This is a genomic window from Ruegeria sp. THAF57 (assembly GCF_903914075.1).
In the GTDB taxonomy this organism is placed as follows: Bacteria; Pseudomonadota; Alphaproteobacteria; order Rhodobacterales; family Rhodobacteraceae; genus Ruegeria.
Map to the genome: position 1 here is coordinate 169,182 of NZ_CAIWNQ010000002.1, position 54,217 is coordinate 223,398.

General features: G+C 58.9%; 62 protein-coding genes (2 of these 62 only partly in view). 28 read left to right on the top strand and 34 right to left on the bottom strand.

Annotation, left to right across the window (positions count from 1 at the left end):
* The 7 genes from RUESEDTHA_RS04830 to RUESEDTHA_RS04860 all read left to right on the top strand — a co-directional run.
* A protein-coding gene (locus tag RUESEDTHA_RS04830) for a sterol desaturase family protein (RefSeq protein WP_180884901.1) crosses the window boundary here: on the top strand, nt 1–907 show its 3' portion. It extends 65 nt beyond the left edge of the window; only the last 907 of its 972 coding nucleotides appear in the window; its start codon lies off the left edge, out of view; its stop codon occupies nt 905–907.
* Between the two features lie 90 nt (nt 908–997).
* On the top strand, nt 998–1,186 hold the full coding sequence (locus tag RUESEDTHA_RS04835) for a hypothetical protein (protein ID WP_180884903.1): 189 nt from the start codon (nt 998–1,000) through the stop codon (nt 1,184–1,186).
* 99 nt (nt 1,187–1,285) lie between these two features.
* Nucleotides 1,286–2,119, top strand: a complete 834-nt coding sequence (locus RUESEDTHA_RS04840; protein WP_180884905.1) for an EAL domain-containing protein — start codon at nt 1,286–1,288, stop codon at nt 2,117–2,119.
* Between the two features lie 181 nt (nt 2,120–2,300).
* Nucleotides 2,301–3,476: an acetyl-CoA C-acetyltransferase gene (locus RUESEDTHA_RS04845; protein ID WP_171122622.1), complete on the top strand. Its 1,176-nt coding sequence runs from the start codon at nt 2,301–2,303 to the stop codon at nt 3,474–3,476.
* A gap of 186 nt (nt 3,477–3,662) precedes the next feature.
* On the top strand, nt 3,663–4,385 hold the full coding sequence (gene phbB / locus RUESEDTHA_RS04850; protein WP_171122624.1) for an acetoacetyl-CoA reductase: 723 nt from the start codon (nt 3,663–3,665) through the stop codon (nt 4,383–4,385).
* Nucleotides 4,386–4,687: 302 nt separating this feature from the next.
* Complete coding sequence (locus RUESEDTHA_RS04855) at nt 4,688–5,635, top strand: transcriptional regulator GcvA (RefSeq protein ID WP_180884907.1); 948 nt, start codon at nt 4,688–4,690, stop codon at nt 5,633–5,635.
* Nucleotides 5,632–6,498: a DMT family transporter gene (locus RUESEDTHA_RS04860; RefSeq protein ID WP_180884909.1), complete on the top strand. Its 867-nt coding sequence runs from the start codon at nt 5,632–5,634 to the stop codon at nt 6,496–6,498. Before RUESEDTHA_RS04855 ends, RUESEDTHA_RS04860 begins: the two co-directional genes overlap by 4 nt.
* Here the strand turns inward: RUESEDTHA_RS04860 and RUESEDTHA_RS04865 are convergent.
* The 3 genes from RUESEDTHA_RS04865 to RUESEDTHA_RS04875 all read right to left on the bottom strand — a co-directional run bounded on the left by RUESEDTHA_RS04865 (nt 6,495) and on the right by RUESEDTHA_RS04875 (nt 7,766).
* The gene (locus RUESEDTHA_RS04865; RefSeq protein ID WP_170563647.1) at nt 6,495–6,659 is read right to left on the bottom strand and encodes a YdcH family protein; all 165 of its coding nucleotides are present in this window, start codon (nt 6,657–6,659) and stop codon (nt 6,495–6,497) included. The two genes, RUESEDTHA_RS04860 and RUESEDTHA_RS04865, sit on opposite strands and share 4 nt — an antisense overlap.
* Nucleotides 6,660–6,780: 121 nt before the next feature.
* Complete coding sequence (locus RUESEDTHA_RS04870) at nt 6,781–7,554, bottom strand: tRNA1(Val) (adenine(37)-N6)-methyltransferase (protein WP_180884911.1); 774 nt, start codon at nt 7,552–7,554, stop codon at nt 6,781–6,783.
* Nucleotides 7,551–7,766 (bottom strand): DUF2007 domain-containing protein, encoded by a 216-nt coding sequence (locus RUESEDTHA_RS04875; RefSeq protein ID WP_180884913.1) that lies wholly within the window; start codon nt 7,764–7,766, stop codon nt 7,551–7,553. Before RUESEDTHA_RS04875 ends, RUESEDTHA_RS04870 begins: the two co-directional genes overlap by 4 nt.
* 56 nt (nt 7,767–7,822) lie before the next feature.
* On the opposite strand from RUESEDTHA_RS04875, the gene RUESEDTHA_RS04880 reads away from it, so the two are divergent.
* The gene (locus RUESEDTHA_RS04880) at nt 7,823–8,821 is read left to right on the top strand and encodes a polyprenyl synthetase family protein (RefSeq protein ID WP_180884915.1); all 999 of its coding nucleotides are present in this window, start codon (nt 7,823–7,825) and stop codon (nt 8,819–8,821) included.
* On the opposite strand, the gene RUESEDTHA_RS04885 is transcribed toward RUESEDTHA_RS04880, so the two are convergent.
* The 4 genes from RUESEDTHA_RS04885 to soxR all read right to left on the bottom strand — a co-directional run bounded on the left by RUESEDTHA_RS04885 (nt 8,814) and on the right by soxR (nt 13,679).
* Nucleotides 8,814–9,635 (bottom strand): 4-(cytidine 5'-diphospho)-2-C-methyl-D-erythritol kinase, encoded by an 822-nt coding sequence (locus tag RUESEDTHA_RS04885; protein ID WP_180884917.1) that lies wholly within the window; start codon nt 9,633–9,635, stop codon nt 8,814–8,816. The two genes, RUESEDTHA_RS04880 and RUESEDTHA_RS04885, sit on opposite strands and share 8 nt — an antisense overlap.
* Nucleotides 9,625–11,340 carry a tetratricopeptide repeat protein gene (locus tag RUESEDTHA_RS04890; RefSeq protein ID WP_370456763.1) on the bottom strand — a complete coding sequence of 572 codons (1,716 nt, stop codon included), beginning with the start codon at nt 11,338–11,340 and terminating at the stop codon, nt 9,625–9,627. The genes RUESEDTHA_RS04885 and RUESEDTHA_RS04890 overlap by 11 nt, the downstream gene beginning before the upstream one ends.
* A gap of 101 nt (nt 11,341–11,441) precedes the next feature.
* A complete protein-coding gene (locus RUESEDTHA_RS04895) occupies nt 11,442–13,088 on the bottom strand; it encodes an electron transfer flavoprotein-ubiquinone oxidoreductase (RefSeq protein ID WP_180884920.1) in 1,647 nt (548 codons plus the stop codon).
* 135 nt (nt 13,089–13,223) lie between these two features.
* On the bottom strand, nt 13,224–13,679 hold the full coding sequence (soxR, locus tag RUESEDTHA_RS04900; RefSeq protein ID WP_180884922.1) for a redox-sensitive transcriptional activator SoxR: 456 nt from the start codon (nt 13,677–13,679) through the stop codon (nt 13,224–13,226).
* 85 nt (nt 13,680–13,764) lie between these two features.
* Between soxR and RUESEDTHA_RS04905 the strand changes: the two genes are divergently transcribed.
* The 3 genes from RUESEDTHA_RS04905 (at nt 13,765) to RUESEDTHA_RS04915 (ending at nt 15,764) form a co-directional block, all read left to right on the top strand.
* Nucleotides 13,765–14,145 (top strand): VOC family protein, encoded by a 381-nt coding sequence (locus RUESEDTHA_RS04905; RefSeq protein WP_180884924.1) that lies wholly within the window; start codon nt 13,765–13,767, stop codon nt 14,143–14,145.
* 141 nt (nt 14,146–14,286) lie between these two features.
* Nucleotides 14,287–14,757, top strand: a complete 471-nt coding sequence (gene greA / locus RUESEDTHA_RS04910) for a transcription elongation factor GreA (protein WP_171122645.1) — start codon at nt 14,287–14,289, stop codon at nt 14,755–14,757.
* 14 nt (nt 14,758–14,771) lie between these two features.
* Nucleotides 14,772–15,764: a hypothetical protein gene (locus RUESEDTHA_RS04915; RefSeq protein WP_180884926.1), complete on the top strand. Its 993-nt coding sequence runs from the start codon at nt 14,772–14,774 to the stop codon at nt 15,762–15,764.
* Here RUESEDTHA_RS04915 and glp read toward each other — a convergent pair.
* From glp to RUESEDTHA_RS04940, 5 genes are all read right to left on the bottom strand, one after another.
* Nucleotides 15,761–17,026, bottom strand: coding sequence for a gephyrin-like molybdotransferase Glp (gene glp / locus RUESEDTHA_RS04920; protein ID WP_180884928.1), 1,266 nt, complete (start codon nt 17,024–17,026; stop codon nt 15,761–15,763). The genes RUESEDTHA_RS04915 and glp overlap by 4 nt on opposite strands.
* Nucleotides 17,023–17,514: a molybdopterin-guanine dinucleotide biosynthesis protein B gene (gene mobB, locus RUESEDTHA_RS04925; RefSeq protein ID WP_180884930.1), complete on the bottom strand. Its 492-nt coding sequence runs from the start codon at nt 17,512–17,514 to the stop codon at nt 17,023–17,025. Before mobB ends, glp begins: the two co-directional genes overlap by 4 nt.
* Entirely contained in the window at nt 17,511–18,155 is a 645-nt protein-coding gene (mobA, locus tag RUESEDTHA_RS04930; protein ID WP_180884932.1) for a molybdenum cofactor guanylyltransferase MobA, read from the bottom strand. Before mobA ends, mobB begins: the two co-directional genes overlap by 4 nt.
* Nucleotides 18,156–18,202: 47 nt before the next feature.
* Nucleotides 18,203–19,156: an AEC family transporter gene (locus tag RUESEDTHA_RS04935; RefSeq protein ID WP_180884934.1), complete on the bottom strand. Its 954-nt coding sequence runs from the start codon at nt 19,154–19,156 to the stop codon at nt 18,203–18,205.
* 106 nt (nt 19,157–19,262) lie between these two features.
* Nucleotides 19,263–20,198, bottom strand: a complete 936-nt coding sequence (locus tag RUESEDTHA_RS04940; protein WP_255431622.1) for a formate dehydrogenase accessory sulfurtransferase FdhD — start codon at nt 20,196–20,198, stop codon at nt 19,263–19,265.
* On the opposite strand from RUESEDTHA_RS04940, the gene RUESEDTHA_RS04945 reads away from it, so the two are divergent.
* Nucleotides 20,197–20,913 (top strand): AzlC family ABC transporter permease, encoded by a 717-nt coding sequence (locus tag RUESEDTHA_RS04945; protein WP_180884935.1) that lies wholly within the window; start codon nt 20,197–20,199, stop codon nt 20,911–20,913. The genes RUESEDTHA_RS04940 and RUESEDTHA_RS04945 overlap by 2 nt on opposite strands.
* On the top strand, nt 20,910–21,242 hold the full coding sequence (locus tag RUESEDTHA_RS04950; RefSeq protein WP_180884937.1) for an AzlD domain-containing protein: 333 nt from the start codon (nt 20,910–20,912) through the stop codon (nt 21,240–21,242). Before RUESEDTHA_RS04945 ends, RUESEDTHA_RS04950 begins: the two co-directional genes overlap by 4 nt.
* Here RUESEDTHA_RS04950 and RUESEDTHA_RS04955 read toward each other — a convergent pair.
* From RUESEDTHA_RS04955 to RUESEDTHA_RS04985, 7 genes are all read right to left on the bottom strand, one after another.
* Entirely contained in the window at nt 21,231–21,863 is a 633-nt protein-coding gene (locus tag RUESEDTHA_RS04955; RefSeq protein ID WP_180884939.1) for a hypothetical protein, read from the bottom strand. The genes RUESEDTHA_RS04950 and RUESEDTHA_RS04955 overlap by 12 nt on opposite strands.
* A gap of 21 nt (nt 21,864–21,884) precedes the next feature.
* Complete coding sequence (locus RUESEDTHA_RS04960; protein ID WP_171122663.1) at nt 21,885–22,019, bottom strand: aa3-type cytochrome c oxidase subunit IV; 135 nt, start codon at nt 22,017–22,019, stop codon at nt 21,885–21,887.
* Nucleotides 22,020–22,087: 68 nt separating this feature from the next.
* Nucleotides 22,088–22,648, bottom strand: coding sequence for a hypothetical protein (locus RUESEDTHA_RS04965; protein WP_180884941.1), 561 nt, complete (start codon nt 22,646–22,648; stop codon nt 22,088–22,090).
* Nucleotides 22,635–24,473 (bottom strand): glycerophosphodiester phosphodiesterase, encoded by a 1,839-nt coding sequence (locus RUESEDTHA_RS04970; protein WP_180884943.1) that lies wholly within the window; start codon nt 24,471–24,473, stop codon nt 22,635–22,637. Before RUESEDTHA_RS04970 ends, RUESEDTHA_RS04965 begins: the two co-directional genes overlap by 14 nt.
* A 64-nt stretch (nt 24,474–24,537) precedes the next feature.
* Nucleotides 24,538–24,987 carry a DUF6173 family protein gene (locus RUESEDTHA_RS04975; protein WP_171211737.1) on the bottom strand — a complete coding sequence of 150 codons (450 nt, stop codon included), beginning with the start codon at nt 24,985–24,987 and terminating at the stop codon, nt 24,538–24,540.
* A gap of 4 nt (nt 24,988–24,991) precedes the next feature.
* Nucleotides 24,992–26,038, bottom strand: a complete 1,047-nt coding sequence (locus RUESEDTHA_RS04980; protein WP_180884945.1) for an MBL fold metallo-hydrolase — start codon at nt 26,036–26,038, stop codon at nt 24,992–24,994.
* Nucleotides 26,038–27,741 (bottom strand): acyl-CoA dehydrogenase, encoded by a 1,704-nt coding sequence (locus tag RUESEDTHA_RS04985; RefSeq protein WP_180884947.1) that lies wholly within the window; start codon nt 27,739–27,741, stop codon nt 26,038–26,040. The genes RUESEDTHA_RS04980 and RUESEDTHA_RS04985 overlap by 1 nt, the downstream gene beginning before the upstream one ends.
* A 137-nt stretch (nt 27,742–27,878) precedes the next feature.
* Between RUESEDTHA_RS04985 and RUESEDTHA_RS04990 the strand changes: the two genes are divergently transcribed.
* On the top strand, nt 27,879–28,829 hold the full coding sequence (locus tag RUESEDTHA_RS04990) for an L-threonylcarbamoyladenylate synthase (RefSeq protein ID WP_180884949.1): 951 nt from the start codon (nt 27,879–27,881) through the stop codon (nt 28,827–28,829).
* Here the strand turns inward: RUESEDTHA_RS04990 and RUESEDTHA_RS04995 are convergent, their stop codons facing one another.
* Entirely contained in the window at nt 28,830–29,384 is a 555-nt protein-coding gene (locus tag RUESEDTHA_RS04995) for a YqgE/AlgH family protein (protein ID WP_180884952.1), read from the bottom strand.
* Between the two features lie 145 nt (nt 29,385–29,529).
* Here RUESEDTHA_RS04995 and RUESEDTHA_RS05000 point away from each other — a divergent pair, with 145 nt between their 5' ends.
* Entirely contained in the window at nt 29,530–30,342 is an 813-nt protein-coding gene (locus RUESEDTHA_RS05000) for a protein-disulfide reductase DsbD domain-containing protein (protein WP_180884953.1), read from the top strand.
* A 5-nt stretch (nt 30,343–30,347) separates the two neighbouring features.
* Nucleotides 30,348–30,767 carry an NUDIX hydrolase gene (locus RUESEDTHA_RS05005; RefSeq protein ID WP_180884955.1) on the top strand — a complete coding sequence of 140 codons (420 nt, stop codon included), beginning with the start codon at nt 30,348–30,350 and terminating at the stop codon, nt 30,765–30,767.
* On the opposite strand, the gene RUESEDTHA_RS05010 is transcribed toward RUESEDTHA_RS05005, so the two are convergent.
* From RUESEDTHA_RS05010 to RUESEDTHA_RS05040, 7 genes are all read right to left on the bottom strand, one after another.
* Nucleotides 30,764–34,162 (bottom strand): efflux RND transporter permease subunit, encoded by a 3,399-nt coding sequence (locus tag RUESEDTHA_RS05010; protein ID WP_180884957.1) that lies wholly within the window; start codon nt 34,160–34,162, stop codon nt 30,764–30,766. The two genes, RUESEDTHA_RS05005 and RUESEDTHA_RS05010, sit on opposite strands and share 4 nt — an antisense overlap.
* A 6-nt stretch (nt 34,163–34,168) precedes the next feature.
* Nucleotides 34,169–35,623: an efflux RND transporter periplasmic adaptor subunit gene (locus RUESEDTHA_RS05015; protein ID WP_180884958.1), complete on the bottom strand. Its 1,455-nt coding sequence runs from the start codon at nt 35,621–35,623 to the stop codon at nt 34,169–34,171.
* Nucleotides 35,624–35,727: 104 nt separating this feature from the next.
* On the bottom strand, nt 35,728–36,270 hold the full coding sequence (gene moaB / locus RUESEDTHA_RS05020; protein WP_180884960.1) for a molybdenum cofactor biosynthesis protein B: 543 nt from the start codon (nt 36,268–36,270) through the stop codon (nt 35,728–35,730).
* 6 nt (nt 36,271–36,276) lie between these two features.
* On the bottom strand, nt 36,277–36,897 hold the full coding sequence (locus tag RUESEDTHA_RS05025) for a LysE family translocator (protein ID WP_180884962.1): 621 nt from the start codon (nt 36,895–36,897) through the stop codon (nt 36,277–36,279).
* Nucleotides 36,894–37,493, bottom strand: a complete 600-nt coding sequence (locus RUESEDTHA_RS05030; RefSeq protein ID WP_180885913.1) for a metallophosphoesterase — start codon at nt 37,491–37,493, stop codon at nt 36,894–36,896. The genes RUESEDTHA_RS05025 and RUESEDTHA_RS05030 overlap by 4 nt, the downstream gene beginning before the upstream one ends.
* The gene (locus RUESEDTHA_RS05035; protein ID WP_180885915.1) at nt 37,493–38,257 is read right to left on the bottom strand and encodes a uracil-DNA glycosylase family protein; all 765 of its coding nucleotides are present in this window, start codon (nt 38,255–38,257) and stop codon (nt 37,493–37,495) included. Before RUESEDTHA_RS05035 ends, RUESEDTHA_RS05030 begins: the two co-directional genes overlap by 1 nt.
* A gap of 97 nt (nt 38,258–38,354) precedes the next feature.
* On the bottom strand, nt 38,355–38,561 hold the full coding sequence (locus tag RUESEDTHA_RS05040) for a hypothetical protein (RefSeq protein ID WP_180884964.1): 207 nt from the start codon (nt 38,559–38,561) through the stop codon (nt 38,355–38,357).
* 505 nt (nt 38,562–39,066) lie between these two features.
* On the opposite strand from RUESEDTHA_RS05040, the gene RUESEDTHA_RS05045 reads away from it, so the two are divergent.
* From RUESEDTHA_RS05045 to RUESEDTHA_RS05075, 7 genes are all read left to right on the top strand, one after another.
* Nucleotides 39,067–40,002: an aspartate carbamoyltransferase catalytic subunit gene (locus RUESEDTHA_RS05045; RefSeq protein WP_180884966.1), complete on the top strand. Its 936-nt coding sequence runs from the start codon at nt 39,067–39,069 to the stop codon at nt 40,000–40,002.
* Nucleotides 39,999–40,517, top strand: a complete 519-nt coding sequence (locus RUESEDTHA_RS05050) for a hypothetical protein (protein ID WP_180884968.1) — start codon at nt 39,999–40,001, stop codon at nt 40,515–40,517. The genes RUESEDTHA_RS05045 and RUESEDTHA_RS05050 overlap by 4 nt, the downstream gene beginning before the upstream one ends.
* On the top strand, nt 40,502–40,888 hold the full coding sequence (locus RUESEDTHA_RS05055) for a hypothetical protein (RefSeq protein ID WP_255431623.1): 387 nt from the start codon (nt 40,502–40,504) through the stop codon (nt 40,886–40,888). The genes RUESEDTHA_RS05050 and RUESEDTHA_RS05055 overlap by 16 nt, the downstream gene beginning before the upstream one ends.
* Nucleotides 40,885–41,346 (top strand): hypothetical protein, encoded by a 462-nt coding sequence (locus RUESEDTHA_RS05060; protein ID WP_180884969.1) that lies wholly within the window; start codon nt 40,885–40,887, stop codon nt 41,344–41,346. Before RUESEDTHA_RS05055 ends, RUESEDTHA_RS05060 begins: the two co-directional genes overlap by 4 nt.
* Nucleotides 41,343–42,623: a dihydroorotase gene (gene pyrC / locus RUESEDTHA_RS05065; RefSeq protein WP_180884971.1), complete on the top strand. Its 1,281-nt coding sequence runs from the start codon at nt 41,343–41,345 to the stop codon at nt 42,621–42,623. The genes RUESEDTHA_RS05060 and pyrC overlap by 4 nt, the downstream gene beginning before the upstream one ends.
* Complete coding sequence (gene plsY / locus RUESEDTHA_RS05070) at nt 42,623–43,228, top strand: glycerol-3-phosphate 1-O-acyltransferase PlsY (RefSeq protein WP_180884973.1); 606 nt, start codon at nt 42,623–42,625, stop codon at nt 43,226–43,228. Before pyrC ends, plsY begins: the two co-directional genes overlap by 1 nt.
* A gap of 460 nt (nt 43,229–43,688) precedes the next feature.
* Nucleotides 43,689–44,165, top strand: a complete 477-nt coding sequence (locus RUESEDTHA_RS05075) for a YHS domain-containing (seleno)protein (protein ID WP_171122705.1) — start codon at nt 43,689–43,691, stop codon at nt 44,163–44,165.
* 69 nt (nt 44,166–44,234) lie between these two features.
* Here RUESEDTHA_RS05075 and RUESEDTHA_RS05080 read toward each other — a convergent pair whose 3' ends face one another.
* Nucleotides 44,235–45,218 carry a quinone oxidoreductase gene (locus RUESEDTHA_RS05080; RefSeq protein WP_180884975.1) on the bottom strand — a complete coding sequence of 328 codons (984 nt, stop codon included), beginning with the start codon at nt 45,216–45,218 and terminating at the stop codon, nt 44,235–44,237.
* Nucleotides 45,219–45,412: 194 nt separating this feature from the next.
* Here RUESEDTHA_RS05080 and RUESEDTHA_RS05085 point away from each other — a divergent pair, with 194 nt between their 5' ends.
* Nucleotides 45,413–46,270, top strand: coding sequence for a DUF2189 domain-containing protein (locus RUESEDTHA_RS05085; protein WP_180884977.1), 858 nt, complete (start codon nt 45,413–45,415; stop codon nt 46,268–46,270).
* 16 nt (nt 46,271–46,286) lie between these two features.
* On the opposite strand, the gene RUESEDTHA_RS05090 is transcribed toward RUESEDTHA_RS05085, so the two are convergent.
* The gene (locus RUESEDTHA_RS05090; RefSeq protein ID WP_180884978.1) at nt 46,287–47,270 is read right to left on the bottom strand and encodes an NAD(P)H-quinone oxidoreductase; all 984 of its coding nucleotides are present in this window, start codon (nt 47,268–47,270) and stop codon (nt 46,287–46,289) included.
* Between the two features lie 55 nt (nt 47,271–47,325).
* Nucleotides 47,326–48,018 (bottom strand): COQ9 family protein, encoded by a 693-nt coding sequence (locus RUESEDTHA_RS05095; protein ID WP_180884980.1) that lies wholly within the window; start codon nt 48,016–48,018, stop codon nt 47,326–47,328.
* Between the two features lie 111 nt (nt 48,019–48,129).
* Between RUESEDTHA_RS05095 and rpsU the strand changes: the two genes are divergently transcribed.
* Complete coding sequence (gene rpsU, locus RUESEDTHA_RS05100) at nt 48,130–48,336, top strand: 30S ribosomal protein S21 (protein WP_005614280.1); 207 nt, start codon at nt 48,130–48,132, stop codon at nt 48,334–48,336.
* Nucleotides 48,337–48,455: 119 nt separating this feature from the next.
* Here rpsU and ppk2 read toward each other — a convergent pair whose 3' ends face one another.
* Nucleotides 48,456–49,373 (bottom strand): polyphosphate kinase 2, encoded by a 918-nt coding sequence (ppk2, locus tag RUESEDTHA_RS05105; protein ID WP_171122715.1) that lies wholly within the window; start codon nt 49,371–49,373, stop codon nt 48,456–48,458.
* A gap of 345 nt (nt 49,374–49,718) precedes the next feature.
* On the opposite strand from ppk2, the gene RUESEDTHA_RS05110 reads away from it, so the two are divergent.
* Complete coding sequence (locus RUESEDTHA_RS05110) at nt 49,719–50,507, top strand: CPBP family intramembrane glutamic endopeptidase (protein ID WP_180884982.1); 789 nt, start codon at nt 49,719–49,721, stop codon at nt 50,505–50,507.
* 1 nt (nt 50,508) lies between these two features.
* Here RUESEDTHA_RS05110 and RUESEDTHA_RS05115 read toward each other — a convergent pair whose 3' ends face one another.
* Nucleotides 50,509–50,967, bottom strand: coding sequence for an Lrp/AsnC family transcriptional regulator (locus tag RUESEDTHA_RS05115; RefSeq protein WP_180884984.1), 459 nt, complete (start codon nt 50,965–50,967; stop codon nt 50,509–50,511).
* 136 nt (nt 50,968–51,103) lie between these two features.
* Here RUESEDTHA_RS05115 and ald point away from each other — a divergent pair, with 136 nt between their 5' ends.
* Nucleotides 51,104–52,222 carry an alanine dehydrogenase gene (gene ald, locus RUESEDTHA_RS05120; protein WP_180884986.1) on the top strand — a complete coding sequence of 373 codons (1,119 nt, stop codon included), beginning with the start codon at nt 51,104–51,106 and terminating at the stop codon, nt 52,220–52,222.
* 130 nt (nt 52,223–52,352) lie between these two features.
* Here ald and RUESEDTHA_RS05125 read toward each other — a convergent pair whose 3' ends face one another.
* On the bottom strand, nt 52,353–53,159 hold the full coding sequence (locus tag RUESEDTHA_RS05125; protein WP_180884988.1) for a mechanosensitive ion channel family protein: 807 nt from the start codon (nt 53,157–53,159) through the stop codon (nt 52,353–52,355).
* 214 nt (nt 53,160–53,373) lie between these two features.
* Between RUESEDTHA_RS05125 and RUESEDTHA_RS05130 the strand changes: the two genes are divergently transcribed.
* On the top strand, nt 53,374–54,072 hold the full coding sequence (locus tag RUESEDTHA_RS05130; RefSeq protein WP_180884990.1) for a glutathione S-transferase family protein: 699 nt from the start codon (nt 53,374–53,376) through the stop codon (nt 54,070–54,072).
* Between the two features lie 37 nt (nt 54,073–54,109).
* Here RUESEDTHA_RS05130 and RUESEDTHA_RS05135 read toward each other — a convergent pair whose 3' ends face one another.
* Nucleotides 54,110–54,217, bottom strand: partial view of a YtoQ family protein gene (locus tag RUESEDTHA_RS05135; protein WP_180884992.1) — the 3' end only. The gene runs 342 nt beyond the window's last position; 108 of the gene's 450 nt are visible here — the last part of the coding sequence; its start codon lies off the right edge, out of view; the stop codon is at nt 54,110–54,112.

Below are 54,217 nucleotides of genomic sequence, written 5' to 3' on the forward strand. Positions count from 1 at the left end.
TCTGGCCGAATTCATATGGATCGCCGTGAAGGGAAAAGGGGGCCGGTACGAGACCCGGGATTCTGTCACTTCGCTGATCATGGGGGCCGGCAATATCGCCTCGGATCTCATGGTGGGGTTCCTGATATGGGCCGGGTTCATGTGGCTTTGGCAAATCACTCCGCTGAATCTGGGTACGTCGATCCCGGTGATTATCCTGTGCTTCGTGCTGGATGATCTCCGATATTATTGGGTGCACCGTTTCGGTCACCGCATCCGTTGGGTCTGGGCCAGCCATGTGAACCATCACAGTTCGCAGCACTACAACCTGACAACGGCGTTGCGACAGACATGGACCTATTCATTCACCTTCATGATGGTCGTCCGTTCACCATTGATCCTGCTGGGGTTCCACCCTGCAATGGTGCTGTTCTGCGGCGGTGTGAACCTTGTCTACCAGTTCTGGATTCACACAGAAGCCATCAAGAAAATGCCCCGCTGGTTCGAGGCCGTAATGAACACCCCTAGCCATCACCGCGCCCACCATGGCCGCAACGCACGCTATCTCGATTGCAACTATGCGGGCACTTTCATTATCTGGGACAAACTGTTTGGCACCTTCGTCCCCGAACAGGAAGACGACAAAGTCGATTATGGTCTGGTTCACAACATCGGCACGTTCAACCCATTGCGGGTCGCCTTCCACGAATGGGTCGGTATCTGGCGTGACGCCACGCAACCGGGGCTGACAGTGCGGCAGCGGCTTGCCTATTGCTTCGCGCCTCCGGGCTACAGCCACGACGGAAGCCGCGACAATTCGGAACAGATCAAGGCCAAGCACATCGCTCGCCATCCCGAAGATCGCGGGTCGCCCGGATTTGAACAATTCGAAACAGATATGCCCAATTCGCAGGCAAAGCGCGTCTGACGCCTCCACCCGACTTATGTCTGATCTTGAAATGTGATGCGCGCAATCCATATCAATGGGATACGCGACGCACACAGCAGGAGGCAGGGCATGAGCCGTTTTTTGACCGCATCGACCATTTTGGGTCTGACTGGTTTGCTTGTTGCAATGTTCGCTGCGTTAAGCGGAGCGTTGCCTTTGCTGATTGCTATAGGGTTTTCCATGTTGGCGCTTGGCTTTACGGGAGCCGTAATCGGGGCCGCTGCGTCCCTGGGACGAGCTTGGGAAGCGGCACGATAACGCTGACGCATTTATCATTCCTGCCCACCGTTAACTGCAAATTCACGAGTATGCCTTGAAATCGAAACCTGACCTATGGCGGCAGGGATTGGCAGACTCATGCAGGACAAAACACTGGCGGACATGCCCGAGGGGTCGGAAAACCCCCTGAATGCGGCTGTCACTTCGCGCGATGCGACGGCGGTGCAAATGGCCTCCGAAGCGATAAAACACAAACAATGCAAACTGGCTTTCCAACCCGTCATACAGGCCAACCCTCCACACGGCGTCGCATTTTATGAGGCGTTCATCAGGGTTCTGGACGAAACAGGCCGGGTGATCCCGGCGCGTGAATTCATGCCGCACATGGAAAACACTCCAATCGGTCGTGAAGTAGACTGCGTCGCGCTTGAGATGGGATTGCGCACGTTGGCCCGGAATCCAGACATTCGAATGTCGATTAACATGTCCGCACGCTCGATCGGGTATGCGCGATGGTCCCGCGTGATGGAACGGTTTCTAAGGAAAGACGCCAGCATAGGTGAGCGCTTGATTTTGGAAATATCGGAAAGCTCGGCCATGACCTTGCCCGACCTTGTGGTCGATTTCATGGACCGTATGCAACCTCGGGGGGTTGCGTTTGCATTGGATGACTTTGGCGCCAGCAATTTCAGCTTTCGTAATTTCCGCGAGTTCCTGTTCGATGCGGCCAAAATAGATGGCCAGTTTGTCCGAGGCATCAGCACCAACCCTGACAATCAGGCACTGGTGCGCGCCCTGATCGCCGTTGCGCGCGAGTTTGAAATTCTGGTCACCGCCGAATCGGTAGAAACCAGGGAAGACGCGGAATTCCTTATCGCCAACGGCGTTGACTGCCTTCAGGGTTTTTTGTTCGGCTCGCCTTCGATCAAGTCTCCGTGGAAGGCGGAAAAAACACCCAAAACAGCAAGTTAACTGGGAGAAATCCGCCCAAACCCCGCCTGAGACAAGCTGACCATTGCTGCAACTGCAGCATTGCGCTATTCCAAGTGCAGTTGGAGCGGGGGATCACGAGGCGCTCTTTCTGTCAGGGGGCACCCCTGCGACCTGCGCCGTCATGTTTCCCACAGAACCTTGATGGTAAAGGATTGTCTTAATGACCAACGTAGTAATCGCATCCGCAGCACGCACAGGCGTCGGCAGCTTTGGCGGATCATTCGCCAACACCCCTGCACATGACCTCGGCACGGCAGTTCTTGAAGCCGTGGTTGAGCGTGCCGGAATCGAAAAAGGCGAAGTCAGCGAAACCATCATGGGTCAGGTACTGACCGCCGCGCAGGGTCAGAACCCCGCGCGTCAGGCGCATATCAACGCCGGTCTGCCTAAGGAAAGCGCCGCCTGGGGTATCAATCAGGTTTGCGGTTCGGGCCTGCGCGCGGTTGCGCTGGGCGCGCAACACATTCAGTTGGGCGACGCGGATATCGTCGCCGCCGGTGGCCAGGAAAACATGACCCTGTCCCCCCACGCCGCTGCGCTGCGCGCCGGTCACAAGATGGGCGACATGAAATACATCGACACCATGATCCGCGATGGTCTGTGGGATGCGTTCAACGGCTACCACATGGGTCAGACCGCTGAAAACGTGGCCGAGAAATGGCAGATCAGCCGCGATGCGCAGGACGAATTCGCCGTCGCCAGCCAGAACAAAGCCGAGGCCGCGCAAAAGGCCGGCAAGTTCGCCGACGAGATCACGCCCTTTACCATCAAGACCCGTAAGGGCGACATTGTGATGGACAGCGACGAATACATCCGCCACGGCGCAACGATGGAGGCGATGGCCAAGCTGCGCCCCGCTTTCACCAAGGACGGCTCGGTCACGGCGGCGAACGCGTCCGGCCTGAATGACGGTGCGGCGGCAACCCTGCTGATGTCGGCCGAGAATGCCGAAAAGCGCGGGATTGAGCCTCTGGCCCGCATCGCATCTTATGCCACCGCCGGTCTGGACCCGTCGATCATGGGCGTCGGCCCGATCTATGCATCGCGTAAGGCGCTGGAAAAAGCGGGCTGGTCGGTTGACGATCTGGATCTGGTTGAGGCCAACGAAGCCTTCGCCGCACAGGCCTGCGCCGTCAACAAGGACATGGGCTGGGACCCGTCGATCGTGAATGTGAATGGTGGCGCGATTGCCATCGGCCACCCGATCGGCGCCTCGGGCTGCCGGGTTCTGAACACGCTTCTGTTCGAAATGAAGCGCCGCGACGCGAAAAAGGGTCTTGCGACCCTCTGCATCGGCGGCGGCATGGGCGTCGCCCTGTGCGTGGAGCGCGACTAAGTGACTTGAAACCCGAATACAAAGGGGCGTCCGGTGGACGCCCTTTTTTGTTACACTGGGGCCTGCCCCACAGATGCGACGATATTACCGTGCGGAACTTCAAAATTCAGAGCGAAATAATATTGCGCAAGATCACCTCTCAAAGTAACAGCATTACCAAGACAATATGAATTGGAGGAGTCCTAAATGGCACGTACAGCACTCGTCACCGGCGGTTCCCGCGGCATCGGCGCAGCAATTTCCAAGGCGCTCAAGGCCGAAGGATACAATGTTGCAGCCACTTATGCCGGCAATGACGAAGCCGCAGCAAAATTCACCGAGGAAACCGGCATCGCCACCTACAAATGGAATGTTGCCGACTATGACGAGTCCAAGGCTGGGATCGAAAAGGTCGAGGCCGAAGTCGGCCCGATCGACATCGTGGTCGCCAACGCAGGCATCACCCGCGATGCGCCGTTCCACAAGATGACCCCGGAACAATGGCATCAGGTAATCGACACCAACCTGACTGGCGTGTTCAACACCGTCCATCCTGTCTGGCCCGGCATGCGCGAACGTAAGTTCGGCCGCATCATCGTCATCAGCTCGATCAACGGTCAAAAGGGCCAGTTCGCGCAAGTGAACTATGCCGCGACCAAGGCAGGCGATCTGGGCATCGTGAAATCCCTCGCGCAGGAAGGCGCGCGCGCAGGCATCACCGCGAACGCGATCTGCCCCGGCTACATCGCAACAGAGATGGTCATGGCGGTCCCTGAAAAAGTGCGTGATTCCATCGTTGCGCAAATCCCGGCTGGTCGCCTGGGTGAGCCCGAGGAAATCGCACGCTGCGTTGCGTTCCTAGCGTCGGACGATTCTCAATTCATCAACGGCTCGACCATTTCGGCCAATGGTGCACAGTTTTTCGTGTAATCCGAACACGGAAAACAAAAAAACGGGCCGGTCTTTTCAGGCCGGCCCTTCTTTTATCCCGTAAGGACGCGCGCGCTGCGTTCAGCGGGAACCAAAAAGCCAGTTCATGGCCTGCTTGAGCATCTTACCGCGTTCAGCATGGGCCCGCTGAAAGGCGCGGGCGGCTGCGGGGTTTGTTGTCATCTCGATCATGGCAGACATCCTTTCAGTTCAGCTTTGTTTGACTTGAACTGAATATGCGCCTTATCAATGTTGGCGACAAACGAGCTTTCTGCGAACTTCAGTTAAGAATTTCTTATGCCATGAGCGACTACCTTCCCCCACTGACAGCGTTGCGCGCCTTTGATGCCGCCGCGCGCCACATGTCCTTTGCGAAAGCCGCCGAAGAACTGCATGTCACCCCTGCGGCCCTGTCCTTTCAGATCAAGTCGCTTGAGGAACATCTGGGCCGCCCGTTGTTTCGCCGCCTTAACCGAGCCGTCGAACTGACCGAGGCCGGGCGCGCACTGGCACCCGGCGCAGCCGAGGGCTTTGCCGCATTGCAGGCCGCTTGGCAGGCGGCCCGAAGACAAGGAAACGATACCAGCCTGACCGTGACCGCAGGCCCGGCTTTGACAGCCAAGTGGCTTGCCCCGCGCCTTTATGAATTTGCACGGGCGCATCCTGAGATTGACCTCAAGTTCTCGGCCACCTTGCGCAATATGGATCTAGAGCGTGACGACGTAGATGTGGCTATCCGGTTTGGCTATGGCGATGACGAGGGATTGTATTCCCTGCCCGTGCGCAAGGAATGGCTCACGCCGGTCATGACACCTGAAATGGCCGAACGGTATGCAACGCCCGAAAGCCTGAAAGACGCCCCCCTGATTTTTGACGACTCGATTGCGTTTCTCCAACCGCCCAGTGACTGGCCCACATGGTTTCGGGCGGTCGGCGTAAATTATGCGCCCACCCATGGCGCGCATTTTTCGAACGCAGACCACGCGATCGACGCAGCGGTTGCCGGGGTTGGGGTTGTGCTGGGTCGCCGCGCGATGATCATCAAGGACCTGACAGAAGGGCGCTTGGTCGCACCGTTCAAGACGGCCATCGAAACGCGGGGGCGATTTCGGTTTCTGTGTCTGCCAGGTGCCGAGAATCGCCCACAGATCGCCGCCTTCCGGGATTGGTTCATGGACGAGATTGAAAAAACCGCGCATATCTCGGATGAATTCGAAATCATTCCGGTGGAAGAGGTCCCTGCCCCATGACAAGAACCCGTGCGACAGGGATCGGATTTATCGCGGTCCTACTTTGGTCTTTGCTTGCCTTGTTCACGGTAGGATCTGCGCCCACACCGCCATTGTTGTTAAACGCCATATGCTTCTCAATCGGCGGCACGCTTGGGTTAATGTGGACCTGGGCCAATGGTGGTCTGTCACAGCTTCGAAACGTGCGCTGGACAACCTACCTGTTCGGAACGATCGGGCTGTTTGGCTACCACGCGCTGTATTTCTCGGCCTTGCGCATGGCGCCTGCGGCCGAGGCTGGCTTGATCGCATATCTCTGGCCCTTGCTGATTGTCCTCTTTTCCGGGCTGTTGCCCGGCGAGAACCTGCGTCTGGGGCATCTGTTCGGTGCCTGTCTGGGGTTCGCGGGGGCCGCTGTGATCATTGCCGGGGGTGGAAGTGCCGGGTTCCAATCGGATCACCTGCCGGGATACGCCCTTGCCCTGTTATGCGCGCTGACATGGTCCGGCTATTCGGTATTGTCCCGGCGCTTGGGCGACACGCCGACAAGCTCAGTCGCCGTGTTCTGCGTTGCTACGGCCATAGCGTCCGCTTTACTGCACCTAGCCGTTGAAGAGACCGTGTGGCCGGACACAGCGACAAGCTGGATATCCGTACTGGCCTTGGGTCTGGGGCCGGTGGGACTGGCGTTTTATGTCTGGGATATAGGGGTCAAACAAGGCGACATACAGATTCTGGGAACGGCGTCCTACGCGGCACCCTTGTTGTCTACGCTTGTTTTGGTTGTGGCCGGGATCGCGGCCCCCTCGTGGGGATTGGCGATCGCGGCCGTTTTAATTACGGGCGGCGCGACAATTGCGGCCCGCGCCAGTATGAGCAGTTAACTGGACAGGCGCTCGATCTCTTCTTTTAGTTTCAGCTTCTGTTTCTTGAGTTGAGCGATATGGAGATCATCGATACCTGGCGAGCGTTGGGCTTGTTCTACTTCGAGACCGAGAGTTTCGTGCTTTTTCTTCAGTTCCGTCAGATGTGCGCTCACGCTCATGGCGATACTCCTTTGTTGGTGTCTCAGGTTTACGTAAGAAGTTGACCACATCGTTTCCAGCCTGTCACGCTGCAGACGCACAGAATCTGTAATAAATCCGACAAATTCGGCTGGTTAATGCCTATCGATCCGGGAAACAGCCCAACGCAGCGCCATCGCGCAACACCGAAGATACGTGCCGCGTATAGCTTTCCCCGTCTTTTTCGTGGCGTTCTCCTGCGTGCAAAATCAGGGGGGCATGCAGTTGGAAAGCTGCGCGGCCCCCCTTTTTTGCCCGCAGAATCACCAGCTCGGTTTTGCGCCCGGACCGGGCTGACAGGGGTGCAACTTCGATTGATCCCAGCCGTCTAGAACACGAGGTCAGCATTTCCGGCAACCGATCCGCCTTTTGGATCATGTGTAGGTAACCCTTCGGCGCAAGGCGTTTGGCCGCAGCGTCGAACCAATGGTCCAGAGCCGTGTCCCCGCCCAGTGCGACGCTTCGTCCCTGATCCACCGACGGGCTATGTGCCCCGGTACGGTAATAGGGCGGATTGGCGATCACGTGGTCAAACTGACGCTGTTTCAGGTCCGGTGGCATTTCCGTCAAGTCCGCTTGAATAACCTCCAGCCGTGCGGCGTTTTCAACCGCGTTCCGACGAGCCAGATCAGCATACGGCGCCTGTAATTCCACCCCGACGGCCTGCAACCCCGGCACGCGTGCCATCAGCGACAACACCGCTGCCCCAGCCCCACAGCCCAACTCCAGCACGCTTTGGCCCTGTTTTGCCGGAACACAAGCGGCCAGCAGGATCGGGTCCACCCCTGCGCGGTATCCGCCACGAGGTTGCCACAGGCGCACACGGCCACCCAGAAAGTCATTCAAAGTCAGGTCATCATCTGCAAACAGCGTCATCGGCCCAACGGAATATCATTGTCACGCATCACACGCTCGGCCCGTGCCAGGTCATCGGCGCGTACCATCAGGCGGCGTGGGAAAATTCCTATGCCGCCTTCGAGGATGCTCATATTTACGTCCATCTGAAAGCAGTCTATATCCTCGCCTTCAAGAAGGGCGGATGCAAACGCCAGGATCGTTGGATCGGTGCTGCGCAAAAGTTCTTTCATGGGGATGGATGTAAGGGCAAGGTGCGGCAGAAGTCGAGCCTTGTATCAGGAGTGTGATGACTATCGGCACGGTCTCAAAACCGCATGAGCGGCTGGCGGAAATTCTCGCGGGTGAAATGGACGCAGTGAATGAGCTGATCCGAACCCGCATGGCGTCTGAGCACGCCCCGCGTATCCCGGAAGTAACGGCGCATCTGGTCGAGGCAGGCGGCAAGCGTTTGCGCCCGATGCTGACTCTGGCCGCAGCGCAACTGTTTGGCTATCAGGGCGGCCACCATGTACGGCTGGCCGCGACTGTTGAATTCATCCATACCGCCACCTTGCTGCACGACGATGTTGTGGACGAAAGCGGCCAGCGGCGTGGGCGCCCCACGGCAAACCTTTTGTGGGACAACAAATCCAGCGTTTTGGTGGGCGACTACCTGTTTTCGCGCAGCTTTCAGTTGATGGTCGAGACCGGGTCGCTGCGCGTGCTTGATATCCTGGCAAACGCATCGGCGACAATTGCCGAAGGTGAAGTCCTGCAAATGACGGCGGCCACCGATCTGGGCACCAACGAGGCGATCTACCTGCAGGTTGTACGCGGCAAAACGGCGGCATTGTTCTCAGCCGCGACCGAAGTCGGCGGTGTCATCGCCGGTGCAGCAGAAGAGCAGGTTCAAGCCCTGTATGACTATGGTGATGCGCTGGGGATCGCCTTTCAGATCGCGGATGACCTGTTGGATTATCAGGGCGACAGCACTGCGACCGGCAAAAACGTCGGTGACGATTTTCGCGAACGCAAACTGACCTTGCCCGTAATCAAAGCTGTCGCGCAAGCAACCCCAGAAGAACACGCATTCTGGGAGCGTACGATTGGCCGTGGCCGTCAGGAAGACGGTGATCTGGACCATGTGCTTGGGCTGATGGCCAAATACGGCACACTGGACGCCACGCGCTCGGACGCGCTGGGATGGGCGAATAAGGCCAAAGCGTCGCTCGACATTCTACCCGACCATGAAATTCGCACCTTGCTGCGCGATCTGGCGGATTATGTGGTGTCTCGCCTCAATTGAGCTGAACCGCGCGACACCACCAGTCGGGATAGGCTGCGCCAATTTCGTAGGCTGCGAAATGGGCCGCCTTCATACTGGGGTAGAGCGCAAAGCACGTTGACCCTGACCCTGACATCCGAACAAGCAGAGCGTCCTTGGTGGCGGCGAGTTCACCTAGAACCCGACCAACCTCAGGTGCAAGCCCCTTGGTCGGGCCTTCAAGATCGTTTCGTTGATCGCGCAACCATATGGCGCAGTCCTCAGCGGCGGCAAAGATCGGAATTTCGTCCGGCATGGGGTCGTTGTCGCGGCTTTCCAGCGCAGAGAAGACGGCCCCTGTGGGAACCTCAACGCCCGGATTGACCAAGAGCGCTGGCAATTGCGGCAAAATAACTGGTGTCAGCCCGTCGCCGATGCCGCGCATTCGGCTGGCCTGCGCAGCCATGCAGACGGGAATATCCGCGCCAAGTGACAAAGCGATCTCATCCGGAATGGCACCGCCCTGATCGGCAACCATGCGCAAAGTGGCCGCCGCGTCGGACGACCCGCCACCGATCCCGCCACCGTGCGGCAGCACTTTGTTCAGGTCGATATGCCCTACCCAACCTGCGGCTTTGGCTGCTCTCCAAACCAGATTACGATCATCCGCAGGAACGCCTGCCGCATGCTCACCTGTAACCTTGATCGACAGGTGATCTCCGCGCGTGAAGCACAGCGTGTCACCCACATCCGCAAATACCACCAGTGAATCCAGCAGGTGATACCCGTCGGCCCGTCGACCGGTCACATGCAGGGTCAGGTTGATCTTGGCGGGCGCGAAAGCCTCAGCCTTCATTTGCGACCTTCAATGGGTCTGCACCTTCTTCGGCCAGAACTGCATCCAGCCCGATCTCAAGCTTGCGGCGAATTCGGTCCGGGTCGGCTTCACCATCCGTGTCATCTGGGTCAATAAAGGACAGGGCACGCTTCCACTGGAATTCAGCCTCGCGCGCGCGTCCGACGGCCCAATAGACGTCCCCCAGATGGTCGTTCACCACGGGATCCACCGGCATCAGCTCAACCGCGCGTTCCATATGCTCAACCGCTTCGTCATAGCGTCCGAGACGGAACAGAACCCAACCCAAGCTATCCACGATGTAGCCGCTGTCAGGCCGCGCGGTGACAGCGCGTTCGATCATGTTCAATGCTTCGTCCAGCTTCTCGCGCCGCTCAACCAGCGAATACCCCAGATAGTTCAATACCTGCGGCTGATCCGGGTTCAGCTCCAGCGCCTGCCGGAAATCGGCCTCGGCCTGATCCCAGTTCTTGAGCCGCTCGTGCGAGATGCCGCGGGCATAATACAGAAACCAGTTTCCCCCGACACCGCCTTCAATCAGTTCGATGGCCTTGTCGTAGGTTTCCACCGCAGCAGCATAGTTCTCTTGCCGTCGCAGAAGATCGGCCAACGCAACATGAACGCTGGGCAGGTTCGGGCTTTGGGTGGCAAGAGCCTGCAAGACTTCGGCGGCCGCATCGGTTTTACCTGCGCGGCCAAGCACCTCGGCGCGGCCCAATTCGGCTGCGTGGTAATCGCTGCTTTCGGCAGGCACTTTGCGATATGCCTCGACCGCCAGATCATATTGCTCGAGCTCGTCCAGCAACTCGGCGCTCAGCAAAATTGCGTCAATGTGGTCAGGCCGCAAGAAAGCTGCGGTTTGTGCGTAAAGCAGAACGTAGTTCTCCGCCGCCTCGGTGCTGAGCGCAGCCCCCACGGAAAAGAACACTTCTGCCATGCCGTCCTGCGCCGTTCGCACATGCGTGAAGGGCAGGGTTTCTTCCGCTGTCAGGCGCACCTCATAGCTTTCGATGGATGGGTCGCTGCCAGCGGCAAACACGTCATCCAGAAAGGCCAGCGCATCCTGATTGCGATCAAGCTGCGACAGCACTTCAACCCGCGCCAGCGCCGCGCGGCGCGTGAACTTGGCAACCGCCCCTTCGTCGGCTGCAAAAATCGCCTCGGCCCCTTCGAAATCCCCGACCGAGGCCAATGCAAGCGCCTTGTGGTAAAGCGCGAATTCCCGCAACCCTTCCTGTGTCGCCACCTGATCGAACTGATCCATCGCTTTGGTCATGGACCCCTGACCAATGTGGGCCCATCCCAGCATCAAACCGTCGACCAACGGTCCGACGCCCTGCGTTTCGGGATCAAGCGCCAACAGTTCGTCCAGCTTGCCATCCGCAACAAGGTTAGCGGCGATAACCATCCGAGCCGCCTGACTGGGAAGGTCCATTTCAACAACTGTAAGGGCCACAGGCTGGGCGCGCTGCAACTCACCCAGCGACAGCCGGGCAACAACGACGCTTTCCAGCAGCTTGTGGTTTTCGGGGTCAGCGCGCAGGGCCTGCGCAAAGTAACGCTCGGCTGCGGTATAATCGTTTTGGAAAATCGCCTGACGCCCGGCCAAATATGGCCCGGACCCGGTATCCGAAAAAGCCGGAAACGTGACTGACGAAGAAAGCAGCGCAACCAGCGCTGCGCGACGGAGGAGGGAAGCCACCAAAATCCTGCCTTGCTATTGTTTACTGACCAACAAGCTAGGACTTTGGCAGGTAAGAGGCAATGGCAGAGCCTTCACGACCCTGCCAGTGCCCGTCTTTTCGCTTACATGTTGGGATAGTTTGGCCCGTCACCACCCTGTGGCGTGGTCCAGGTGATGTTCTGGCTGGGATCCTTGATATCGCAGGTCTTGCAGTGAACACAGTTCTGGAAGTTGATGACGAATCGCGGTCCGTTCTCATCCTCGACCATCTCGTACACGCCTGCCGGGCAATAGCGTTGCGCTGGTTCATCGAACTTGGGCAGGTTGACATTGACCGGGATCGCCGGGTCGGACAGCCGCAGGTGGCAGGGCTGACTTTCCTCGTGGTTGGTCATTGCAAACGAGACATTGGTCAAACGGTCAAACGACAGCACGCCATCGGGCTTGGGATAGTCGATGGGCGTGTGCTTGCTGGCCTCTTCGGTTGCTTCGGCATCGTTCTTGCCGTGACCCAAAGTGCCGAACAGCGAAAAGCCCAGTGTGTTGGTCCACATGTCCAGCCCACCAAAGGCAAGCGACGCTGTCAGGCCCCATTTCGACCACATCGGTTTGACGTTGCGCACCTTCTTCAGGTCGCTGCCGATGGCACCGTCGCGCACGTCGGCTTCGTATACAGTCAGCTCATCACCCGCACGGTCAGCCTTGATCGCGTCAAACGCGGCCTCGGCTGCGGCTTTGCCTGACAGCATCGCATTGTGGTTGCCCTTGATACGCGGCACGTTGACCATACCCGCCGAACAGCCCAGCAGCGCCACACCCGGCGCAACCAGTTTCGGCATCGACTGATAGCCGCCCTCGGTGATTGCGCGTGCGCCATAAGCCACGCGCTTGCCGCCTTTTAGCAGCTCGGCCACCATCGGGTGATGTTTGAAGCGCTGGAACTCCATATAGGGATACAGGTGCGGGTTCTTGTAGTTCAGGTGGACCACGAAACCGACATAGACCTGATTGTTTTCAAGGTGATAGATGAACGACCCGCCGCCTGCGTTGCTGCCCAAGGGCCAGCCCATCGTGTGCGTGACCGAGCCTTCCTTGTGCTTGGCTGGGTCGATCTCCCAGATTTCCTTCATGCCGACGCCGTATTTCTGCGGCTCTTTACCGGCTTGCAGATCGTATTTGGCGATAACTTCCTTGGACAGCGACCCTCGCACGCCTTCCGACAGGAAGACGTATTTGCCGTGCAGCTCCATCCCCGGCTCGGTGTTGGGACCATAAGAGCCGTCGGCCTCGAGACCAAAGACACCCGCAACCACGCCTTTAACTTCGCCATTCTCGCCGTAAACCAGCTCGGAACACGCCATGCCGGGGAAGATTTCCACGCCCAGCTCTTCGGCCTGTTCAGCCATCCAGCGGCAGACATTGCCCATCGAGACGATGTAATTGCCGTGGTTGTTCATCAGCGGTGGCATCGGCCAGTTGGGGATGCGGATCTGTCCCGCCTCACCCAGCATATAGAAATTGTCTTCCTCGACCGGCGTGTTCAGCGGCGCGCCCTTTTCCTTCCAGTCAGGAATCAGCGCATCAAGGCCACACGGGTCAAGAACCGCGCCCGACAGGATATGCGCGCCCACTTCCGAGCCCTTTTCCAGAACCACAACATTCAGGTCCGCATCCAACTGTTTCAGACGGATGGCCGCCGACAGGCCCGCGGGGCCTGCACCCACGATCACCACATCGTATTCCATCGCTTCGCGTTCAATCTCGGCCATCGCGGGCTCCTTAGCTAACTTTCCGAATTGGCGCTTTCACTGCGTGGTCTGCGCAATTTTGTTTCACGGGTGATTACATGGTCACAAAGACCTTGGTCAATCAAAACACGGCGTAACATTGCTGCAATGCGGCAGTTATGCCTCGGGAGAGTCCCCCATCAGATACCTGGGACCGCTACCATAGGACTTGGCACGGTCATCCGGGTTGTAAAGCGCGCATTTCGGCAAGCTCAGGCACCCGCAACCAATACAACCATCCAGATTGTCGCGCAGTCGTGTCAGTGTCTCGATTCGCTGATCCAGATGGGTCCGCAACTCGACACTGATTTTCTGCCAATCCTTTGGGGTCGGGGTCCGGTTGCCCGGCAAGCCAGACAACACCTCACGAATTTCGGGTAAGGTCAGGCCGAACTGTTGTGCGATCATGACAAAGCTCAGCCGACGAATATCAGCGCGTTGATACCGTCGCTGCCCGCCCGCATTCCGCCAAGGCGCGATCAGGCCCTGAGCCTCATAATATCGAATGGCCGAAACTGCCAACCCCGTACGCCGTGCAAGAGCGCCAATTGCAAGCCCCTCAGATATTGCCATTTTACCCTCAAAAATATCTTGACCTAAAGTTAGGTTTAGAAATTACGGTGAGTCGGGACAAGCCTCAAATTGAAAAGGAGATCCCATGATGGCGACGCTTGAACACACCAACTTCACGGTCCGTGACCCGCAGGCTTCGGCCAAGTGGATGCATCAGGTCTTTGGCTGGAAAACCCGCTGGGAAGGACCGGCGATCGCGGGCGGATATACTGTCCACGTGGGCAGCCCGCATACCTATCTGGCGCTTTACGCACCCAGCGATCCCAAACCATCAGGCGAAAGCAGCTATGACATCATTGGCGGGCTTAATCATGTTGGTGTTCTGGTCGAAGATATCGACGAAACCGAAGCCCGGGTTGTCAAAGCCGGGTTCACGCCAAAGTCGCACGCGGACTACGAACCCGGTAAACGGTTCTACTTTGATGACGAAAACGGCATCGAATTCGAAGTCATTAGCTACGACTAGGCTGTATTCCGCATGTTGGGCGGCTTCGCCCCCTTGCATTTCCCACGCCATTTGGGTCAGGTATTTGACGACCCATCAATTCGCCCCGACGCTTGTCTCATGCGGCGGGGCGAAACAATTTTATGCGTGGACGAAAAGAACATGGAAAAAATTCCGATGACGCCCGCGGGCAATGCCGCGCTCGAGGCGGAACTGAAAAACCTCAAGTCGGTCGAACGTCCGGCGATCATCGAAGCCATCGCCACAGCCCGCGAGCTGGGCGATCTGAAGGAAAATGCCGAATACCATTCAGCCCGTGAAAAGCAGGGCTTTATCGAAGGCCGCATCAAAGAGCTGGAAAGCATCCTGTCGCTGGCTGATGTAATCGACCCTGCCAAGCTGTCGGGCGCGATCAAGTTCGGTGCAAAGGTCACGCTTGTCGACGAAGACACGGATGAGGAAAAGACCTGGCAGATCGTGGGTGAGTATGAGGCCAATATTGAAAACGGCCTGCTCAACATCAAATCCCCCATCGCCCGCGCCCTGATCGGCAAGGACGAAGGCGACAGCGTCGAAGTCCGCACCCCCGGCGGTGTGCGCTCTTATGAGATTCTGAACATCGAATACGCCTGACCGGAGCGGTAACCATGTCCGAGCCCACGCCAGAGCAGGAAGCCGAGCGGCCGACCACACTGGGCATTTATGACAAGCCCGCAACGCCGTCAGTGACCGAAATCGAGATTGTCGCGATCGCGCTCAGTGTGATCTGGCTGATCGTGTCGGTCGTGTTTCTGGTCCTGCCCGGCAAGGTGGAAGGCGGCAGCTTTGTTGTTACCTTGCTGGCTGTCTTCATGCCCGTCGCGATGATCTGGGTTGCTGCGACGTCGATGCGTGCCAGCCGGGTCATGCGCGAGGAAAGCGCCCGGCTGCAAACCGCCATTGACGCGATCCGGCAGGCTTACGTGGTGCAACAACAGCGCGCCGCCAGCGGGTACGAACCCGCCGTTACCAAGAAACTGGATGAAATCGCTCAGACCGCAAAAAAGACCGAAAGCGCACTGGCAACTTTTTCGACCCAGCGTACCGAACCCGCGCGCAGCACGATCAACAGCGGAACCGGGGACCAAACCTCGCTGGAGCTGGGCACGCAGGCCGACGACATTGCCCCGCGGCTGAGCACGGGTGTCTTTATTCGCGCGCTGAATTTCCCCGAGACACAGGAAGACACCGAAGGCTTCGACGCCCTTCGGCTCGCCCTGAAGGATCGGAAAACGGCACAGTTGGTGCAGGCGTCACAGGATGTTCTGACCCTGCTCAGTCAGGAAGGCATCTATATGGACGACCTGCGCCCCGACATGGCGCGACCAGAAGTCTGGCGACAGTTCGCCCAAGGCGCGCGCGGTCGCGCGGTTGCGGCATTGGGCGGAATCCGCGACCGATCGTCCCTTGCACTGACAGCTGCACGCATGAAGCAGGACCCGATTTTTCGGGATGCGGCACATCATTTCCTGCGTCGGTTCGATCACATGATTGTCGAGTTTGAACCGGATGCCAGCGATGCCGATCTGACCGCGCTTGGCGATACGCGAACCGCGCGGGCTTTCATGCTTTTGGGGCGTGTCGCCGGTACATTCGACTAAAGCCCGAAACTGCCATAGGGAATAAATCGCACGGTGTCGCCCGGCTGAATGTGGCGGGCACCATCCTCGATCTCGACCAGACCTTCCGCCCAGCTCAGCCCGCTGATCCGACCGGACCCCTCCGACGCAAAGACTTCAACCCGACCTTCGCGGACGCGACCACGCAGGTATTCGCGTCGTCCGGGTTTCTTGTGTTTTTCAAACGCGGCAGGAAGGTCGAAGCCCTGTGGCGTCGACCAACCCTCTCCCGCCAAAAGACCAAGCGCCGGACGTGCAAATATCAGCGTGCAGACCAGCGCCGCCACGGGATTACCGGGCAGGCCGAAAACAGGGGTTTCCTTCCACATCCCAAGCGCCAGAGGGCGACCCGGTTTCAAGGCAATCCGCCATTCCTGCATCGCACCGGCCTGTTTTAACAAGGCTGACACGTGATCTTCATCCCCCGCCGACGCTCCGCCGCTTGTCAGGATCACATCCGATTGCCCGGCTGCAAGATCCAACCTGTCTCTTAGGATCGTACGGTCATCGGGGACACGCCCCAGATCAACCGCTTCGAAGCCCATTTTCCCGATCATCGACAACAGCATCGGACGGTTGGCGTCGAATATCTGACCCGGCCCGGCAACGTCACCGGGTTCAACCAGCTCATCGCCTGTCGACAGAACAGCAACGCACAACCTGCGGCGGACCGGCACCTCGGCAATCCCTATCGCCGAAAGAAGCGCAAGGTCTGCCGAGGTCAGCCGTCGCCCGGCGCGCAAAACCGCATCGCCTTCGGTCACGTCCTCTCCGGCGCGGCGTGCGTTTGCGCCTTTCCTGAGCGGTCCGTGAAAAGCGACATGGCCATCCTTGACGGTGACGTCTTCCTCGAGAACGACAGTGTCCACGCCCTCGGGCAAGGCGGCGCCTGTCAAAACGCGCAGGGCATGGCCCGAGGCCACCTGCCCCTCAAAGGGTATCCCCGCTGCTGCACGTCCATCTTGCAGGGGCATCACCTGCGGCCCTTCCGAGGCAGGTCCGGAAAACCCGTACCCGTCAACGGCGGAATTCGGCTGCGGTGGGTTCGAACGCAGGGCCTGTATGTCCTCAGCCAGAATTCGCCCCTCGGAGTCCGAGACCGGAATCGTTTCAGACCCGGTCACACCTGTCAGCCTATCCTGCAACACGGCCAGGGCATCATCCACCGGTGTCCAGCTCACCCCGGCGGGCAGCGCAAAACAATCGTTGCTCAATGGGGGCGGTGCGATGTTCGGTTTGCTCATAACCCGACTTCCTGCAGGATAAAATCCGCGATGGCCTTTGTGTCGTTCAGATCGAAAACGGGCACATTCAAGTCCATCGGTGTGTCACTAGCCACGGCGCGTATCGTGTCGCTGTCACGTGCCAACAAGTTATTCCCAGGCTCGGCCCTGAAAGCTTCGATCTTGGGATGGGCCTCACGTTTGAAACCTTCGATCAGAACCAGATCAACCGCGTTCAGTCGGGCCAGAAGGCTTTGCAAGGACGGCTCGGGCGCTCCGCGCAATTCCTGCATGATGGCGATCCGTTGACCCGAAGCCAGCAAAACCTCATTGGCCCCGGCGGTACGATGGCGATAGCTGTCGGTGCCCTTCTGATCGACATCTACACTGTGATGCGCGTGTTTGACGGTGGACACGGAAAATCCCCGCCCACTGATTTCCGCCACCAGACGTTCCATCAGCCCGGTTTTGCCTGCGTTCTTCCAGCCGGTGACGCCATATATTCTCATGCCTGTGCCAACAAATTCTGCGCCCTGTCCAGATCATCCGGTGTGTTGACGTTGAAGAAAGGATCAAAGGGATCAACAGGAAACAGCGCCTCGCGCCCCGCATGCTGATCCGTCCACAGGACGACCTTGCGCAAACCACCCTGCAAAGCCGCCCGCAGATCGTCACGCAACGCCACGGGCCACAGTCCGAATGTCGGGTGCCGGTTGATCTTTTTCCCACCCCCGGATTTCAAGGCCTCATCCCCTGTGCTCGGCGTGGTTGCAAGAACCAGCGGGTTGGCCTGCCCTTCTGCTGCCTCGGTCAGGCGCACAACCAGATCGCGCGGAAAGAACGGCGTATCGGCGGCGGCGGTGACGATACATTCGGCACCCTGTTCAGCCGCCCAGTCGAGCCCGGCCAGGACACCTGCAAGCGGGCCTGCGAACCCTTCGATCGTGTCGGGGACAATCGGCAGGTCATACCCACCAAACCGGGCCGGATCGCCGTTCGCGTTCAGCGCCAGATCAGCCACCTGCGGGCGCAACCGGCCAATTACGTGGTCCAGCAGGCTTTTGTCGCCAATTTTCAGCAGGCCCTTGTCTCCACCCCCTATCCGGGTGGCCAGACCGCCTGCAAGAATAACGCCGAGAGGTTTATTCATTCCTGTACCTGATTGGGATCAGTCGCTTATAACCTTGTAAATCGAACTCAGTTCAATTGGAACGCGGTTGGATAAAGGTTGTGTAAAACAAATAACCACATGATCAACGTTCCCACCGACAAAAACGACGTTGCAGAAACGATATGCGCGGCCAGTTTTGGTTCCTGATCATAGTGCTTGGCAAGCAGAAAAATATTCTTGGCGGTCGGAACCGCCGCTGAAACCGTTGCGGCGATTGTCCAAAGCGGGTCCAGACCAATCAGATGCGCCGCCAGCAACACCAGCCCCGGCGCAGCAATCAGCTTGACCAGTGTCAGAAATAGGATCAAAGGTCCCGTTTTAATAATCGTCCGTACGCTTGTCGTGAAGCCGATTGCAAACAGCGCAACCGCGGCCAAAGCCTGACTCAGAAGTTCAAGGTAATCGGACACCGAATCCGAAAACCCGATCCCGGTGAAGGAATACGCGACCCCCAGCAATGTGGCCGCGATGATCGGGTTTTTCAGCACGTTCAGGAAAATCTTGTGGATTGGTGTCTTGGCGCTGGCTTTATGTCCAGCCGTGCTTTCCAACACGGTCGTCATGACCAAAAGCAACAAGGCGACAACCAAATTCGCCAACACAGCCGGTAGCGCGCCCTTGGCTCCGAAAATCGCGTGCAGAACGGGCAAGGCGACCAAAGCCGTATTCGAGGCAACCCCGGCAAAGGCCGCGACGGTGGCAGAACCGGTCTCAAATCCCGTGAAACTCTTCAAACCTGCGAAAAGCAACAGGAACAAAAGCAGCAACGTCCCGCCGTAAGACAGATAGAACCCGTAATTCAGAAGATTTTGGAACTCTTCCTGCCCGATCAGATAAAACATGATGGCCGGGATCAGGACATAAACCGCAAACTGCACAAGCGCGTCAGACGTGTCCTGGCCCAAAAGGTTCGTCCAGGAAAATACGTATCCGGTCAGGATTACCGCGAAAACCGGCGCGATAAGATTGATCAGTTCCATGTTGCCATCAGGTGGGAATTCACCTGCGCTTCTGTTTACCCTGCCCCATCCTAGGGCATATCCGACGGAAATCGCAGAATTATTTGCAAAGGGTCCAAATCTAACCCTATGCACTTTTCCTTTTATGCTTTTTGTCTTCCACCGGAACGGTTGCTGGGTCCACGTCTCGCACCAGCCGATCTTCACCTGCCAGACACACGAAACGCTGCCCGCGCATCCGACCGATCAGCGTCAACCCAACCTCGCGCGCGATCTCAACGCCCCAGGCCGTGAAACCCGAACGGGATGCCAGAACAGGAATACCCATCATCGCCGTCTTGATCACCATTTCCGAGGTCAAACGACCTGTGGTGTACAGGATCTTGTCCTCTGCCGCTTCGCCCTCGGACAGCATCCAACCGGCGATCTTGTCGACCGCGTTGTGCCGACCCACGTCCTCCATATAAACCAGCGGACGGTTTTCCCGGCACAACACCGTGCCATGGATCGCACCCGCCTCAAGATAGAGCGAGGGTGTGCGGTTGATCTTGGCCGCCAGATCATAAAGCCACGATGTGCGCACGGTGACCTGAGGCAAGCGCACGTCTTCGAGACCCTCCATCATATCCCCAAAGACGGTTCCAACGGCGCAGCCACTGGTACGGGTCTTTTTCTTTAGCTTATCCTCATAAGACGTCTCGCGCGCCGTGCGGACAACGACGGTTTCCAGATCGTCATCGTAATCGACACGGGTAATCTGGTCGTCAGGCAGCAGCATGCCCTGATTGCGCAGAAAACCCAGCGCCAGATATTCGGGGTAATCGCCAATTGTCATCGCGGTCACGATCTCTTGCGAGTTCAGGAAAATCGTCAAAGGACGCTCTTCCACCACTGAAATCTGGCTGGCCTCGCCATTCTGATCCACGCCTTCGACCGCACGAGTCAGGCGGGCCGCTTTCGGGTCGGGGGCGATGATGTAGTCTGACAGGTTCTGTTCCGTGGCCAATTGCAACCCTTTCCCAAGATCGCTACTGCTGCGATCAACACCATAGGATTTAGCCATGGCAGACACCACATCCAAGTCATACTTCTGGAAAGGGTTTCGGGACGGGACCCCGTTTATCTTTGTTGCGATCCCGTTCGGCACGCTGTTTGGCGTGTTTGCGACCGAAGCAGGCTTGAACATCGTCCAGACGATGGCGTTCACCTCAACCGTATTTGCCGGGGCCGCCCAGTTCGCCGCCCTGCAACTGCTGCAGGATCAGACCCCGACCGCGATCATTCTGGTATCCGCCTTGGCGGTGAACCTGCGCATGGCGATGTACTCGGCCTCATTGACGCCGTTTCTGGGCGCGGCCCCGATGTGGCAGCGTGCTTGCGCGGCCTATCTGACTGTCGACCAATCCTATGCGAGTTCGATCGTTCAATTCGAGAAAGAGCCAAACATGACCGTCCCGCAACGGATGGCCTATTTCGTCGGCTCGGTCACGCCGATCACACCTCTTTGGATACTGGCAACCTATCTCGGTGCTGTTCTGGGCACGCGTATCCCGGAAAGCTGGGCGCTGGATTTTGCCCTGCCGATCACATTTCTGGCGATGATCGGCCCGATGATGCGTACCCTCCCCCATGTCGTAGCGGCTCTGGTTGCAATCGTGGTTTCTCTGCTTACGGTGGCGATTCCGTTCAATCTTGGCCTACTGATCGCCGGATGCGCTGGCATGATCGCTGGCGCACAGGCCGAATTGCTGGCCGACCGCAGAAAGGCAGCCGCATGACACAACCTGATCCGGTCACGATCTGGACCATCATCATCGGACTTGCCGTCGGCAGCTATGCCCTGCGCTTTGTCTTTATCGGCCTGGTCGGAGATCGTCCGATGCCGCCATGGTTGCTGCGCCATCTGCGCTATACGGCTGTGGCAATCATTCCTGCGCTGATCGCGCCGTTGGTCGTCTGGCCCACAGCGACAGGCGGTCAACCCGACGCACCGCGCATGGCGGCGGCGGCTGTGGCCATAACTGTCGGACTATTCTCCAAGAACGTGATCGCGGCCATCTTCAGCGGGGCCGCAACGCTTTACGGGCTGCTCTACCTACTGGGCTGAGTCAGCCTCCAATTGGTTCAATTGCGCATTATTAAAGGCGAGACCGGCTTGAAGATCGGCGTCGTCATTCTCTCGGTACTCGGCGGTTTGAACACCCGGTAACTGCGCAAATTGCTCCGACAGCTTGACGGGGTAAAAAGTGGTTTCGATCTGCTCGAACCCCGGCACCTGCTGCAGCAACTGGGCGGTCGAATTTGCACAGAATGCACCTGCAACCGGCCCCGATTGCTTGGCAAGCTGCAGGGCAATCTCGGCCTGCTGGGGGGTCACTTCGACGGTTTGGATGCGCGCATAATGCGTTTCGCGCGCATGGCTGCTGCGATAGGCGCGTTCCACGTTTGGGGTAATGCCGTACAGGACGTCATCCTTGATCGGCACCACATCCGCCCTGAATGATCCGGCGGGGTCAAAGATCACCCTTTCGCTGCCGCTGATCATCAGCGACGTATGGGCACCCGAACCCGTCCGGGTGCTGATCATTGTATAAAGGGTCAGGGTCGACGGCCCCGGATCACGATAGGACCGCGCCGAAATTTCAGCCAAGTCCGCCTGCGGACGCTGTGACCCAGCGCAACCCGCAACTGTCACAGCCAACAGGCAGGCAATCAAAACCCTGATCACGGCCAACCCCGTTCTTCGAATTTAAGCGGCAAAGACCGCCAGGAAAAGGCAGAGGAAGGCGATGGCAACCACACACCATGTGGTCGCTTTGATGAACCCGTTGAAGGTTTTGGTTTGGACGGTGATGTCCATTTCGCCGTGCTTGTGTTCAGCCATGATTGTCAGAATCCCAATTCGCGTGTTTGAGATGTTGGATAATCGAAAATCCCGGGCCTGTCACCACGTCATTCGCGCGCAGGGGTCAGGGGTAGAAACACCGAACATCCCGGATAGCCGAACCCCCAGCGCCACGGAAGCCCGGAACACGGAGCTCCGCCAAATCGGACGGCTGCGTGCATTGCTTCGGCGGTCACGGAGTGCGCTAGACGAATCTGATCCGGCGTCATGTCATAGCGCAGCGCGTAGTCATCGGCGTGGTCTTCTCCGTGCTGTTTGACACAAGCTCGCAAAGCGCTGTCGGCGGACACGCGGGCCTCGAAACTGTCCTCGGCCGTAAGCGCGCTACCGGCATTGTGATAGGCGTGGTCATGGGTAATGCAGCATCCCTCCCATGGCGGGTGGGCTTCGTAGAGGGCGCGGAACTTGGGAAACGTATCGGCAACGAAACGCCAGCTTGCCGACAGGCCGCCCGAACAGCCATCTGTTTCAAACGGCGTCAGCGCCTCCTCATCCAGTTGCGCGATCAATGCGCGATGCGCGGGCATTTCGATGCTGCGCAGGACATCCTGCGAATGCGCAGGTGATGCGATCAGGGCCACCGAAAAAATCAGGTTACGGGCTGTCATCTCGCATCGCCTCTGTGTCTACTGACAGGCCAAAGGCGTTGGCCAGCCACAGCAGCAACCGCTCACCCGGCCCCATTTCGGCACGCACGCGCAGAACCTCGTTCGCCATAGCGGGGCGGTCTGTGATCAGCCCGTCCACGCCCATCGACGCCATCGCCGACATCTGCAACGGATCGTTCACCGTCCAGACATAGATATCCTTGCCCGCCGCCTGAACCGAACGCACCAGCCCCGGCGTTGCCATCGCAGCATTTACGGCGACAAAATCCCCTTCAAGCCCCGACAGATCACCGATTGCGGTGGCCGCAAGAACCCCTGCGCGCCAATCCGGGCGCAATTTCTTCATCTTTTGCACGGCCGGATACTTCAGCGACATCGTGGCGATGTCGTCCTGCATATCGAATTCTTCGACCAAGGCCGCCACGCGGTTTTCCAGATCGACGTCGTGGCCATAATATTTCAACTCGATGATGACCTTCGCATTGCCCTTGGCCGCCGCCAGCACGTCGCGCAGGGTCGGGGTGCGTTCTTCCGCGTATTCGGGGTCAAACCAACCGCCGATGTCGATCTCGGCCACCTCTTCCATCGTCACATCCCAAATCTTGGTGGGGACGCCCGCCAGTTTCATAAAGTCGCTATCATGGGCAACGATCACAACATCATCCGCCGTTTCCTGCACGTCGATCTCGACCCAATCGGCGCCGTCCTCAATCGCTTTCAGGACTGCCGCCATCGTGTTTTCCGGCCGCAAGGCCGCAGCCCCGCGATGGCCAATGACCTCGGCCCGGTCGGGGGCCTGTACCTGTTCCAACAGATGCTGACCAAACCACAGACCGATCAGCACCGCGACGACAGCGCCGCCAACGGCGGTGAACAGCGGCACCCGCAGGCTGCCGGGTTCGGGGTGTGGGGGCTCATCCGTCCTGATTTCAAAGAACCTGTCCAGAACCACGGCCAATGCGCCCAGCGCCGTCGCCGCCAAAACCAGCCCCGCCAGCGACCATAACCCGGCAATCAATAGGCTGTAGGTCAATGCCAAGCGCAGGTTCGAGCTGTCCTGAAGTGGCACGATGGCGAACAGCACCCCGGCAACCCATGCAATCAGTGTCGCAATCAGCAGCCGCACTATCAGCCACACCGCAAGTTCGATCTTTAGCTGACCTCGTTTCCCTTCCATCCTTTCGGTGCTGAGGGCGAAGGTCTCAGCCGGGCGCACCTGTTCGAACAAAACCAGATGAAGCGACAGTGCCCATCCTGACAATCTACGGATCAGAACCCAGGCCATGACCAGCAAAACAGCCCCGATCAGAACCACGGCCACCCAAAAAGAGGGCGGTTTGAAAGTCAGATAATAGTTGATGTCATATTCCGTCAGTGTCCACCAAGCGATCACGGCGGACACTGCCGCGAAGGGTAAAACCAACAACAAGACCCGCAGAACAAAACGCACCGCGAAACCAAACAGCGCTGGAAGGCTCGTCAAAATCAGGCCAATGGCAGCGCTTCCTGCGCGCCAAGGGTCAGATTCCCCCATCCGCAGCGATCCTGCCATGACGGAAAACACGAACACTTCGGCCAGCAGAAACAGGCTCAGAACAGCGACAGCGACCAAAAACCCGGCCGGAGACAGAACAAAGGCCGCGATGTCCTGATCCGTCAGCGCCGTCTGGCTGGACAGTGAAACTGCAAGGTTCGCGGCAATCGCCAGCCCCGGCGTGATCAGCGCGATCAAAAGCAGACGCACCACGAAATAGATCGGAACAAAAACGCGGCGGCGCGCCCACGCGCCCTTGTAGGCATTTGTAACGGCTGAGAAACTTGTCACCTGACAACCCCCTGAATGATCCCTTCATTCAAGGCCGCGCCGTCACGAATTGCAAGTCAGGCGATCAGCTTTCTTCCAGATTAGCCGCCAGCCGGAACCCGATGCGATTTGCGGGTTTGTCTTCGATCGATTTTGGCAGGGCGCGCAACATCACGTTCAATTGGCTCACATGTTGCACAAGCTGGGTTCGCGCACCAGTCGCGTCCGAGCCGTAGAAAGTGATGACATCTGGGTCAAAATACCCCATCCCTTCGATCCGCATGACACCCGCATCGCCGCCGGTAAAGCCCATCGCGATCTCGTGGTCGCTGTCCAATGTCTGCTCAAAGTTCTGGATGTAAAGGATCAGACGTTCATAGGCCCATTGCGCCGGGCTTTTGGTTTCTACGGGCGTCTTCAATGGGTCGGGCAGGTCTTTCGCGCCAGATTTCGCATCGGGGTTGGAATGTACCTCGTAACACCGGGGAAGGGCCGCGGATTCTGCTGCCTCGGCCGAGGTTTCGATCTTGTCCATACTTTTACCCTTTGCGCTGAAACTCCCACGCCCCGTCCGCACGGAGCGTCCGGGTGACAGCACCAATGTGGTAAAGATGGTTGAGATGTGCAACCGACTCGACCAAAGCCAGCCCGTACTCACCTCCGGAAATCTTGCGCTTGAACAGCGGAAGGAAACAGTCGGCGGCGGTTCTGGGCGTGTCCAGATAGTCGCGCAGGCGATCCAGTGCACTGTGATGATTTTCGATCAACTGCTTCATCCGTAGCGGCAAACCGGTAAATGGCAGCTTATGCCCGCCCAGCGCCAGTTGATCTGGCCGGGCCAGACCTTGCAGACGCTCGCACGCCTCCAGCCATTCAGCGACCGGGTCGGCCATCGGTTCGGTGACAAAGACGCCAAGGTTGGGGCTGATCGAACTGAGGATCTGATCACCCGTAATCACTAGATTGTCGTCGCGGCTCCAGAATGTGGCATGTTCGGGTGCGTGGCCATTGCCCATATGCACGACCCAGTCGCGACCACCCATGCGGATCACGCCATCCTGCTTGATCCGGGTAAAGCCCAACGGCATCGGGTAAACCGTGTCGCAATAGTTAAAGGGACGCTCGGTCAAGCGCTTGGCCAGAATGTCCGGCGCCATGCCAGCGCTGCGATAGTAGTCCAGCGTTTCCTGCGGCCAGTTTTCCTGCACATCCAGCGTCAGCATTCGCGCGAACAACCACGCCGTGCGGGTCGTGATCAGTTCCGCGCTGTGTTCCGATTGGAACCAACCTGCATTGCCGATGTGATCCGGATGATGGTGGGTGACCACCACGCGTTTGACCGGCTTACCCGCCAAGGGGCCAGCCATCAGGGTTTCCCAAATCGCACGGGTCTTTTTCGACGAGAATCCGGTGTCGATCAGCGTCCAGCCATCACCGTCATCCAGCGCATAGACATTGACATGATCCAGCGCCATGGGCAGCGGTAACCGCATCCACAGAATACCTTCGGCGACCTCGATCGCTTGGCCCGTAGCCGGAGGCTCGGGCCATGGATAGCGGATCGCCAAAGAGGTATTGCCGTCCATCAGGCTGCCAGCTCGTCCGCGCTGAGGGCATAGACATCATCCGCGCCGTTCTGCGCCTGCGCCAGAAGACCCGCGAACTCAGGCAGCAGCGCATTGACATAATAGCGCGCCAGCTTAAAGCGGGGGCCTTCCGGTTCCGCCAGAGCCGCCTTGAGGTGATAATGCCCACCCAAAACACGCGCGAAGGCGTGCAGATAAGGCACCGCACCTGCGAAACGGGTATTCATGTCAGTCTGCGACACAAGCCATTCGGTAGCTTCACGCAGGCTCTCGGTGGCTTCCCAGACAGGTCCGGCCAATTCGGGCATAGTCGCGCGGGCTTTTTCTGCGTGATCTTCGATTTCGTCCAGAAGACGGCTGGCGGCTTCGCCACCATCCATCATCTTGCGGGCGACAAGGTCCATGGCCTGAATGCCGTTGGTGCCTTCGTAGATCGCAGTCACACGGACGTCGCGGTAAAACTGTGCAGCTCCGGTTTCTTCGATGAAGCCCATGCCGCCATGCACCTGAACACCGGTTTCCGAGACACGCATACCGGTTTCGGTGCCGAACGCCTTGCAGATCGGGGTCAGCAACGCCGCACGCGCGCTCCAATCCGCGTCACCAGTGGCATCGGCCATGTCGATCGCAGCCGCATTTGCCAGCATGATCGAGCGCGCAGCAAAAGTGTCGGCCCGCATCGCCATCAACATCCGGCGCACATCCGCGTGGTCGATAATGGTCCCGGACGGTGTCTTGCCCTGTTTCCGCTCCAAAGCGTATTGTACCGCGTGCTGATAGGCACCTTCCGCAGCGCCCACTCCCTGACCGCCAACGCCCAGACGCGCATTGTTCATCATGGTGAACATCGCGGCCATTCCGCCATGTTCCTTACCCACAAGCCAGCCCTTGGCACCGTCATACTGCATCACACAGGTCGGCGAACCATGCAGACCCATCTTGTGTTCCAGCGAGACCACTTTCAGGTCATTGGCCACACCGGGGTTTCCATTCTCGTCCGGCAGGTATTTGGGCACCAGAAACAGAGAAATGCCTTTCGTGCCCGGAACACCATCAGGCAGACGCGCCAGAACCAGATGGCAGACGTTTTCGGCAAAATCGTTGTCGCCCCACGAGATATAAATCTTCTGACCCGACACCGCATATGTGCCGTCGCCATTGGGTTCCGCTTTTGAAGTCAGCGCGCCAACGTCCGATCCGGCCTGCGGTTCGGTCAGGTTCATGGTGCCCGACCATTCGCCTGCGATCATCTTGGGCAGGTACAGCTCTTTTAATTCATCGCTGGCGTGATGTTCCAGCGCCTCGATCTGGCCCTGGGTCATCAAAGGGGCCAGTTGCAGCGACAGACAAGTGGCCGCCATCATTTCGTTTACGGCTGTGGTCAAAGTCATCGGCAGGCCCATGCCACCATATTCGGGGTCCGCGCTCATCCCGATCCAACCGCCTTCGGCAATGGCTTTCCAGCCGTCCGCATAACCCGGCGAAGTACGCAGCACGCCGTTTTCCAGACGCGCGGGTTCCAGATCACCGGGGCGTTGAAGCGGTGCCATAATCTCTTCGCACATCTTCCCGGCCTCGGTCAGGATGGCGCTGACTACGTCCTCGCTGGCTTCCGCGAATTTTTCAGTCGCAGCGATCTGGTCAAACCCGACCGCGTTTCGTAGCAAAAATTCATAGTCAGCGATTGGCGCGCGGTACGGCATGTCTTCCCTCGGAGTTGTTTCGTTCGGTTTAATATGGCGGGGTTGGAAATTCCACCGCCGACCTATATGCATCTGGGTTTGAACGATTACGTAGCTTTACCAATGTTACACGCAATCAAAACGCAGCGTCACCGCCAATGAGTCCTAACGGCACACGGGAATATACCGCGACCCCCAGCGGAATAGCGCAGGCCGCGGACCTGTTACGGCAAGGGCTGTTGGTCGCCTTTCCGACCGAAACGGTTTACGGGCTCGGCGGAGATGCCCGAAATGGCGAGGCCGTGGCCAGCATTTACGCCGCCAAGGGGCGCCCCAGTTTCAACCCGCTGATCGCGCATGTTGCGTCTGTCGAAGCCGCTCAACGCTTTGTTGAATGGTCCGATCTGGCGGAAAAGCTGGCGCGAGCTTTTTGGCCCGGCCCACTAACAATGGTGCTACCCTTGCGCCCGGACCACGGCATCTCTTCTCTGGTTACCGCCGGGTTGGACACGCTGGCCGTGCGCGTTCCGGCGCATACCACGGCACGCGCGCTGCTGGGTGCGTTTGACGGGCCGGTTGCGGCGCCTTCGGCCAACCCTTCGGGTCAGATCAGCCCGACCACGGCCGATCACGTGCGGGCCGGGCTGGACGGTCGCATCGCCGCCATTCTGGACGACGGACCCTGTGGCGTGGGGTTGGAGTCCACCATCGTCGGGTTGGCTGGCCCTCCGGCTCTGCTCCGCCCTGGTGGAGTGGCGCTGGAACAGATCGAATCTGTTCTGAACACACAACTGCATCTCCACCTGCCGGGGGACCCGTTATCCGCGCCGGGGCAATTGCAGTCGCATTACGCCCCGGATGCCCCTGTTCGGATAAACGCCTGCAAAACGCAGGGCGACGAAGTTCTGCTGGGGTTTGGGTCGGTCGATTGCGATCTGAATCTGTCACCAGACGGAAACCTGACCGAGGCGGCGGCCAATCTGTTTGCCGCGCTGCACAGCCTTAACGACACGGGCCGGCCCATTGCAGTATCGCCGATCCCGGATCACGGTTTGGGTGTGGCTATCAATGACCGGCTCCGCCGCGCAGCCGCCCCGCGCGATAGCTGATCAGGCGCGCCCGGCGCTGGCCGACAAAGTCAGAGGGTCCACACCCAGCGTTGCAAGCGCAGCTTCCCATTTCTCATCATCGGGAACGTCGAACACAAGCCGCGACGACGCCTCGGTCGTCAGCCAACCATTTTGGGCGATCTCATCCTCAAGCTGCCCCGGCCCCCAGCCCGAATAGCCTAGCGCCAACGTGGAATTCAAAGGCCCCTTCCCCGAGGCAAGGTCTTCAAGTACGTCCAAAGTGGCGGTCATGCTGAAATCGTCCGAGATTTTCATCGAATGCAGGTTCGCGTCGTAGTCCGAACTGTGCAGCACAAATCCACGGGACATTTCGACCGGACCTCCGAAATGGACCAGACGCTCGCCTATGATCGGGATCTCGCAGGCGATATTTAGCTGTTCAAGCAGGGCTTTGATCCGCAGGTCCGACGGTTTGTTCACAATCAGCCCCATGGCACCGTCTTCCCCATGGCTGCACATATAGACCACCGAATGATCAAAGCGCGGATCCCCCATGCCGGGCATGGCAATCAACAGTTTTCCGGTCAGGTCCATAAAATGCCATCTCTTGCTGAGTACCCTTCAACAATGACCTTGGGGGACTTGGATTGGCAAGGGATCAACGCAGATTTCCGCGGATTTCATTCTGGTGACCGGAACGTGACTTGGATTCTGGCCCAACTCCGCGCATGTATTGGATATGAAAGTAAACGGGACATTACCTGCGGTCGCTTTGACCCTGAGCCTTTTGTTGTCCGGGCCAGCTTTGGCTCAGGTCACAGGGTCGGTGGTCGAACTGGACGTGCTGGATGGGGGCCGAACCGCGCAGGGCACCTATCTGGGGGCTATGCGTGTGACTTTGCAGGAAGGTTGGAAAACGTACTGGCGCGCGCCCGGAGATGCCGGAATCCCTCCTCAGTTTAACTGGAGCGGCTCGGACAATGTGGGCGATATATCCTTTACATGGCCCGCGCCCTCGGTCTTCGATCAGAACGGTTTGAAATCCATCGGGTATCAGGATCAACTCGTTCTTCCTGTTGAAATCACTCCGAAGAATGCCGCTAAACCCGTTCGCTTGCGGGGAACAATGGATTTGGGCGTCTGCAAGGATGTGTGCATCCCCGAGCAGTTGGGCTTTGATCACACTCTAAGTGCCGATGCGGGTCGCAATCCCGCAATCGCCGCTGCGCTTGCGCAGCGCCCGTTTTCCGCGAAAGAGGCGCGCGTAGCGCACACCAGTTGCCGTCTGACACCCACGTCGGACGGAATGCAGATCGAAGCCCGCGTCACCATGCCCTCGGCCGGAGGGCGTGAGATCGCCGTGATCGAACCCGGCAATCCGATGCTATGGGCCTCGCCCCCGGAAACGCAACGCCAGGGTGACACGCTGGTTGCCACGTCTGAGGTGATCAGCGAATCCGGCGGTGCCTTTGCCCTGGACCGATCCGAGATTCGGATTACTGTTTTGGGCGCGAGCCACGCGGTTGATATTCAGGGGTGCAGCGCAGGCTGACTTTCATGACGCAAACTCCTAAAATCGGCGCATTGGCCGTCGTCGTCCATAACGAACAGGTTCTGTTGGTCCAGCGCAGCAAACAGCCCGACGCGGGGCTTTGGGGTTTTCCCGGCGGCCACGTGGAATGGGGCGAAACCGTTTTGCGGGCCGCGCAACGGGAATTGCGCGAAGAAACCTCGGTTATTGCCGAACCTTTGCGATATCTGGATAACCTGGACCTTCTTCGCCGGGACGCGCAGGGCGCGGTGCTGTCGCATTACCTGCTGGTGGGCGTCGCCTGTGCATACCGCTCAGGAACCCCTATTGCCGCAGACGACGCGCAGGATGCGCGCTGGTTTCCTTTGGATCAAATCCGTCGCGGCGATCTGGCCATGAGCGACCGAGTGCCTGATTTGCTGGAAACCGCGCTAAACCGCGATTAGGCTGGCCGCCCTTTCAAACGTACATACAGCAGGCTGGACAATGTGACGGAAAGCAGAAGGATCAGCACCGCCCCGGCAAAAAAGGCGCCAAGCCCCATCTGCAATACGGCTAGCCCACCCTCACCGGCATAAAGTCCCGACAGCGGTCCAAACGGTGTGCCCGTCACGGCGGGCAGAACCATTGTCACACCAAGCCACAGCAACATGACCAGCCCCGTCACGGTCAGGGCACCGCGCACGACACGATCCGGCGCCCTCAGCCCCCGGCGCATGGCAGTCATCGGGCGCGACAGGTCATTCAGAATGGCAAGCAGCGCAGGTACCAGCAGCAGAACCAGCAACATGCCAAAGGCCAGCCCGTAGACCAGAGTAATGACCGTCGGCTTGAGGAATTGCGCCTGTTGCGATCCTTCATACAAAAGCGGCGTGAGCCCCAGAACAGTAGTCAGCGTCGTCAGCATCACAGGCCGCAAACGGTCTGCCGTTCCTTCAATGATCGAAGGCACAAGACCACGCTCTTGCCGGTAAGCGTCGATGGTCGTCACCAGAACAATCGAGTCGTTGATGATGATCCCGGTCATCCCCAACAAACCTACGACGGTGAACATACTCAGCGGTACGTCCCAGACGTAGTGCCCCCAGATCGTTCCCACCAAGCCAAACGGAATGATCGCCATAACGACCAGTGGTCGCGTCCAACTGGCGAAGACCCAGGCCAAAACAAGGTAAATCCCTGTCAGGCACAAAATCAGACCAGTCCTCGCCTCGGACAGGAATTCATCCTCCTGTTCGCTCAGGCCTGCCATAGTCCATTCGACCTGGCGCTCCGAGGCGATGCCAGGCAAAATCTCTTCCTGCATCGCGCGGGCGATTTCGGCGGCCCGGGCGGGGTCATCCTCGGAAATGTCACCATAGACCGAGACCACACGTAGGCCGTTTTCACGCCGCACGGTCGAGAACCCGGACTTTCGCTGCACAGACACGATATCGGCCAAGGGCACATAAACGCCGTCCGGCGTGCGCATAAGTGTCCGTTCAAGGAAATCGGCGGTCAGCTCCCCCTCGGGAAGTTCCACGCGAATCTCGGCGCTTCGGGGGCCATCGGGGAAGGTGGCGGCCTCAATCCCGTTCAACCTGTCGCGCAGAACCCGACCCAAAGTTTCGATCCGGAAACCCAGCGCCTGCCCCTGCGCCGTCAGATCCAGAATGAACTCTTCCTTGTCATACGCCAGATTATCTTCAAGGGCCGAGACTTCGGGGTATTTCGAAAGCTCAGACTGAAGATCCTCGGACGCGGATTTAAGCGTATTAACGTCCGCGCCATAAAGCTGAACGTCAATCGCATCACCACCCGGACCCGAGCGCCAGCCCCGGAAGCTGAGAATTTCCACCTTGGGATGGCGCGGAACAAAGTCCTGTAGCTCGCCCACAAACTCAAAGCTTGAATAAGGGCGCAAATCGGCGTCGATCAATTCAATGGAAATCCCGCCCAACAGGTCCGAATCCTTGCCATCCGCTGCCGACAAACCGCGCCCTGCTGTGCCGCCCACTTCGGCTAGCACGTATTCGATGGGATTGCGCCCATGGCGTTCTTCGTAAATCTCACCCAGTTCTTCGGCTGCGTGTTGAACCTGCTGCATCATGGCCAGTGTATCGTCACGGGTCGCGCCCTCGACCATGATGAAGTTGCCTGTGATCGAGCCGCGCTCGGGCGCGTTGAAGAACCGCCAGTTCACGTCGCCCCGAATGAAAAGTGCGATCTGACTGGCTAGGAACACCACCATGACCGCAACGACGACATACCGCGCCCAGATTGCCCAGGCGATCAAGGGCCGGAACAAAGTATCCCGCACCCAGCGGAACCCGCGATTGACCACCCGGTTGGGCAAGTCATACCAGTGTTCTTTGGCCGAATGCGCGATTGCGTGGGCCATGTGGTTGGGCAGGATCAGAAAACACTCGATCAGCGAGGCGATCAGTACCGCGATGACGGTAAAGGGGATATCGCGGATTAGCTCTCCGAACCGCCCGCCAATGGCAGTCAGCCCGAAAAAGGCGATCACAGTCGTCAGGGTCGCGGCAAAGACAGGCATTGCCATGCGCCGCGCGGCGCGCTCAGCCGCGATCATGGGGGCCTCGCCCAGCCTTCGCGCCCGGAAATCCGCATGTTCGCCAACAACAATCGCGTCATCGACAACGATGCCCAGCGTAATGATCAGGCCAAACAACGAGACCATGTTGATCGAAAGCCCGCCGATATACATGAAGGCGATGGCCGCAGACATGGCCACTGGAATACCGGCCGCAACCCAAAAGGCGATGCGCGCGTTCAGAAACAGGAACAACAGGCAAACAACCAGCCCCAGCCCGACAAGCCCGTTGTCGATCAGAATATCCAGACGGTTGGTAATCGCCTGCGCCCGTGTGCGGATCAACTCAACGGTCACGCCTTCGGGCAGGCTAGCCTGCATTTCGGCGACCACATCTTCGACGGTATGCTGAATTTCAATGGCATCCCCGAGGTTCGAGCGGTCGACCCGCACGGACATGGCCGGGTTATCCCCCACGTAATAACTGCGGTTCCGGTTGACGCCCTCCACCCGGATCACGGCGACATCGCCAATCAGAAGTTTTGAGCCGTCCTCGAAATTGCGGAGTGGAATGCCTTCGATTTCCTCGGGCGTCCGCTTTTCGGTGCCGGTCCGAATGCGCGCATTGGCTCCGGTAACGTCACCCGCCGGATTCGCCGTTACTTCGGCAGCGATAGCCGAGGCGATCTCGGACAGGGTGATATCATTTGCAATAAGCTGCGCTGTCGGAACTTCGACCACGATACGAGGGGCCGCAAGGCCACGGATCGTCGTCCGCGTGACACCCACGGCGAACAGGCGGTTAATCAACTCATCAGTGAACTTGGCCAGATTATCAGGCGCGACAGGGCCTGTGACCACCACATCCGTGACGCGGTCGCGCCACCCCCCGCGGCGTATGGTCGGCTCGTCGGCGTCTTCCGGCAGGTTGGTCACACCGTCGACGGCGGTTCTGACATCCTCGACCGCGCGGGACATGTCCCAGTTGGGCTCGAACTCCATCCGAATACTTGCCCGCCCCTCGCGCGAGGTGGTTTCGGTACTGGCCACCCCCTCGACCGCCAACAGCGCAGGTTCAAGAAGCTGAACGATGCCATTATCCACATCTTCGGGACCGGCCCCGTCCCACGCGACGTTCACATCGACGCGCTCAAGAATGACATCGGGAAAAAACTGCGCTCGCATGTTCGGGATGGCCGCTGCCCCCAGAACAAGCATGACAAGCAGCAAAAGATTGGCGACCGTCCTGTGCCGGGTAAAGTAACTGAGAACGCCGCCTGCCGCACCGGGGATGTCGCGCATCATCGGGCCTTACCCCCCTGCCCGGTTTTCCAGACGCCGCACAAGTGACGCCGGCACTTTCGCCTCGCGCAACTGACCCAGAACGCGGTCCTTCACAGCATCCGGCATTCGATCACTGGCTTCGACCTGCGCCACCAACCGCGCGCGTTGCTCTTCGGTCAGCTCGACCATATCGGCCAATGCGCCTGCATTGGCTTCAGCCCGCAGGGGTCGCACACGTACACCCGCCCCCAACAGGGGCGTTCTGCCGACCACAACCTCGCGGCCTTCTAGACCCTCACCGCGCAACAAGACCTCATCCCCCTGACGACGAACAAGCTGCACGGGCAGCGCCTCAAGCCGGTCCCCCTCGCCCAGCACCAAAACCGTGCCGACCGCATCCAGAACGGACGAGGGCAGGCGCACGACGTTGTCCAACGGTTGTTCCTCGACAGTGACCGTCACGAAATCGCCGGGCTTGAACCCGGATGCATCGTCCAGATGGGCATAGATCAACCGCCCGGTCTGCCCTTCGCCCGCCGAACCGCTGTCGCGGCTGATACGCCCTTGCGCCATCAGGTCGGTGCCCGTGACCTCGAGCGACACTGTGACAGGCGCGTTGATCAACCCGCCCTGCGCATCCAGCAGGCGTACATATTGCGCAGTCGATACACGGAACGCCACCTCCAGCGCATTCGGATCGACCAGTTCCGCCAGCTTTTCATTGGCGGACACCAAGCGCCCTTCGACCAGCGTCACATCTGTCAGCGTGCCGCCAAACCGCGCCCTTACAGTCATGTCGTCCAGATCTCGCTCGGCGGCCTCCAGCGCGATACGCGCCCGCGCCAGTAGGGTGGTCGCCTGATCCACGCGCGATTCCGCCTGCGCCAGTGCAATCCGCCGCGCCAGAACCGACTGTTGGGCGGATGCCTCGGCCAGTTCAGCCTCTTCCACGGCGGCCGGGGTTCCGACACCCCGCGTCTGCAAGTCTTTCTGACGCTGCAGGGCACGACCGCGCAGACCTGCCTGCGCCTCGGCCGAATTCAACTCGTCTTGCGCCAGCAACAAAGACCGCTCGGCATCGCGTTCTTCGAACTGAGCGTCCAGAAGATCGGATTTTGCACGATCCAGCGCAGATTGCGCATCGGCGGGGTCAAGTTCGACCAGCATTTCGCCTTGGGTCACGACACCGCCATCTTCGAAGTCCTCGGACAGCGAAATCACCCGCCCCCCTAAAGCGGCGCGTAGTTCCAGCCGCCTGCGGCTTTGCACTTCACCGAAAGCTTCCAGATAAGGGGTGACGGTCGTAAGTTCGGCAGGCTGGACGGACACGGCAAACACACGCTCGCGCGCCTGCGGAGCCTCATCGTCGCGCGTCAGCACATCCTGAACAGCGCCCGAGATCATCTGAACAGCCACAAACAGCAGAGCCAGCGTCAGAAACGCCAGAAAAACACCGACAAGGCTCTGCCGTAGAAATCGCATTCACTTTTACCCCGGTTGCATCAGGCTGCCATTTGCAAAAGGTAGCCGGGCCGTCGAAATTGCCAAGCCACAAAGCACGTTAAACGCTTAAACGTGTGAACAGTTTACTTCCGTCGCAGATGTTCGTCCAATCTGGGCATTATTTCCACGAAATTGCAGGGCCGGTGACGGTAATCGAACTGTTTTTCCAAAATGCCGTCCCACGCATCCTTGCACGCGCCGGGACTGCCGGGCAGCGCAAACAAATAGGTTCCCCCGGCTACGCCGCCGGTTGCGCGGGACTGCACCGCAGAAGTTCCGATTTTTTCCATCGAGACAATGGTGAAAACGGTGCCAAACGCGTCGATCTCTTTTTCATAGACGTCACGATGCGCCTCGACTGTTACGTCGCGCCCGGTCAGTCCGGTGCCGCCAGTCGAGATCACGACGTCGATTTCGGGGTCCGCGACCCAACTCCGCAGCTGCGCTGCGATACCGGCGCGCTCATCCCGGATGATCTTTCGGTCGGCGACCGTATGCCCAGCACGTTCGATCCTGTCGACAAGTGTCTGGCCCGAGCGGTCATCCGTAAGCGCGCGTGTGTCCGATACGGTCAAAACAGCGATCCGGATGGGGATGAATTCCAAGGTTTCTTCAATGCGCGACATTCAGCGTCAGGCCCTTTCCATGATGGCTAGTCGAACGGCAAGGGCCGTGAAAATACCGCCCGTCACCCATCCCATGATACGAGAGGCGCGCGGGTTCGAGATCAGCACCCGCCCTGCGCCGCCTGCGAAAACTCCAACCAGCCCATTCACCACGAAACCGCCCAGCGCGATGATCACGCCCAAGATCAGGAATTGCGGCAGGATCGGACCGATGGCCGGGTTCACGAATTGCGGGATAAAGGCCAGCACGAACAAAATGACCTTGGGATTGGTCAGGTTCACAACCAGCCCGTCCCGAAATGCGTATCGTGTTGGCTTGGCGGGCTTGTCGTCCGAAACCGCCCCGTAGCGGATCGCGCCCCAGGCCAGGTACATCAGATATGCGACGCCCATCCAGCGGATCACGTCGAACAACCAAGGCAGGGTCGATACGGCAGCACCCAAGCCAAGCCCCGCCAGCAATACGTGGACCATCAGCCCCGCGGACACCCCCGCACTGGCGACCAGCGCAGGTTTCGCTCCAGACCGCAGCCCCTGTCCGAAACAGAACATCATGTCAGCCCCCGGCGTGAAGTTCAGCGCCATAGCCGCCGGGATGAATGCCAGCAACGTCACCGTTTCGATCATGAGCTCACCTCGAACCAGTTCACTTTAGGACCAAGATTGGCGATCTGCGTGCGTCCGATGGTACCGCGATAGCCCCAACTGTCATGAATATGGCCGTGCAAAGAGTATTGCGGCTGCAGGCGCTCTATTGCATCGCGCACGGCAACCGACCCTACCGCATCGCCCATTGACGTCGTATCGCCATACCCTTTGGGCGGGGAATGCGTGATCAGGATATCGGCGGCATCGCAACGCTCCAGCAACTCGGCGGCTTCCGATTCCGACAAGTCACAGGACCACTCACCAAACGGCGTGAGGGGAACTCCGTACCCAAGGCCGAACAGGCGCAGGCCATCCACAGTCATCCCCGATCCGTGCAGAACATGAACACCTTCGGGGGCGGCGTCCATCAACTCTCCGGCGCTTTCCGCGTTTCCGGGGGTCAGGACAAGGGGGGCGGAAATCTCTGACAGCATCGCCATAGCTTCATCCAGACCCTGTCGCATGTTGCAGTAATCACCCGCGCCGATCACCAGATCGGCCTCGGCGCTGGCCACGGCGATCTCGGCCGCGCGGTTGCGTGCCATATGCAGGTCTGAGAACGCGAGAATTCGCATCACTTACCCTCCAGCCAGGCTTTCAGCTCTAGCAAATCTGCCCATGCCTGCCGTTTCAACTGTGGCTGACGCAGCAGGTCTTCGGGCCGCAGCATCGGGGTCACCGGCAGGTCAAACCCCTGATCCCACTTACCGCGCAGCCGGGTGATCCCGCGCTTACCCAGCACGGCCTGACAACTGATGTTGCCCATGACGACCAGCACATCCGGTTTGGCCAGCGCCACATGGCGTTCCAGAAACGGCTGCATCATACCGATTTCCTGAGCGTTCGGGTCGCGGTTTTGCGGCGGGCGCCAAGGAAGAACATTGGTGATATAGACGTTTTCGGACCGGTCCAGATCAATCGCGGCCAGCATCCGATCCAGCAACTGACCTGCTTTGCCCAAGAAGGGCTTGCCCGCCCGGTCTTCTTCGCGGCCCGGCGCTTCGCCGACGATCATCACCCGCGCACCCGGTGTGCCATCGGCAAAGACCAATTGGCGCGCCCCGCGTTTCAGATCACAATGCTCGAACGCATCCATCGTGTTGCGCAACTGATCCAACGACCCTGCGCCTGCGGCTGCCGCCTTTGCCACGGCAACCGGATCCACCTGTTTCGGCTTTTCGGGCGCAGCTTGGGCTGCTGCGGGCTTTTTGGCCTTGGGCGCAGTATCGGGCAGCGTATAGCGATCCACCGGAACATCCCCGATCGCTTCTGTTGCGCCCAGTTCGACCTGCCATTCCAGCAAAGCCCGCGCCGTGTGATAGTCCAAAGCCGATTCCATACCCCTCAATCTAACCACCTTTTGACCGAGGGAAAGCGAATAGCACTTGATCGGATGGCCCGTCCCGCTCAGCATTGTCTTATTCATGTTGGTCCTATTACGATTCCTTGCCATTGCACTGTTGCTGATCCCCCTCGGCGACCCGGGCTTTGCGCAGCTTCAAAACCGGGGCGGTCTGTACGACAGGAACACCTTTCCGAACCGGGGCGGCATCTATGAGCGGAACAATCAGTGCCCCGGCGGTCAATTCAAATGCGGTGCCCGTTGCTGTTCCGGCGGACAAAGATGCAGTTTCGACGGCCACTGCATTCCTCTGGGCGGCACCTATTGCGGCGGTGGGCGCACATGTGGCCCATTCGAGCGGTGCGTTGCAGGCGGTAGATGCGCACCACGAGGGGTAAACAAGTGCCGGTCGCGCCTTGACTGTCCCGGCGGCAGTTTTTGCAATACGCGGGGTGAGTGCGAGCGGACCACACCCGATCTTCAACCGCTCCCTTCCTTAAAATGCGATGACGGGCGGACCTGCGATTCGGGCTCCGCTTGCCTGCCCGGCGGTGGATGCTCGCGCCCGGGCTGGTTTTTCTGCGAAAAAACCGGGTCGCAATGCCGTCCCGGGTTCAAGTGTTCCAAGAATCAGGGCTGTGTCCCGGTCAAGGCGGTGGACTGCGGCTATGGCAAATGGTGCAAACCCGGTGAACAGTGCCTGCCCGACGGCGGGTGCGAGAAACTGCCCGAAGGGTCCGATCCTTAGTTGCCTTGCCTCTCGCAGCTTCTTATAAGCGGCTCGATTGTCAGACAGGAGCCCGCCCATGCGTTTCGCCCATCGTCACCTTCTTGGCATCGAGCATCTGTCGCAATCCGATATTACCGCCATTCTTGATCTGGCCGAAAAATATGTCGATCTGAATCGTCAGCCAGCCAAGCGTTCAGACGTGCTCTCGGGGCTGACCCAGATCAACATGTTCTTTGAAAATTCGACCCGCACACAGGCCAGCTTTGAAATCGCGGGCAAGCGATTGGGCGCAGATGTGATGAACATGGCGATGCAGGCCAGCTCAATCAAAAAGGGCGAAACGCTGATCGATACGGCAATGACCCTGAACGCGATGCACCCCGATCTTCTGGTGGTGCGGCACCCCCATTCCGGCGCGGTCGATCTGCTGGCACAAAAGGTTAATTGCGCCGTGCTGAACGCAGGCGACGGGCGGCACGAACACCCCACGCAGGCTTTGTTAGACGCGCTGACCATCCGCCGCGCCAAGGGCCGTTTGCACCGGCTGAACATTGCAATCTGCGGGGACGTGGCCCATTCGCGCGTGGCCCGGTCGAACCTGATCCTGCTGGGCAAGATGGAAAACCGCATCCGGCTGATCGGACCGCCAACTCTGGTGCCCGGTCAATTCGCTGACTTCGGTGCTGAAATCTATGACGACATGAACGAGGGGCTGAAAGACGTGGACGTCGTCATGATGCTGCGCCTTCAAAAGGAACGGATGGACGGCGGCTTCATCCCTTCGGAACGCGAATACTATCACCGCTATGGGCTTGACGCCGCGAAACTGGCGCAGGCCAAGCCAGACGCCATTGTCATGCATCCCGGCCCGATGAACCGCGGCGTGGAAATCGACGGCACTCTGGCCGACGACATCAACCGCTCGGTCATTCAGGAGCAGGTCGAGATGGGCGTCGCCGTTCGCATGGCCGCGATGGAGCTGCTTGCCCGCAACCAGCGTGAGGCCGCATGAGCGATCTGACCGTTGCCCCCCAAGAACACGGCGTGATCCGCCTGTTCACGCTGGACATGCGCCCGGAAGAGGCGAAGTTCCTGCGCGAACCGGGCGCTGCGGATCAGGTTCTTGGGGTTGCGGGTCTGGACCCCGATCAAATCGACATTTTCCCTGTCGCCGACCTCCAAGACCTAGGGCTTTATGGATATCTCAACGAGGGGTGCGGGGTATCGGAAGATCAGTTGAACCGCGCAGATCTTGAGGCGGTTGACGGCTGGGTCATGGCCGTTCGCAGCGCAGCTTTCGGTGGAAACGCCGCCGAACTGAAACCCGACCCAAGGCTGCACCTCATCGGCCTTTATACCGAAGAAGCAACCAATTGGTCCGGCGGTATCATCGCATCCGAAAGCGCTAAGCCGTTCTCGGCCCCGCAGGCAGCTTCGGCCAATGACGCGCCGCGCCGTGTCGGGTCCGCAGTCTTGGGGCTTGTGATCCTGTTGTTGATCGGGGGTGTCCTTTGGCTGATCCTGTGACCTTCACCGCCGACAAAAGCGCCTATATCCGCACCAACACATGGCTGGCCGCCTTTGCTATGGCGGGTGCAATGGTCGTGCTCTGGCTGGTTGGGAATCCTTACATCTGGACCGGCGCGCCTGCGGGCCTTGCCGCAGTTGGTGTCCGTGCGTGGTATCTGGCCTCGGAAGAACTCAGCAACACGTGGAAGATGTCCGAGACCACCCTAACAGGCCCCGGCCCACGCAACGTACCCCTGAACCAGATCGAGGCGGTCAATGTCATGGGCAGCTTCGTGCAAATCGTCACCAAGGGCGGCGACAAGCACCTGATCAAGTATCAGGCCGACCCCGCCGCCACCAAAGCCGCAATCGAAAGGGCTATCAGATGACGGCTGTGGATGACGATTGGTGGCGTAGCCAAATTCCCGAAAAGGAACAGGTGATCTGGTCAGGACGGCCATACCAAGGGTATTTCCCACCCCGGCTGGGGTGGGGATACAGAATTATGATCGCCTGCCTTACATTGGGTTGGCTTGCCAGCCCCTGGTTTGCCGAAACTGTCCGGGACTACTGGAAGTTGGTCGGCTGCACGATTTTTCTGGCTTTTTTCGTATGGTGGGAACGATTGATCCGGACCCGGCGCGTGTATGTTGTCACAAGCCGTAACGTCTGGTGGCTAAGCGAGATTTTCAAATCCAGGCGACTTCCCATTCATCGCAACCTAAAATTCTACCGAAACGGTCGCAACATCGTGTTCTACCACCTGCGATTTCTTGTTTTTGAGTATCTGCCCGATCCTGACGCCGCCATGGCAGCCCTGACCAAAGCCCGAGAGGCCCAGACATGACCGACCAGCTTTTCACCAACGCCCGCCTGATCGACCCCGAGGCCGGGACAGACAGCCTCGGTTGGCTACGGATAGCCGAAGGCCGGATCGTCACGCGCGGCGAAGGTGAGGCCCCATCCACCGACGCGCAGGCGATCGACTGTGGAGGGCATTGCCTTGCCCCCGGCATCGTCGATATCGGCGTCAAGGTTTGCGAGCCGGGCGAGCGGCACAAGGAAAGCTATAGATCCGCAGGTCTGGCCGCCGCTGCGGGGGGCGTGACCACAATCGTCACCCGACCCGACACTCTGCCCGCCGTAGACACACCCGAAACGCTGGAATTCGCCACCCGCCGCGCACAGGCAGATGCTCCGGTGAACGTCATGCCTATGGCCGCCCTGACCAAAGGGCGCGAGGGGCGCGAGATGACCGAGATCGGGTTCCTGCAAGACGCGGGTGCCGTGGCCTTTACCGATTGCGACCACGTGATCGCCAATACCAAGGTGTTTTCCCGCGCGCTGACCTATGCGAAATCCTGCGGCGCGCTGGTGATTGCCCATCCACAGGAACCGGGCCTCAGCGCCGGGGCTGCCGTCACCAGCGGCAAGTTCGCCGCCCTGCGCGGCTTGCCCGCCGTTTCCCCCATGGCCGAGCGGATGGGGCTGGACCGCGACATTGCCCTGCTTGAGATGACCGGCGCCGCCTATCACGCCGACCAGATCACCACCGCCCGCGCCCTGCCCGCGCTGGAGCGCGCCAAGCGCAACGGGCTGGATATCACCGCAGGCACTTCGATCCACCACCTGACGCTGAATGAACTGGACGTGGCCGACTATCGCACCTTCTTCAAGGTCAAGCCGCCGCTGCGGTCCGAGGACGACCGGCAGGCCGTGATCGAGGCGGTGCGGACCGGACTGATCGACACGATCAGTTCAATGCACACCCCGCAGGACGAAGAAAGCAAACGCCTACCGTTTGAAGAAGCCGCATCCGGCGCGGTGGCGTTGGAAACGCTGCTGCCCGCCGCGCTTCGTCTGTATCATAGCGAACAACTGGACCTGCCGACCCTGTTCCGCGCCATGTCCCTGAATCCGGCCAAACGGCTGGGGCTGGAGTCTGGCCGTCTGGCACAGGGCGCACCTGCTGATCTGGTTCTGTTCGACCCGGATGTCCCCTTTGTGCTGGACCGGTTCAGCTTGCGATCAAAGTCGCAGAACACACCGTTTGACGGCCAGCGGATGCAGGGTAAGGTCACCGCAACCTATGTCGCGGGACAAGAAGTTTACCGGAGACCCTGATGCCGCCATTTGACAGTTCCATGACCCAATTACTGCTATGGGCTGTGTTTGGGTACCTGATCGGGTCTATTCCGTTCGGGATGATCATTGCCAAGGTCATGGGCTTGGGCAACTTGCGCAATATCGGGTCTGGCAACATCGGTGCAACGAATGTGCTGCGCACCGGTAACAAATCAGCAGCAGCCCTGACGCTGCTGTTAGACGCGGCCAAGGGTGCAGTGTCAGTCCTGATCGCACGAGCGATGGCCGGCGAAGATGCGGCTCAGGTTGCGGCGCTGGCGGCCTTTCTCGGGCACTGTTTTCCAATCTGGCTGGGGTTCAAGGGCGGCAAGGGGGTTGCCACCTTTCTCGGGATTTGGCTGGCCCTGGACTGGCGCGTTGGCGTGGCGTGTTGCCTGACATGGTTGGTGGCGGCTGCGATTTGGAGGATTTCGTCGCTGGGCGCGCTTGCCGCGGCGGCGCTTTCGACCATTTGGGTCATGATCCTGACGGACACCACGACATTCGTTCTCGGAGCGATCCTGACCTTGCTGGTCTATTGGCGGCACAGCGCAAATGTTACGCGTATACGTGCCGGAACAGAACCCAAAATCGGGCAGTCTTGACCGCGACACAGCCCTTTCTACAGGCATTTTTTGCCCTGCCCGCTGGAACGTCAACGGGTCGGTTCAAAGGCAATCCCTATGTCCTGACCCGAACCGAGCTGGCCGGGGGCAAATCCCATAAGCTTGTCGCCCATCAATTAGGTGGGTCGGACTATATCAGCCTGAACCTTTACCTCACGAAAAACAGCGGTGCCTTGCTGCGCCCATGCGAGATGTCGGTGCAAAAAGTCACTGAGTTTGTTTTTTATTTTCAGCCGGATTATTAGGCATCGCCCTATTTTCATGCCTGAAATCCAATTATTACAGCGCCCTCACATTTCATTGTTTTGAACGTGATGCCAAGGCCGCCCATTTCGGGGTCGTGACGGCCAATTCCCGACCGCACTGAACAAAATCTCGAGAGTTGACCGGGCACAATTTGCGCGTCGTCTGGTGGCTCAATTCACGAAAGGTGAAAACCATGAACAAGATCAAATCCCTCATCGGCGGCGTTGCGCTGTCCGTCGCAGTCGCAAGCACAGCTCTGGCCGCTGGTGTTGAACTGAACGCAAGCTCGACTGGTCTGGCGTTGCAGGGCTATGACCCGGTTGCCTATTTCACCGTTGGCGAAGCGACCAAAGGCGACTACCGCATCACCGCGCTGCACAACGACGCGCTGTACCGTTTTGCATCGGAAGAAAACAAAGTCGCGTTTGAAGAAAACCCCGAAGCGTACCTGCCTGCATATGGCGGCTACTGTGCATTCGGCACCGCAATGGGCTTCAAGTTTGACGGCGACCCGAACTACTGGAAAATCGTTGACAACAAGCTGTACCTGAACCTGTCGTCTGACATTCAGGAACGCTGGGAAGGCGACATCCCGGGCTTTAACAAAGCCGCAGACGCCAACTGGAAAGACATCGCAAGTAAAACTCCGGCCGAACTGCAAGCGCAGTAAGCCAACCCTTGCGAAGAAAAGACCGGCGGCAGGAATGCCGCCGGTTTTCTTTTTGACGGCGGTTGCCGTTTACAATTCCAGCACCGTGCTGCCTGTGGTCTGGCGCGCTTCAAGCGCGCGATGGGCGTCCGCGACCTGTTCCAGCGGGAAACGCTGATCTATGTGTATCTTGACCTCATTGCCCGCCACCTTGCCGAACAAGCGCCGAGCCATAGCCTGACAAACAGCGTGATCGGCAATATGGGTGAACAAGGTCGGCCGGGTGATTTGAAGCGACCCCTTCTTGCCCAGAATTCCAATATCCATCAGCGGCACGGGACCCGACGCATTCCCGAACGAAATCATCATACCCAGCGGCCTGAGGCAATCCAGCGACCCGTTGAATGTATCGGCCCCAATCGAGTCCATCACCACATCCACGCCTTTGCCACCCGTAATCTCGGCCACGCGGTCCGTAAAGTTTTCGGTCCGGTAGTTGATGCAATGGGTGGCACCGTTGAACTGCGCCAGACTGCATTTCTCATCCGTACCTGCGGTTCCAATCAGCTTGATGCCCTCAGACTTGGCCCATTGGCAGGCAATCAGGCCCACACCCCCAGCTGCCGCATGGAACAGAACGGTGTCTCCGCGTTTCAGCGGCGTCGTGCGATGGAACAGATATTCAACTGTCATACCCTTGAGCATCATTGCCGCCGCCGCGTCGAACGAGATTTCATCAGGCAGGGGACAGACCTGAGCTGCAGGCATGACACGCGCTTCGCAATAGGCGCCCGCTGGGGCCGCGGCATAGGCGGCACGTTGGCCGGGTTCCAGATGGGTCACACCGTCGCCAACGGCTTCGATTATCCCTGCGGCCTCCATACCCAGAGCGTGCGGCAACTCCATCTGGTACAGTCCGGTGCGCTGGTACACGTCAATGAAATTCAATCCGCAGGCGTGATGGCGAATGCGTACTTCTCCGGGTCCCGGTTCACCAAGGGGGCGGTCTTCGATCTTGAGAACCTCAGGGCCGCCGTGTTCGTGAATAACGACGGTTCGTGCCGTTTGATGCATACTGAACCTCCTGTTGTCTGCCGCCAAGCTAACACGCCTGCGACACATAACAATCGGCACAATACCGCGAGGAACCGCCAAAACGGAAAAAATTGTGTTATACTGGTGCCTAAGCGTTGCCGGCTGGTCCGGCCAAAGGCAACTTTCGCCGGATCATCTCTGCTGCGTTCAAATGCAAACCGGAGGGGATGACGATGGCCAAGACTATTGGAAATCCGATCAGCTGGGCAGCCCGCAACATTGGTGCAACCGGTGATCATATCGCAGAAAGCGTGACCCGTATCGGAAGTTCGGACACGCAGCAATTGCCACGGGTTCAGACCCTGTCCCTAAGCGATCTTTGGGCCTGTCTGCGTGCGGGTTCGGAAGACTTTGTGGAAACCCGGGCAGACGCGATTTTCGTCGTGCTGATCTATCCGATCGCCGGGCTTTTGATGTTCGGGTTCGGGCTGAACAGGAACATGGTCCCCTTGCTGGCCCCGCTAATCGCAGGTTTTGCCCTTGTCGGTCCCGTTGCAGCCGTGGGCCTTTATGAAATCAGCCGCAAACGCGAACAGGGGGCCGAGGCCCATTGGCTGGATGCGTTCGGCGTTTTCCGCTCTCCCTCGTTCGGGGCGATACTGGCGCTGGGTTTCTATCTGGTCATGTTGCTGCTTTTATGGCTGATGGTCGCGCAAAGCATTTATGTCCAAACGCTGGGGCCCGATTTGCCAGCGTCCCTTGGGGCATTCCTGACCGAGGTCTTCACGACCCGCGCAGGCTGGACCATGATCCTGATTGGCAATGCAATCGGGTTCCTGTTTGCCCTGATCGCATTGGCCATCAGTGTGGTCAGCTTCCCATTGCTCTTGGATCGCAAGGTCGGTGTGCCGGTGGCCGTCGTAACATCGGTACGAGTGTTGCGACATAATCCAGGGGTTATTCTGACATGGGGACTTATCGTCGCCGCCTCATTGATTCTGGGCGCAATTCCGATGCTGTTGGGGCTGATTGTGATCATTCCGGTTCTGGGCCACGCCACATGGCATCTGTATCGCCGTGCCGTGGCCTGAACCGGTCGGCTGGCGCTTAGCCGACCTTCAGAACGATCTTGCCAATGTGGCCTGAGCTTTCCATTCGGGCGTGCGCCGCCGCTGCATCGGCCAGCTCGAATTCGCTGTCCATCACGGGCGCCACTTTCCCGGCGTCAAGCAGAGGCCAAACGGCCTCGCGCAGGTCCTGCGCGATCTTCGCCTTGGCCAGATCGGATTGCGGACGCAAAGTGCTGCCGGTCAGGGTCAGACGTTTCACCATCATCATGGCAAAGTTCAATTCGACCACCGGCCCCTGCAAAAAGGCGATCTGAACCAGTCGCCCGTCCTCGGCCAAGGCTTTCACGTTGCGCGGGATGTAGTCGCCACCCACCATATCAAGGATCAGGTTCGCGCCGCCTTCGGCGCGCATCGCTGCCACGAAATCCTCATCGCGATAATTGATCGCCTTTTCCGCGCCCAGCTTTTCGCAGGCCGCGCATTTCTCAGCCGACCCAGCGGTTGCAAAAACCCGCGCGCCAAACGCATTCGCCAACTGGATCGCCGTTGTACCGATTCCGCTGGAGCCGCCATGGATCAAAATCCGCTCGCCAGCTTTCAGACCGCCGCGCGTAAACACGTTTGACCAGACCGTATAGAAGGTTTCGGGCAGGCACGCGGCCTCTTTCAGGCCCATGCCTGCGGGCACCGGCAAGCAATGCGCGGCGGGCGTGGCGACGTATTCAGCATAGCCACCCCCCGGCAAAAGCGCGCAAACATTGCCGCCCACGGACACCCCTTCGACACCGGCTCCGACGGCTACGACTTCGCCGGAAGCCTCAAGCCCGGGCAGATCACTGGCGCCCGGCGGCGGATCATAAGCCCCCGCCCGTTGCAGCGCGTCGGGGCGATTCACCCCCGCATAAGCAACTTTCAGGACAACCTGACCGGCTTGTGCCTCAGGCATCGGGCGTTCAACCAATTGCAGAACATCCGGGCCGCCGGGTTTGGTAATTTCAACGGCGCGCATCATTTGGGTCATGGGCAAATCTCCTTTGCCAAATGCCTAACAGCCAAATAACGAAAGGCCCAGACGCTTACTTGCGTGGGTTCAGTATTCCCGGCAGATCGGCCCTCATTTTCATCGGAGCCTTCACCTGACCCGCCAGCCAGTTCGGGACCGCAAGAAACGGCTTGAACAAAGGGTTCCCGTTCACCTGCGCCTTGATCTTTTCGAACTGCATGACGTTGTCGATGCGGCGGTCCAAAAACTCCCACGATTTTTGATGGTTCGGCGAATCGTCCCCCAGCCAAAACAACACGGTCGAGGAATAGACCCCCGACAGCGTCGCGCGTTTCGTGTACCAGTTCACATCGTCTGACGTATCGCCCAGCGTGTCCCAGATCAGATCGCAGGTCTGCCACATTGCTTTGGCCCCATCGGCCGCGTGCATCGGCAGTGAAAAAAGTGTCACGCCCCGGCGCACCAGCTCTTTGTCCTCAACCGCTTCAAGTCGGAACCGGACGGCCGCGGCGATGAGGTCGCGGAACTTCAGATCACTTAAATCCTCAGATTTCAGGCGCTCCACCATCGCAGCGTCCCCCCGCGCGTGAAACGCCAGCGCCAGATCGACCGCACCACGGGGGCAGATGGCGCGGGCCAGCGCGTCGTCCATGTCGCAATCGGCTATGGCCATGCGAAAGCTGGTTTCAGACCAGCCGTCAAAGGGCACATGGGCCAGCATCGCGTCCAAAAGCTGGGTTTTGGCGTCTTCATAAGTGGTGGTCATGGCGGTTCTCCGGGTTCTTGCACCAGTACTAGACAAGTTAGGGGCGCTTTGCTATACGGCCACTTCCTGCAATTTCCTTGCAACTCTATCTAGAAAGGTGGTGACAACCACATGCAGGTTAGTGTTCGCGACAATAACGTCGATCAGGCGCTTCGTGCCCTGAAGAAAAAGCTGCAGCGCGAAGGCGTGTTCCGTGAAATGAAGCTGAAGCAACATTTCGAGAAACCGTCCGAGAAAAAAGCGCGCGAGAAAGCTGAAGCGATCCGCCGTGCCCGTAAACTGGCACGCAAGAAAGCCCAGCGCGAAGGTTTGCTCTAAGCACCTGACGCTCGTCCAGCTTTGGATGACACTGTTTGACGACCCCCGAGGCCCCGCCCGGGGGTTTGTCGTTTCAGGGCTAAAGAAAAAGCGCCCCCGAAACATCGGGGGCGTCAGAATCAATAGATCTTCGGAACGTGCAACTCATCCGGCAGGATGCGGCGTTCATATTCCGGGTTGTATTTGCGATCTGGCAGATTGACCTTTTCCTGCGGTACGTCCGTATAGGGGATCTTGGTCAGCAGGTGTTCGATACAGTTCAACCGCTCGCGTTTTTTGTCGTTGCCTTCGACGATATACCACGGAGCCTCGGGAATATTGGTGCGGAACAACATATCCTCTTTGGCCTTGGTGTAGGCTTCCCAGCGGATGCGGGATTCCAGATCCATCGGAGACAGCTTCCACTGCTTCATCGGGTCGTGGATACGCATAAGGAATCGCAACTGTTGTTCCTCGTCGGTGATCGAGAACCAGTACTTCAGCAGGATTATCCCCGAGCGCACCAGCATCCGTTCAAATTCGGGAACGTCCTGAAAGAACTGTCCCACCTGATCCTCGCTGGCAAAGCCCATGACCCGCTCGACGCCCGCACGGTTGTACCATGACCGGTCGAACAGAACGATTTCACCGGCCGCAGGCAGATGCGGAACGTAGCGCTGAAAATACCACTGGCTTTGTTCCCGGCGGCTGGGCGCAGGTAAGGCCACAACCCGCGCTACCCGAGGGTTCAGTCGCTGTGTGATCCGCTTGATCACCCCCCCTTTTCCTGCGCTGTCGCGGCCTTCGAACAGAATACAGACCTTGGCCCCGGTATGCTGCACCCAGTCCTGAACCTTGATCAATTCGGCCTGAAGGCGCAACAAGTTGCGGAAATAGACTTTGCGGTCCAGCATCTCGGGGTGCTGATCCTTGTAAATCTTGCGGATCTCCATCGACAGCATGGGCTCGCTGAATTCGATCTCAAAATCTTCGTCCAGCGTGTCTTCCAACTCGGCTTCCAGCCAGTCTTTGGGGGCATCGTTATTTTCGTAAGCCAAGGTTTGTTCCTTATCTCATGTCGGGCTCGGACCCTACCGGGCGAGTGTAAACGCCTGATGTCATCAGAAAAATTGATGAAGGCCCTGTTCCTAAGCTTAACCGCACTGCGCCGCAAGGTCACTGCGACACGAGAAAACACGCGGAAAGGCACCGAAATCAATGGAGGCACACGTCGTGTGCGCGCGGCAAAAATAACTCATTGCCAAACGGTTGGCACCGCTACCCGGCACGTTATCTTGCCTTATTCAACCCGGTGATCGCATCTGTATCTGCAGCAATCCCGCGAGAGCCCCGTGACACATTTTGCATCTTTGCTACCCGTAATTTGGCCCTGGCTGATACTCATGGCTGCGCAGATCGTCGCGGTAGCTGGCGGAAGGATGCTCTGCCTTGCTTTGCTTACCCTGTTTGGCGCGGTCGCTCTTACAACCGGGTTGATCACTCCAATCGCGTTTTGCACTGCGCTTGCGGGTCTTGGTGGCGCGGCCATCATACCTCGATTATCCGGGTATTCTGCAGGTTTTGGGCATACCGCAATGATCCTGTGGGCCGTTGCCTTGGGTGCGCATCTGGTCCCTGGCTTCCACAACCTGCTGGTTCTTGATCAGGTCCAATCGGGACCAGACAGCACGGCGTTCAGCATGTACCTGAACCTGGACAAACCCCTGGTTCTTTTCGCCGTTCTTCTGGCCTGGCCCAACATGAACACCCCAATCGCTCAGGTTCGCCGTTTCCCCTTGTTCGTTGGCCTAATACTCTTGCCTCTGCTGTTCGCAACTGGCCTTGCAACCGGGGCCGTTCGGCCCGAGATCGGCCTGCCCGAGTGGTGGCAGGTGTTCGCACTCGCGAACTTGCTGCTTACCTGCCTGACGGAAGAGGCTTTCTTTCGCGGCTATTTGCAATCCATGATTTCATCAAAACTTGGGGCAGCCTTGGGAATTGCCGCCGCGAGCGTTCTGTTCGGTCTGGTGCACTGGCCGGGTGGAATGGCGCTGGTCGCGTTCGCCTCGATCCTCGGGGCGGCTTGCGGGCTTGGCTATTATGCAACCGGTCGGCTTTGGGTACCCACGCTGATGCACTTTGTGTTCAACGCGGCGCATCTGGTCTTTTTCACCTATCCCGGTCCGGCCTGATTTACACAGGCAAAGCCGTGGTCTTGAACACCGTCCGCAGCGCGAAAGAGCTTTGCATCTGCGCCACGCCCGGCAGTCGCGACAGGTATTGGCGGTGAATGCGAGCGAAATCTTCAGTATTTTCCGCCACGACTTTCAGAATATAGTCCGCCGTTCCCGCCATCAGATGACACTCAAGAACATCCGGAATCCGTGCAACAGCCTTTTCGAATGCATCCAGAACCTCTTCGGCTTGACCCTGCAGCGTGATCTCGACAAAAACGGTCGTCGGCACCTTCATCTTGCGGGCATCCAGCAAGGCAACATAGTCCCGAATGTAGCCCTCTGACTCGAGCCGCTGCACGCGACGGTGACAGGCCGAGGGCGACAGGTTGGCCTGCTCGGACAACTCGGCGTTGGACATCCTGCCATTTCTTTGCAACGCGGCGAGAATCTTTCGATCTGTCGTATCAAGGCTCATGGGCGCAATCCTTTTGCAGACCAATGCTATTTTATCGAAGAATCTTCGGAAGAAAAGCGCACCAGCAGGCAGAGTTTCACAGAAATTGCACCCGACATTGCCTATAATTTAGGCAATTTATAAACGGAGAGGCCAAATGAAAATCGGTTGCCCCAAGGAAATCAAACCGCAAGAGTTCCGCGTCGGCATGACGCCCAACGCCGCGCAAGAGGCCATTGCCAGAGGTCACGAGGTGATTATCGAAACCGGGGCCGGACAGGGTTCGGGCTTTGACAATGCCGACTACATCGCAGCCGGAGCGACAATCGTCGACACCGCGGCCGAGGTTTTCGCCACGGCAGACATGATCGTCAAAGTGAAGGAACCGCAGGCGGCCGAGCGCAAGATGCTGCGCGAAGGTCAGTTGCTGTTTACTTACCTCCACCTTGCACCCGATCCAGACCAGACGCACGACCTGCTTGCTTCGGGATGTACGGCCATTGCTTATGAAACCGTAACCGACTCTAGCGGTGGCCTGCCCTTGCTTGCGCCAATGTCCGAGGTCGCGGGTCGCCTTGCGCCGCAAGTCGGTTCTTGGACCCTTCAGAAGGCCAACGGTGGCCGCGGGGTGCTGATGGGCGGTGTTCCCGGTGTTGGCCCCGCGAAAGTTGTGGTCATCGGTGGGGGTGTTGTGGGAACGCACGCTGCCCAGATCGCAGCCGGCATGGGCGCGGATGTCACTGTGCTGGACCGCTCTCTGCCGCGCTTGCGCTACCTCGACGACGTGTTTGGGAACAGGTTTAAGAACCAGTACTCGACAGCTGGTGCCACGGCAGAGCTGATTCAATCCGCGGACATGGTTATCGGTGCGGTGCTGATCCCCGGTGCCGCTGCCCCAAAACTCGTAACGCGCGAGCAGCTATCCACGATGAAACCCGGCGCGGTTTTGGTTGACGTCGCCATTGACCAGGGTGGTTGTTTTGAGACCTCAAAAGCCACAACCCACGCCGAGCCGATCTACGAGGTCGATGGCATCATGCACTACTGCGTGGCCAATATGCCCGGCGCCGTTGCACGGACTTCGACGATTGCATTGGGGAACGCGACGATGCCCTTCATGCTGGCGCTGGCCGATAAGGGCTGGAAACAGGCCTGTCAGGACGATCCGCACCTGCTGGCCGGGCTGAATGTTCACGCTGGACAACTGACCTATTATGCGGTCGGCAAGGCGCTGGGAATCGACGTTGTATCGCCCAATGTCGTGATCAAGTCCTGAACCCTCCCGCCCCTGAAAGCGCCCTCTGCCGAGGGCGTTTACAGCTTTGGGCCAAGCGCCGCGCCAAAGGCGCGGCGCCGGACCCAACCGGAGAAGGGCATTTCAATGCCCGACCGACGGGCGGGAGAACTTACGCCTGTTTGTGGATTTCCACCGAATGCGGATACGGAATCGAAACACCCTTGGCGTCGAACGCTTCCTTGATCGCTTTAGTCAACTCGAACTTCACGTCCCAGTAATCGGCATTTGCGCACCACAACCGCGCGGTCAAATCAACCGAACTGTCGCCCAGATTGGTCACGCGCACCCAAGGTTCAGGATCGCTCAGAATGCGGCTGTCCGCCTGCGCGACACTTAGAATGATCTTCATCGCCTCGTCCGCGCTGTCGCCATAGTCGATCCCAAACACCAAATCGACACGCCGGGTATCATGCGCCGAATAGTTCGAGATGATCGACCCCCAGGACTGACCATTGGGGACAATGATCTGCACGTTGTCGGGCGTCACAAGCTCGGTCGTGAAAAGGTTCAGGTCTTTCACGGTGCCGGACGTCCCGCCAATATCGACATACTGACCCAGCTTGTAGGGACGAAACACCACCAGCATCACCCCAGCGGCAAGATCGCTGAGCGTTCCCTGAAGCGCCAAACCGATCGCAAGCGACGCGGCACCCAGAATGGCGACGATACTGGTCGCCTCGATGCCGAAAATGCCCAGAACGGCGACCAGAACCATGGCCAGTATCGCCCATTTCACAAGGCTGGCGACAAAATTCCCAAGCGTCTGATCAATGTTCGGTGTTGCATTGATCCGGCGGCGGACCACGCCGCTGATCGCTCCAGCCACCATCCACCCAAGGATCAAAACAATCAGTGCCTTCACAGCGTTCACGATAAGGGGGGCAAACGCACCCACCTGAGTCACGACCTCATCCACGCGCTTCTCCTTTTCGAGTTACTCCTGACCCGCGACGGCTGCGCGGGATTGCCGAAGTTTGAGCGATAACGGGGCTTTGGTCTAGGTGTGAGATGCAACCCTTTTCCCCGTTGTTCCAGAATACACAGCCGCTGACCGGACATGCACACCCTCACTACTGGAAGGATCGCCCAACCGTGCTTACCTGTTCCAGACCGTCTGAAAGGAACCAACCATGCTGGACACCACCTCACACCCGATTACAGCCCGCTGGCCTGCCAGCAGCCCCGAAAAGATCCAACTCTATTCCTATCCCACGCCTAATGGCGTCAAAGTCTCGATCATGCTGGAAGAGACCGGCCTGCCCTATGAGCCGCATCTGGTCACGCTGGCCGACAAGGATGTCAAAAGCCCCGAGTTTCTTTCGCTGAATCCCAACAACAAGATCCCCGCGATCATCGACCCCAATGGCCCGGACGGGGAACCATTGGCGCTTTTCGAAAGCGGTGCGATTCTGCTGTATCTCGCCGAAAAAAGCGGCAAGCTGCTGGGATCAACGCCGACCGACAAACATCGTGTCACCCAATGGCTGATGTTTCAGATGGGCGGTCTGGGGCCGATGTTCGGACAGTTGGGCTATTTCCACAAATTCGCCGGAAAAGAGATCGAAGACCCCCGCCCCCGCGAACGGTACATCGCCGAAGCGAAACGGTTGCTGAACGTCCTGAACACTCAGCTCAACGGTCAGGACTGGATCGCCGGAGAGTACTCGATCGCAGATATCGCCATCGTTCCTTGGCTGCGCGGTCTGGACTATTACGGCGTCAAGGAAATCGTGGGATGGGACGATTTCGCGAACCTTCAACCCTATGTCGACCGGTTCCTTGCAAGACCTGCCGTACAGCGCGGCCTGCGTATTCCGGCGACAGAGTAAAACCGAGTGGGGTGAGGCCGCGCCTCACCCCGCACCCTCAGCCGGGAAGTTTGCCCGTCAAGACGTACCGCAGCACGTCGACGACTTGCGCGGGCTGCTCGGCAACTGCTAGCGCAGCGGCATCCACCTCTTTCAGGGCGTGCTG

Coding starts and splice junctions, on each gene's coding strand:
- RUESEDTHA_RS04835 (WP_180884903.1), top strand. CDS start 998: ATGAGCCGTTTTTTGACCGCATCGACCATTTTGGGTCTGACTGGTTTG.
- RUESEDTHA_RS04840 (WP_180884905.1), top strand. CDS start 1,286: ATGCAGGACAAAACACTGGCGGACATGCCCGAGGGGTCGGAAAACCCC.
- RUESEDTHA_RS04845 (WP_171122622.1), top strand. CDS start 2,301: ATGACCAACGTAGTAATCGCATCCGCAGCACGCACAGGCGTCGGCAGC.
- phbB (WP_171122624.1), top strand. CDS start 3,663: ATGGCACGTACAGCACTCGTCACCGGCGGTTCCCGCGGCATCGGCGCA.
- RUESEDTHA_RS04855 (WP_180884907.1), top strand. CDS start 4,688: ATGAGCGACTACCTTCCCCCACTGACAGCGTTGCGCGCCTTTGATGCC.
- RUESEDTHA_RS04860 (WP_180884909.1), top strand. CDS start 5,632: ATGACAAGAACCCGTGCGACAGGGATCGGATTTATCGCGGTCCTACTT.
- RUESEDTHA_RS04865 (WP_170563647.1), bottom strand. CDS start 6,659: ATGAGCGTGAGCGCACATCTGACGGAACTGAAGAAAAAGCACGAAACT.
- RUESEDTHA_RS04870 (WP_180884911.1), bottom strand. CDS start 7,554: ATGACGCTGTTTGCAGATGATGACCTGACTTTGAATGACTTTCTGGGT.
- RUESEDTHA_RS04875 (WP_180884913.1), bottom strand. CDS start 7,766: ATGAAAGAACTTTTGCGCAGCACCGATCCAACGATCCTGGCGTTTGCA.
- RUESEDTHA_RS04880 (WP_180884915.1), top strand. CDS start 7,823: ATGACTATCGGCACGGTCTCAAAACCGCATGAGCGGCTGGCGGAAATT.
- RUESEDTHA_RS04885 (WP_180884917.1), bottom strand. CDS start 9,635: ATGAAGGCTGAGGCTTTCGCGCCCGCCAAGATCAACCTGACCCTGCAT.
- RUESEDTHA_RS04895 (WP_180884920.1), bottom strand. CDS start 13,088: ATGGCCGAGATTGAACGCGAAGCGATGGAATACGATGTGGTGATCGTG.
- soxR (WP_180884922.1), bottom strand. CDS start 13,679: ATGGCAATATCTGAGGGGCTTGCAATTGGCGCTCTTGCACGGCGTACG.
- RUESEDTHA_RS04905 (WP_180884924.1), top strand. CDS start 13,765: ATGATGGCGACGCTTGAACACACCAACTTCACGGTCCGTGACCCGCAG.
- greA (WP_171122645.1), top strand. CDS start 14,287: ATGGAAAAAATTCCGATGACGCCCGCGGGCAATGCCGCGCTCGAGGCG.
- RUESEDTHA_RS04915 (WP_180884926.1), top strand. CDS start 14,772: ATGTCCGAGCCCACGCCAGAGCAGGAAGCCGAGCGGCCGACCACACTG.
- glp (WP_180884928.1), bottom strand. CDS start 17,026: ATGAGCAAACCGAACATCGCACCGCCCCCATTGAGCAACGATTGTTTT.
- mobB (WP_180884930.1), bottom strand. CDS start 17,514: ATGAGAATATATGGCGTCACCGGCTGGAAGAACGCAGGCAAAACCGGG.
- mobA (WP_180884932.1), bottom strand. CDS start 18,155: ATGAATAAACCTCTCGGCGTTATTCTTGCAGGCGGTCTGGCCACCCGG.
- RUESEDTHA_RS04935 (WP_180884934.1), bottom strand. CDS start 19,156: ATGGAACTGATCAATCTTATCGCGCCGGTTTTCGCGGTAATCCTGACC.
- RUESEDTHA_RS04945 (WP_180884935.1), top strand. CDS start 20,197: ATGGCAGACACCACATCCAAGTCATACTTCTGGAAAGGGTTTCGGGAC.
- RUESEDTHA_RS04940 (WP_255431622.1), bottom strand. CDS start 20,198: ATGGCTAAATCCTATGGTGTTGATCGCAGCAGTAGCGATCTTGGGAAA.
- RUESEDTHA_RS04950 (WP_180884937.1), top strand. CDS start 20,910: ATGACACAACCTGATCCGGTCACGATCTGGACCATCATCATCGGACTT.
- RUESEDTHA_RS04960 (WP_171122663.1), bottom strand. CDS start 22,019: ATGGCTGAACACAAGCACGGCGAAATGGACATCACCGTCCAAACCAAA.
- RUESEDTHA_RS04965 (WP_180884941.1), bottom strand. CDS start 22,648: ATGACAGCCCGTAACCTGATTTTTTCGGTGGCCCTGATCGCATCACCT.
- RUESEDTHA_RS04975 (WP_171211737.1), bottom strand. CDS start 24,987: ATGGACAAGATCGAAACCTCGGCCGAGGCAGCAGAATCCGCGGCCCTT.
- RUESEDTHA_RS04980 (WP_180884945.1), bottom strand. CDS start 26,038: ATGGACGGCAATACCTCTTTGGCGATCCGCTATCCATGGCCCGAGCCT.
- RUESEDTHA_RS04985 (WP_180884947.1), bottom strand. CDS start 27,741: ATGCCGTACCGCGCGCCAATCGCTGACTATGAATTTTTGCTACGAAAC.
- RUESEDTHA_RS04990 (WP_180884949.1), top strand. CDS start 27,879: ATGAGTCCTAACGGCACACGGGAATATACCGCGACCCCCAGCGGAATA.
- RUESEDTHA_RS04995 (WP_180884952.1), bottom strand. CDS start 29,384: ATGGACCTGACCGGAAAACTGTTGATTGCCATGCCCGGCATGGGGGAT.
- RUESEDTHA_RS05000 (WP_180884953.1), top strand. CDS start 29,530: ATGAAAGTAAACGGGACATTACCTGCGGTCGCTTTGACCCTGAGCCTT.
- RUESEDTHA_RS05005 (WP_180884955.1), top strand. CDS start 30,348: ATGACGCAAACTCCTAAAATCGGCGCATTGGCCGTCGTCGTCCATAAC.
- RUESEDTHA_RS05010 (WP_180884957.1), bottom strand. CDS start 34,162: ATGATGCGCGACATCCCCGGTGCGGCAGGCGGCGTTCTCAGTTACTTT.
- RUESEDTHA_RS05015 (WP_180884958.1), bottom strand. CDS start 35,623: ATGCGATTTCTACGGCAGAGCCTTGTCGGTGTTTTTCTGGCGTTTCTG.
- moaB (WP_180884960.1), bottom strand. CDS start 36,270: ATGTCGCGCATTGAAGAAACCTTGGAATTCATCCCCATCCGGATCGCT.
- RUESEDTHA_RS05025 (WP_180884962.1), bottom strand. CDS start 36,897: ATGATCGAAACGGTGACGTTGCTGGCATTCATCCCGGCGGCTATGGCG.
- RUESEDTHA_RS05030 (WP_180885913.1), bottom strand. CDS start 37,493: ATGCGAATTCTCGCGTTCTCAGACCTGCATATGGCACGCAACCGCGCG.
- RUESEDTHA_RS05035 (WP_180885915.1), bottom strand. CDS start 38,257: ATGGAATCGGCTTTGGACTATCACACGGCGCGGGCTTTGCTGGAATGG.
- RUESEDTHA_RS05045 (WP_180884966.1), top strand. CDS start 39,067: ATGCGTTTCGCCCATCGTCACCTTCTTGGCATCGAGCATCTGTCGCAA.
- RUESEDTHA_RS05050 (WP_180884968.1), top strand. CDS start 39,999: ATGAGCGATCTGACCGTTGCCCCCCAAGAACACGGCGTGATCCGCCTG.
- RUESEDTHA_RS05060 (WP_180884969.1), top strand. CDS start 40,885: ATGACGGCTGTGGATGACGATTGGTGGCGTAGCCAAATTCCCGAAAAG.
- pyrC (WP_180884971.1), top strand. CDS start 41,343: ATGACCGACCAGCTTTTCACCAACGCCCGCCTGATCGACCCCGAGGCC.
- plsY (WP_180884973.1), top strand. CDS start 42,623: ATGCCGCCATTTGACAGTTCCATGACCCAATTACTGCTATGGGCTGTG.
- RUESEDTHA_RS05075 (WP_171122705.1), top strand. CDS start 43,689: ATGAACAAGATCAAATCCCTCATCGGCGGCGTTGCGCTGTCCGTCGCA.
- RUESEDTHA_RS05080 (WP_180884975.1), bottom strand. CDS start 45,218: ATGCATCAAACGGCACGAACCGTCGTTATTCACGAACACGGCGGCCCT.
- RUESEDTHA_RS05085 (WP_180884977.1), top strand. CDS start 45,413: ATGGCCAAGACTATTGGAAATCCGATCAGCTGGGCAGCCCGCAACATT.
- RUESEDTHA_RS05090 (WP_180884978.1), bottom strand. CDS start 47,270: ATGACCCAAATGATGCGCGCCGTTGAAATTACCAAACCCGGCGGCCCG.
- RUESEDTHA_RS05095 (WP_180884980.1), bottom strand. CDS start 48,018: ATGACCACCACTTATGAAGACGCCAAAACCCAGCTTTTGGACGCGATG.
- rpsU (WP_005614280.1), top strand. CDS start 48,130: ATGCAGGTTAGTGTTCGCGACAATAACGTCGATCAGGCGCTTCGTGCC.
- RUESEDTHA_RS05110 (WP_180884982.1), top strand. CDS start 49,719: ATGGCTGCGCAGATCGTCGCGGTAGCTGGCGGAAGGATGCTCTGCCTT.
- RUESEDTHA_RS05115 (WP_180884984.1), bottom strand. CDS start 50,967: ATGAGCCTTGATACGACAGATCGAAAGATTCTCGCCGCGTTGCAAAGA.
- ald (WP_180884986.1), top strand. CDS start 51,104: ATGAAAATCGGTTGCCCCAAGGAAATCAAACCGCAAGAGTTCCGCGTC.
- RUESEDTHA_RS05130 (WP_180884990.1), top strand. CDS start 53,374: ATGCTGGACACCACCTCACACCCGATTACAGCCCGCTGGCCTGCCAGC.